Origin of the sequence: Megasphaera sp. AM44-1BH, assembly GCF_003467125.1 — a bacterium.
GTDB lineage: Bacteria > Bacillota > Negativicutes > Veillonellales > Megasphaeraceae > Megasphaera.
The window spans coordinates 1-51,826 of the sequence record NZ_QSFA01000018.1 but is presented as its reverse complement, the minus strand read 5'-3'; the positions used below and the strand labels follow the sequence as shown (position 1 = coordinate 51,826).

Annotated in this window: 47 protein-coding genes, 4 pseudogenes and 1 riboswitch; of the genes and pseudogenes, 13 read left to right on the top strand and 38 right to left on the bottom strand. The window is 46.1% G+C overall.

Features of this window, described 5'->3' with window-relative positions:
* Positions 1 to 253: 253 nt before the first annotated feature.
* The 16 genes from DW949_RS10985 to hpf all read right to left on the bottom strand — a co-directional run bounded on the left by DW949_RS10985 (position 254) and on the right by hpf (position 18,576).
* Positions 254 to 1,690, bottom strand: coding sequence for a flippase (locus DW949_RS10985; protein WP_118023259.1), 1,437 nt, complete (start codon positions 1,688 to 1,690; stop codon positions 254 to 256).
* A 66-nt stretch (positions 1,691 to 1,756) separates the two neighbouring features.
* Complete coding sequence (locus DW949_RS10980; protein ID WP_118023258.1) at positions 1,757 to 2,455, bottom strand: GDSL-type esterase/lipase family protein; 699 nt, start codon at positions 2,453 to 2,455, stop codon at positions 1,757 to 1,759.
* Positions 2,448 to 3,707, bottom strand: coding sequence for a glycosyltransferase family 4 protein (locus DW949_RS10975; protein ID WP_118023257.1), 1,260 nt, complete (start codon positions 3,705 to 3,707; stop codon positions 2,448 to 2,450). The genes DW949_RS10980 and DW949_RS10975 overlap by 8 nt, the downstream gene beginning before the upstream one ends.
* Before the next feature lie 3 nt (positions 3,708 to 3,710).
* Complete coding sequence (locus DW949_RS10970) at positions 3,711 to 5,111, bottom strand: O-antigen polymerase (RefSeq protein ID WP_118023256.1); 1,401 nt, start codon at positions 5,109 to 5,111, stop codon at positions 3,711 to 3,713.
* A 46-nt stretch (positions 5,112 to 5,157) separates the two neighbouring features.
* On the bottom strand, positions 5,158 to 6,369 hold the full coding sequence (locus tag DW949_RS10965; RefSeq protein ID WP_158570675.1) for a glycosyltransferase: 1,212 nt from the start codon (positions 6,367 to 6,369) through the stop codon (positions 5,158 to 5,160).
* Positions 6,370 to 6,382: 13 nt separating this feature from the next.
* Entirely contained in the window at positions 6,383 to 7,549 is a 1,167-nt protein-coding gene (gene wecB / locus DW949_RS10960; protein WP_118023254.1) for a non-hydrolyzing UDP-N-acetylglucosamine 2-epimerase, read from the bottom strand.
* 15 nt (positions 7,550 to 7,564) lie between these two features.
* Positions 7,565 to 8,806, bottom strand: coding sequence for an NAD-dependent epimerase/dehydratase family protein (locus tag DW949_RS10955; protein ID WP_118023253.1), 1,242 nt, complete (start codon positions 8,804 to 8,806; stop codon positions 7,565 to 7,567).
* A 30-nt stretch (positions 8,807 to 8,836) separates the two neighbouring features.
* Positions 8,837 to 9,400 (bottom strand): lipid carrier--UDP-N-acetylgalactosaminyltransferase, encoded by a 564-nt coding sequence (locus DW949_RS10950; RefSeq protein ID WP_118023252.1) that lies wholly within the window; start codon positions 9,398 to 9,400, stop codon positions 8,837 to 8,839.
* 16 nt (positions 9,401 to 9,416) lie between these two features.
* Positions 9,417 to 10,475, bottom strand: a complete 1,059-nt coding sequence (locus tag DW949_RS10945) for a polysaccharide biosynthesis protein (RefSeq protein WP_118023251.1) — start codon at positions 10,473 to 10,475, stop codon at positions 9,417 to 9,419.
* On the bottom strand, positions 10,445 to 11,677 hold the full coding sequence (locus DW949_RS10940) for a glycosyltransferase family 4 protein (RefSeq protein WP_118023250.1): 1,233 nt from the start codon (positions 11,675 to 11,677) through the stop codon (positions 10,445 to 10,447). Before DW949_RS10940 ends, DW949_RS10945 begins: the two co-directional genes overlap by 31 nt.
* Positions 11,678 to 12,443: 766 nt before the next feature.
* Positions 12,444 to 13,142, bottom strand: a complete 699-nt coding sequence (locus DW949_RS10930) for a CpsD/CapB family tyrosine-protein kinase (protein WP_118023248.1) — start codon at positions 13,140 to 13,142, stop codon at positions 12,444 to 12,446.
* A complete protein-coding gene (locus DW949_RS10925; RefSeq protein WP_118023247.1) occupies positions 13,130 to 14,587 on the bottom strand; it encodes a GumC family protein in 1,458 nt (485 codons plus the stop codon). Before DW949_RS10925 ends, DW949_RS10930 begins: the two co-directional genes overlap by 13 nt.
* Before the next feature lie 24 nt (positions 14,588 to 14,611).
* Positions 14,612 to 15,265, bottom strand: a complete 654-nt coding sequence (locus DW949_RS10920) for a polysaccharide biosynthesis/export family protein (protein WP_118023246.1) — start codon at positions 15,263 to 15,265, stop codon at positions 14,612 to 14,614.
* Positions 15,266 to 15,318: 53 nt separating this feature from the next.
* A complete protein-coding gene (locus tag DW949_RS10915; RefSeq protein WP_118023245.1) occupies positions 15,319 to 16,113 on the bottom strand; it encodes a tyrosine-protein phosphatase in 795 nt (264 codons plus the stop codon).
* Between the two features lie 12 nt (positions 16,114 to 16,125).
* Complete coding sequence (locus tag DW949_RS10910) at positions 16,126 to 17,685, bottom strand: capsule assembly Wzi family protein (protein ID WP_118023244.1); 1,560 nt, start codon at positions 17,683 to 17,685, stop codon at positions 16,126 to 16,128.
* Positions 17,686 to 18,051: 366 nt separating this feature from the next.
* A complete protein-coding gene (gene hpf, locus DW949_RS10900) occupies positions 18,052 to 18,576 on the bottom strand; it encodes a ribosome hibernation-promoting factor, HPF/YfiA family (protein WP_118023242.1) in 525 nt (174 codons plus the stop codon).
* Positions 18,577 to 18,790: 214 nt separating this feature from the next.
* A riboswitch (SAM riboswitch) is annotated at positions 18,791 to 18,892 on the top strand.
* A gap of 85 nt (positions 18,893 to 18,977) precedes the next feature.
* On the opposite strand from hpf, the gene DW949_RS10895 reads away from it, so the two are divergent.
* Genes DW949_RS10895 through DW949_RS10885 form a run of 3 tightly spaced genes read left to right on the top strand, consistent with a single transcriptional unit; the run spans position 18,978 to position 21,499 of the window.
* On the top strand, positions 18,978 to 20,021 hold the full coding sequence (locus tag DW949_RS10895; RefSeq protein ID WP_118023241.1) for a methionine ABC transporter ATP-binding protein: 1,044 nt from the start codon (positions 18,978 to 18,980) through the stop codon (positions 20,019 to 20,021).
* The gene (locus DW949_RS10890) at positions 20,002 to 20,655 is read left to right on the top strand and encodes a methionine ABC transporter permease (protein ID WP_059077181.1); all 654 of its coding nucleotides are present in this window, start codon (positions 20,002 to 20,004) and stop codon (positions 20,653 to 20,655) included. Before DW949_RS10895 ends, DW949_RS10890 begins: the two co-directional genes overlap by 20 nt.
* A 16-nt stretch (positions 20,656 to 20,671) precedes the next feature.
* A complete protein-coding gene (locus tag DW949_RS10885) occupies positions 20,672 to 21,499 on the top strand; it encodes a MetQ/NlpA family ABC transporter substrate-binding protein (RefSeq protein ID WP_118023240.1) in 828 nt (275 codons plus the stop codon).
* 116 nt (positions 21,500 to 21,615) lie between these two features.
* On the opposite strand, the gene DW949_RS10880 is transcribed toward DW949_RS10885, so the two are convergent.
* The 12 genes from DW949_RS10880 to rplU all read right to left on the bottom strand — a co-directional run bounded on the left by DW949_RS10880 (position 21,616) and on the right by rplU (position 31,244).
* On the bottom strand, positions 21,616 to 22,389 hold the full coding sequence (locus DW949_RS10880; RefSeq protein WP_118023239.1) for a DNA repair protein RecO: 774 nt from the start codon (positions 22,387 to 22,389) through the stop codon (positions 21,616 to 21,618).
* On the bottom strand, positions 22,373 to 23,713 hold the full coding sequence (locus tag DW949_RS10875; protein ID WP_118023261.1) for a hemolysin family protein: 1,341 nt from the start codon (positions 23,711 to 23,713) through the stop codon (positions 22,373 to 22,375). Before DW949_RS10875 ends, DW949_RS10880 begins: the two co-directional genes overlap by 17 nt.
* A gap of 18 nt (positions 23,714 to 23,731) precedes the next feature.
* A complete protein-coding gene (gene era, locus DW949_RS10870; protein ID WP_118023238.1) occupies positions 23,732 to 24,628 on the bottom strand; it encodes a GTPase Era in 897 nt (298 codons plus the stop codon).
* 58 nt (positions 24,629 to 24,686) lie between these two features.
* A complete protein-coding gene (locus tag DW949_RS10865) occupies positions 24,687 to 25,088 on the bottom strand; it encodes a cytidine deaminase (protein WP_118023237.1) in 402 nt (133 codons plus the stop codon).
* Complete coding sequence (gene ybeY, locus DW949_RS10860; RefSeq protein WP_118023236.1) at positions 25,088 to 25,561, bottom strand: rRNA maturation RNase YbeY; 474 nt, start codon at positions 25,559 to 25,561, stop codon at positions 25,088 to 25,090. Before ybeY ends, DW949_RS10865 begins: the two co-directional genes overlap by 1 nt.
* Before the next feature lie 18 nt (positions 25,562 to 25,579).
* Positions 25,580 to 26,482, bottom strand: a complete 903-nt coding sequence (locus DW949_RS10855) for a PhoH family protein (RefSeq protein ID WP_199595879.1) — start codon at positions 26,480 to 26,482, stop codon at positions 25,580 to 25,582.
* Between the two features lie 75 nt (positions 26,483 to 26,557).
* A complete protein-coding gene (locus DW949_RS10850) occupies positions 26,558 to 27,511 on the bottom strand; it encodes a TIGR01212 family radical SAM protein (protein WP_118023235.1) in 954 nt (317 codons plus the stop codon).
* Complete coding sequence (locus DW949_RS10845; protein WP_118023234.1) at positions 27,498 to 29,294, bottom strand: B12-binding domain-containing radical SAM protein; 1,797 nt, start codon at positions 29,292 to 29,294, stop codon at positions 27,498 to 27,500. The genes DW949_RS10850 and DW949_RS10845 overlap by 14 nt, the downstream gene beginning before the upstream one ends.
* Before the next feature lie 112 nt (positions 29,295 to 29,406).
* Positions 29,407 to 30,027, bottom strand: a complete 621-nt coding sequence (locus DW949_RS10840) for an ECF transporter S component (RefSeq protein WP_118023233.1) — start codon at positions 30,025 to 30,027, stop codon at positions 29,407 to 29,409.
* Positions 30,028 to 30,317: 290 nt separating this feature from the next.
* Positions 30,318 to 30,608: a 50S ribosomal protein L27 gene (rpmA, locus tag DW949_RS10835; protein ID WP_059077172.1), complete on the bottom strand. Its 291-nt coding sequence runs from the start codon at positions 30,606 to 30,608 to the stop codon at positions 30,318 to 30,320.
* Between the two features lie 19 nt (positions 30,609 to 30,627).
* Positions 30,628 to 30,933: a ribosomal-processing cysteine protease Prp gene (locus DW949_RS10830; protein ID WP_118023232.1), complete on the bottom strand. Its 306-nt coding sequence runs from the start codon at positions 30,931 to 30,933 to the stop codon at positions 30,628 to 30,630.
* On the bottom strand, positions 30,933 to 31,244 hold the full coding sequence (gene rplU / locus DW949_RS10825) for a 50S ribosomal protein L21 (protein ID WP_059077170.1): 312 nt from the start codon (positions 31,242 to 31,244) through the stop codon (positions 30,933 to 30,935). The genes DW949_RS10830 and rplU overlap by 1 nt, the downstream gene beginning before the upstream one ends.
* Positions 31,245 to 31,480: 236 nt before the next feature.
* Between rplU and DW949_RS10820 the strand changes: the two genes are divergently transcribed.
* Both DW949_RS10820 and DW949_RS10815 read left to right on the top strand, forming a co-directional pair.
* Positions 31,481 to 31,828, top strand: a complete 348-nt coding sequence (locus DW949_RS10820; protein ID WP_118023231.1) for a MerR family transcriptional regulator — start codon at positions 31,481 to 31,483, stop codon at positions 31,826 to 31,828.
* Between the two features lie 246 nt (positions 31,829 to 32,074).
* Entirely contained in the window at positions 32,075 to 33,373 is a 1,299-nt protein-coding gene (locus DW949_RS10815) for a lactate racemase domain-containing protein (RefSeq protein WP_118023230.1), read from the top strand.
* Position 33,374: 1 nt separating this feature from the next.
* Here the strand turns inward: DW949_RS10815 and pepT are convergent, their stop codons facing one another.
* Positions 33,375 to 34,619: a peptidase T gene (pepT, locus tag DW949_RS10810; RefSeq protein ID WP_118023229.1), complete on the bottom strand. Its 1,245-nt coding sequence runs from the start codon at positions 34,617 to 34,619 to the stop codon at positions 33,375 to 33,377.
* 13 nt (positions 34,620 to 34,632) lie between these two features.
* Positions 34,633 to 35,943, bottom strand: a complete 1,311-nt coding sequence (locus tag DW949_RS10805) for an aminopeptidase C (protein WP_118023228.1) — start codon at positions 35,941 to 35,943, stop codon at positions 34,633 to 34,635.
* 212 nt (positions 35,944 to 36,155) lie between these two features.
* Between DW949_RS10805 and DW949_RS10800 the strand changes: the two genes are divergently transcribed.
* Positions 36,156 to 36,917 (top strand): alpha/beta hydrolase, encoded by a 762-nt coding sequence (locus tag DW949_RS10800; protein WP_118023227.1) that lies wholly within the window; start codon positions 36,156 to 36,158, stop codon positions 36,915 to 36,917.
* Between the two features lie 92 nt (positions 36,918 to 37,009).
* Here DW949_RS10800 and DW949_RS10795 read toward each other — a convergent pair whose 3' ends face one another.
* Positions 37,010 to 38,023 (bottom strand): YeiH family protein, encoded by a 1,014-nt coding sequence (locus tag DW949_RS10795; RefSeq protein WP_118023226.1) that lies wholly within the window; start codon positions 38,021 to 38,023, stop codon positions 37,010 to 37,012.
* A 123-nt stretch (positions 38,024 to 38,146) separates the two neighbouring features.
* Here DW949_RS10795 and DW949_RS13835 point away from each other — a divergent pair, with 123 nt between their 5' ends.
* The 3 genes from DW949_RS13835 to DW949_RS10785 are packed head-to-tail and all read left to right on the top strand — an operon-like array spanning position 38,147 to position 40,357.
* Complete coding sequence (locus tag DW949_RS13835) at positions 38,147 to 38,410, top strand: LysR family transcriptional regulator (RefSeq protein WP_233539582.1); 264 nt, start codon at positions 38,147 to 38,149, stop codon at positions 38,408 to 38,410.
* A complete protein-coding gene (locus tag DW949_RS13830) occupies positions 38,411 to 39,058 on the top strand; it encodes a LysR substrate-binding domain-containing protein (RefSeq protein WP_370448749.1) in 648 nt (215 codons plus the stop codon).
* 15 nt (positions 39,059 to 39,073) lie between these two features.
* Positions 39,074 to 40,357 carry a M18 family aminopeptidase gene (locus tag DW949_RS10785; protein ID WP_118023225.1) on the top strand — a complete coding sequence of 428 codons (1,284 nt, stop codon included), beginning with the start codon at positions 39,074 to 39,076 and terminating at the stop codon, positions 40,355 to 40,357.
* Between the two features lie 87 nt (positions 40,358 to 40,444).
* Here DW949_RS10785 and DW949_RS10780 read toward each other — a convergent pair.
* The 3 genes and pseudogenes from DW949_RS10780 to DW949_RS10765 all read right to left on the bottom strand — a co-directional run.
* A pseudogene (locus DW949_RS10780) lies at positions 40,445 to 40,846 on the bottom strand (SDR family oxidoreductase); the annotation flags it as partial.
* Positions 40,847 to 41,253: 407 nt separating this feature from the next.
* On the bottom strand, positions 41,254 to 42,414 hold the full coding sequence (locus DW949_RS10770; RefSeq protein ID WP_118023223.1) for an iron-containing alcohol dehydrogenase: 1,161 nt from the start codon (positions 42,412 to 42,414) through the stop codon (positions 41,254 to 41,256).
* A gap of 113 nt (positions 42,415 to 42,527) precedes the next feature.
* A complete protein-coding gene (locus DW949_RS10765; RefSeq protein WP_158570674.1) occupies positions 42,528 to 43,490 on the bottom strand; it encodes a helix-turn-helix transcriptional regulator in 963 nt (320 codons plus the stop codon).
* Between the two features lie 545 nt (positions 43,491 to 44,035).
* Here DW949_RS10765 and DW949_RS13985 point away from each other — a divergent pair.
* Both DW949_RS13985 and DW949_RS10755 read left to right on the top strand, forming a co-directional pair.
* A pseudogene (locus tag DW949_RS13985) lies at positions 44,036 to 44,209 on the top strand (DapH/DapD/GlmU-related protein); the annotation flags it as partial.
* 557 nt (positions 44,210 to 44,766) lie between these two features.
* Positions 44,767 to 45,333: a sugar O-acetyltransferase gene (locus tag DW949_RS10755; protein ID WP_199595875.1), complete on the top strand. Its 567-nt coding sequence runs from the start codon at positions 44,767 to 44,769 to the stop codon at positions 45,331 to 45,333.
* Positions 45,334 to 45,427: 94 nt separating this feature from the next.
* Here DW949_RS10755 and DW949_RS10750 read toward each other — a convergent pair.
* Positions 45,428 to 45,663: pseudogene (locus DW949_RS10750) on the bottom strand (DUF6061 family protein).
* Between the two features lie 279 nt (positions 45,664 to 45,942).
* Between DW949_RS10750 and DW949_RS10745 the strand changes: the two are divergent.
* Both DW949_RS10745 and DW949_RS10740 read left to right on the top strand, forming a co-directional pair.
* Positions 45,943 to 46,272, top strand: a pseudogene (locus DW949_RS10745) (M18 family aminopeptidase); the annotation flags it as partial.
* A 140-nt stretch (positions 46,273 to 46,412) separates the two neighbouring features.
* Positions 46,413 to 47,987, top strand: coding sequence for a hypothetical protein (locus DW949_RS10740; RefSeq protein ID WP_118023218.1), 1,575 nt, complete (start codon positions 46,413 to 46,415; stop codon positions 47,985 to 47,987).
* Positions 47,988 to 48,114: 127 nt separating this feature from the next.
* Here DW949_RS10740 and DW949_RS10735 read toward each other — a convergent pair whose 3' ends face one another.
* The 3 genes from DW949_RS10735 to DW949_RS13820 all read right to left on the bottom strand — a co-directional run.
* A complete protein-coding gene (locus DW949_RS10735) occupies positions 48,115 to 49,311 on the bottom strand; it encodes a hypothetical protein (RefSeq protein WP_118023217.1) in 1,197 nt (398 codons plus the stop codon).
* A gap of 73 nt (positions 49,312 to 49,384) precedes the next feature.
* Complete coding sequence (locus DW949_RS10730; protein WP_233539580.1) at positions 49,385 to 50,563, bottom strand: M20 family metallopeptidase; 1,179 nt, start codon at positions 50,561 to 50,563, stop codon at positions 49,385 to 49,387.
* A gap of 1,006 nt (positions 50,564 to 51,569) precedes the next feature.
* A partial coding sequence (locus DW949_RS13820; RefSeq protein WP_233539579.1) for a hypothetical protein occupies positions 51,570 to 51,826 on the bottom strand: 257 nt, incomplete at its 5' end.

Sequence of the window (51,826 nt, the reverse complement as noted above, 5' to 3'; positions counted from 1 at the left end):
GAAAAAGGCAGCTTTGATTGCTGGATAACTGATTGATAGAAACCTCAGTTTGACTTGTCCTATTTATATGCTAGCACCATGATAAAAGAGTGGCTAAAGAAAGACCTACATAACCGATACCGGCAACTGCAATTCATTATGAACTCCCCTTTTATGCAAATGATACTATTTCTATACAGAAATGACGATAAATCAGAGCAATGCTCATCTCTCCCAATATGGTAAAAGAAAAAAATTAAAATGATAATACATCTTATATTCTAGTTAACATTCTTGAAATTGATTTAAGCAAAAAGAAAATCATCTTATCCTTTGTTATCAATAAAACACCTATATATAATAATCCGCCCCCTAAAATCTGCAATAATGTAGTAATAAAGTTATCATGCAATATATAGGCTAATCCTAAAACAAACAGAAATATAGGAATAGATTTCCAAATATAAGAAAAAGAATTCAGTATTGGATCAAGCAAAGAGATTTCTCTAAGCAAAACTTTATACTGTATTACTAAAATCAGTCCATATGCACATATTGTCGCAATTGCAGATCCAACAGCAGCATACCTTGGAATCAATATTATATTTACAACTACATTTACAAGCGCAGCCACTATGTAGGATAAAGTCAACACCTTGGTCTGCCCAGTAGCTACTAAGTACTGATCTCCAGAGATACCTATCATAGATGACAATGGAATCAGTGGAGCCAGAGCCCAGATTACCGAAACAACCGGCTCAAACTCCTTTCCAAGAAACCATGGTACCAATGTGGATGCAATTCCCATAATGCCAAACATCATGGGAAAGGATAAAAAGGCAGAGAAACGAATTATTTCCGCCAAATACTGTCGAATAGTCTCCATATTGTGACTGGCAAACTGGCTAGCAAGGCGAGGCATCATCACTGTACTTAAAACTGTTATAAATGAAAGTGGTATCTTAATAAGTTTTTCAGCCTGATCATAATAAGCTACTGAAGCAGGTGAAATTAAATATTCTAGTAAGATTTTATCTGCTGAAATATACACTAATATTGCCATCTGAGGCCAAAACAACCCTAGTGCTCCTTTCGTATGATAGATAAGTTGTGTCAAAGAAACCTTTACAAGATGAATATGAAAATATTTCCAAAGCTGAGGAATAGCCAGCAATGATGCCAAAAGCGTCATAGAAGATAGCAACCATATGTAATTTACATAATCATCTTGAGTTTTTACAAATATAAAAATTCCAATGACATTTCCTGCCTTAGCAAAAAAATTTCTTGCTACCGCTTTTCCCATATCTTCCATGCCAATAAAAAACCAACATGGATCTATGAACCAAGCTGACACATATAAAGTCATAATCAACATAAGATATGGGTAGGCCGCCAAATGAATATAAAGAGCATAGACTAGCAGAGTAAGAATCCCTAAAACAAAACGAAGTGTAAAAATCTCATAAAATGTTTCTTCCAGTTTTCTAGGATTATTTTTTACATAGGCTACTTCACGGATTGCATAATTTTGTGTACCTATAAGCCCCACAGTCCCAAAAACAGTTGCAACAGTAAGTACATAATTTGAAATCCCCAGTCTTTCGGCTCCCAGAACTCTCGTAAGATAAGGGGCCGTAACCAAAGGCGCTATAAACACTAACATCTGATACATTACATTATAAATATAATTTTTTACCAGCTTGCCCATAATATGAACTACCTCCTATTAATATGGTCGTGCTGGATCTGTCCGGCGAGTATAGAAGAAATCAACTCATACCCCCCCCGTGTTGGGATGAAAATGATCATAATTGTAATAAGCCTCCCATCCTGATTTCTGTACTACTTTTGCAAGTGAATTATATAAATCAATAAAAGCGCATTGATATTTTTCAGAAATATCAGCTATTTCTCTGTTAAATATCATGTACTGATTCAAACTGCCAGGAAACATGATGTCATCAATAAAAACAGTAGAACATGCAACTACCTGACTACCTGAATCGAGTAGTTTCTGGACAACATAATCATAAGTTTCTTTAAATAGTTCCTTGTCAACCCACTGTTCGGAACCATCTATTTTATAAATTAGTTCACTGAAAAGTTTTCGAAGGATATTATCTATTTTTTGCCCCATCATTTTAAGAAAAGTATGAGAATAAAATGGCCTTGGCATGAGCATTCCATTTTTACGGAACCGTTCAGGGATGTGAGGAAATACGACTCCTTGCCTATTGGGCCGTATTTGAGCATCTACATTTCCATATAGTATAATCACATAGTCTGGATTACGTGATATAATAGAATTTAAAATTTTCTTAGCATACAATATCGTCGTGCCGGTCAATGCCATATTTTCAACAACAAAACAATTTTCTAGTTTATCCTGTAAGGTCTGCGTAAAGTTAACCTTTCTGCTCCCCAGTCCTTGAGTTATACTATCACCAAGTAGAATAATTTTTTTCTTAATCATGCAGACTCCTCCGAATCTGTTCAGCAGCCGTTTTATAGTATCTTTCCCATGTGTATTCTAATGCTTTTGCTCTAGCAGCCATGCCCATAGGGCATATAGCTTCAGGATGATTAACAAACCATGTCACCGCATCTTCTATCGCTTTGGATGACTGGATTGGAATAACTAACCCTTCTTTATTATTCCTGATAACATCCGTCACACCGGCATTCTCAGAAATAATAAGAGGCAAACCCACCGCCGCTGCTTCCAAAACGGCCAAACCAAATCCGTCCCCCAGTGATGGAAAAACAAACACGTCAGCAGCTTTCAGCAGATTGGGAACTTCAGAATGTAGAACCATACCGGTAAAATGAACCCGTCTTAAGTATGGCTGTATATCTTTATCTTGTGGGCTATATGCGCCTACTATTGTGAGCTCCGCTTTATCTTGAGGAATATTCATGAATGCTTTCAGCAAATAGGAAATTCCTTTCAATTCTTTAACACCGCCTACGTATATGAAGCGAAGAGGACGGTCATTCATGTTTTTCACATCTTCATAATTCTTCTGTGAAAATTGGGATGCATCCACGCCATAAGGGCAATAAAGCATTTGATTTTCTTTGACGCCAGAATATTTTAATGATGTTGACACAAAATTAGAAGGAACAAGAAATTTTTGTGAAGAAAGAATTTCACGCTTTGCTCTATCCAAAATAGTTGGATTCCAACATCTGGACATTTCTTTTCTCAATCGCATCGCAAAGTCAGGGGATAAATCCATATCCTTATCATAAATCTGTCGCATATATATGAGATTTGCTGCGGATACATCTAAGATTCTTAAAATGTGAGGCGCTTTTTCTTGGAGAGTTTCAAATAATAAAGGGGAACAATCATCGTAAGTAACCACAGCATCTACCCGGTGATCTATCGCATACTGTGCCACTTTTTTAGCAAATCTATCCGCCGTATTGTATTTTAATTTATTATAAAAGTGAGAGAAAAAGGGCACATTAAGTGCTAACAGTTTAAGGAGTCCCTCTATCTCACAAAACTGTATCACTTCTTTATCATCAAGTTCACTGGTGTGCCTACCTTCAGCTTTCTTTTTAAATTTACCTTTGAGGATGGTGGATATAAGTCGGGTAAAAGAACGCGGTTTATAATAAACGGTTGTAATATAAGCCCCCAGCATTTTTCCCCGTTTTAAAGCCGTAGCCAATCTATAAGAGTGTTGTTGAGCCGGATGACATACTATAATTTTCATGAATTACATATCCTTTCTTTTACTTCCAGACAGGAACCAACATATAAACATGGGAAGAAAGCCAAACAAAAGCGTATATACCACATCTGAAAAAGATCGCGTGGTTAATTGAAAACAAAATGGCCATAAACAAGCATACAAAATAAGTGCAGACTCACTTTCTATTTTATATAATTTCCTAGATTTTGACATAATAACGCCATATAAGAACATTAAAATTACTGTACCTAAAATACCAAATTCACTGTAAAAAATACCTATATTGGGATAGGCATTACCATTATCCATTGCTTCCTGCCCCATAGCATCATACACTACTTCACGTTCAGGAGCATCTGGCTTATCAGGCCAAAGGGCCCTGGGGACTATTAAAGCCATTGTATATCCAATCATGCCTCTGCCATATAGGAAATCATATTGATCAGGAAACGTGTTCACAATTCCATAATAAACCTTATAAGTAGAAAAATCGCTGTCAAATACAGACATATAAGTTTCTACAGAAAATATATTATTCATCAAATTTTCCCTGAAATCTTGCCCCTGAGAAATATCAACTCGAGAAACCTGCAAAACTGCAAATAAAACTATAGCTGATGCAAAAGCAGCACAAATAGTACTTGTTGAAGGTGATTTCTTCCGCTTTAAATACCACAAAACGACTGGTGCAGCTACTAAATCAATCATTAGCATACGCCCACCACGCATAAACAAAAATACAAATGTCAATATAAAAGTCACCGTTTTTAAAAGTGGATTTTTACTGTAATTTAATATCATTACTTCTGATACTATCATTGTCGGAATAAGCATAAGTAAAAACAGTAGGCCACCGCTTGAAGAATTAACAAGAATGTCATCTTGACCTACTGCTCCCATAGACAAAATGAAATTCCATGAAAAGCCTCGACTTATTTGTCCTGCCATAGCACCTGCAAAAGAAATAATCCAACAAACAAGCGCAATACTTGTCATTTCACTTGAGCTTAATCGTTCAATTATTTTAAAATAGTGATGCCCCTTATCTTTAACATTGCTAAAAAAATAGCCAATGCAGAAAAATAAATAAGACACCATAAATATGATTGTTCCTTTTATACATCCACTCGATGTATCTACCCCACTTTTATAAACGTTAAGCTGCGTATAGTCATACATCGGATAAATTACAAGTATCATCATATATAAGAAAGAAATGATTGTAAATGGATCAAAGAACTTAATTTTTCCACTGCTCCACATAAAAAATGTTATTCCACCATCAATGAAATATGCAAGAAGTAAAATTCCATAATTCCAGAAATAAATATCTGGTATATCCAACCACAAACAAGAGAATAAGGCTCCTAATAGAGCATAAATCAACAAAAAGCCTGCCAAGTTTCTTCTTATGGAAATATTCATATCTGTACCCTCAATCAATACCTACGTTCTTGGATGAATAATATTTTTAACCTTGCATAAAATCATTTCTTCGGTTAAATTTTTCATATAAAGATATATATATGCGATATTTTCTATCTTTATCTATATAGCCATTATTATCATTTATTTTTTCAACATTTTTAGTCAGCAACCTAATAGTCAAGTAAGCTGATTCTAAGTCTCCTTTGTCTACACTTGAACCCATTTTTCTATTGCTAATGCTTTCCGGGCTTCCTCCTGTATCATAGGTGACAACAGGAGTCCCGCAGGCAATGGCTTCCAAGTTTGTTGTGGGGTAATTATCTTCATAAGTTGGATTGAAGAATACATTAGCTGCAGTATAGATTTGTGCCAGTTCTTTGGTATTGTTGGTTCTTTCTATGCCAAAGATGGATGGCGGAAGGGACGCTAGTTGCTTTTTGGATAAACCTACTAAAACTATTTTCCATTCATATGGAATCATAGCTGATAATTTAATGAAATCTTGAATTCCCTTTCTGACTGTCCATGGACTGGCAACGCCTAAAATGATTTTTTTATGTTCCAGGCCATTTCGTTTACGGAAATCTGATGCAGTCGGTTTAAATACCGTCGTGTCAATGCCATTATGGATGACGGTGACGGGATATTGTTTCAAAAAAGATTTTTTTACCAAATCAGCCAACCATTGGGATGGCGTAACGATATGCAGTTGTTTCAAGTCCGTAAACAACTCTTTTTTCATGGAAAAATTTTCACGGCTGTGATCGATACCATAGGACTGCGGATACGATTTTAACTGGGGACAGTCATAACAACCGCTCTGCCAGCGCTGGCATCCCACATAGTCAAAATACGCACAATGGCCTGTAAAGGCCCAACAATCATGCAATGTCCACACGACGGGGCGTCCATAGTTCTTTAAAAAGCGAAACAGCATGGGGTAATTTAAATAATGCCCGTGAATATTATGAAGATGGATAATATCCGGGGCGTAGTCCTGTATTTTTTTCAAAAGACGTTTGGTAGCGCCTTTTGAAAAAAGGCCTTCTCTATCGGTTAGACGGGAAAGGAAGGTATGGATATATACATCTGCAGTGGAATTGATTTTAAAGCTATCTACTTCTTTCGGTGCCGTCCCACGTCCATAAGCAATACAGCAGGAATGGCCTTCACTTTTTAACACATGGTAGAGATCTGTCGCAATCCTGCCAGTGCTCCCTACTCCACATACTGTATTAATTTGGAATACCTTCATGTTCATTTCCCTTCTATTTTCTCCACACCATCCGGTTCACGATACCGGTATAGCTCTGGATAATCTTTACGACTTTTGTCGAAACATTTTCATCCACGTAGTCTGGGACCGGCAAGCCATAATCGCCATTCTGGTTCATCTTTACAGCTGTATCCACAGCCTGGAGCAGGGATTTTTCGTCAATACCTGCCAGGATAAAACAGCCTTTTTCCATGGCTTCCGGTCTTTCTGTCGAAGTTCGGATGCAAATGGCCGGGAACGGATGTCCAACAGAGGTAAAAAAACTGCTTTCTTCGGGAAGCGTACCGGAATCAGATACTACAGCAAAAGCGTTCATCTGCAGGCAGTTGTAATCATGAAATCCCAAGGGTTCATGCTGGATGACCCTTGAATCCAGCTGGAAATGGGACTGTTCCAGTCTTTTCCGGCTTCTGGGATGACAGGAATATAATACTGGCATATCATAGGTCTGCGCCATTTTATTAATGGCCGTGAACAAGGAAACAAAATTTTTTTCTGTATCAATATTTTCTTCCCGATGTGCCGATAACAGGATATACTTTCCCTTAGTCAAATGCAGGCGCTGATGAATATCGCTAGCTTCAATCTGCTTCAGGTTGGCATAAAGGACCTCTGCCATAGGCGAACCCGTAACATAGGTCCGTTCTTTTGGCAGGCCACATTCGGCAAGGTATCTCCGGGCGTGTTCAGAATAAGCCATATTGACATCGGAGATAATATCCACAATGCGACGGTTCGTTTCTTCCGGCAGGCATTCATCCTTGCAGCGGTTACCCGCTTCCATATGGAAAATAGGAATATGCAGTCGTTTCGCACCAATGACGGACAAACAACTGTTTGTATCACCTAATACCAATATGGCATCGGGTCTGATGGCTACCATAAGTTCGTACGACCTAGCTATGATATTCCCCATGGTAGCGCCCAGATTATCTCCTACTGCATCCAGATAAACTTCCGGATTAGCCAGCCCTAAATCATGAAAAAACACGCCATTCAAATTATAGTCATAATTCTGGCCTGTATGAGCCAGCAAGGTATCAAAATAAGTCCGACATTTCTTAATTACGGCGGAAAGGCGGATAATCTCCGGTCGTGTGCCTACGATAATTAGCAACTTCAGTTTTCCATTTTCCTGCCAATGGACATCTTCAAACATAGCGTCTTTTGCCCCCTATTTTTCAACTTTTTCCGAAAATGTATCCGGATGTTCCGGGTCAAATATTTCATTAGCCCACATTACGGTAACCAGATTTTCTGTTTGGGACAGGTTAATGATATTGTGAGTATACCCAGGTAACATATAAACAGCCTGAAGCTTGGATCCATCTACTTCATATTCTATGATTTCGTCAGTTCCTATCTTTCGTTCCTGAATCAGCCCATGACCGAAAACGACGATAAAAATTTCCCATTTAGAATTATGCCAATGTTCTCCCTTCGTAATTCCCGGCTTGCTGATGTTGACAGAAATCTGTCCATGATCCATGGTCTTAATCAGTTCCGTAAAACTTCCACGGGAATCGCCATGCATGGAAAGAGGCACTGCTACCTTTTCTTTCGGCAAATAAGAGAGATACATGGAAAACAGTTTCTTTTCTAAAGAACCTTCAGGAATCGCCGGCATGATTAACGTTTCAGGCTGGTCGTGAAAAGATTGAAGCAAATCAACAATATGTCCCAGAGTCGCCCGATGCGTTACAGTAGCTCCGCAATACTTCCCATGGGACGTAAAATAAGGAGTCAGTCCATCATACTCCTTGCCATCTATAACGGTCCCTTTTTCAGGATAATCACAGTGATGCGCATTTTCTTCTAACGCTGCTGCCATTTCTTCCAACAGGTCATCAATAAATAGCAGTTCCAGTTCTGTCTGGGGATCATCTACCCTGATTGGCAAATCATGGGCTATATTGTAACAAAAAGTCCCTACAGCACTATTGTAATTCGGCTGAATCCATTTGCCAGCCAAATTGGGAAAACGATATACATATACAATGGCGCCTGTTTCCTGAGCATAGGTAAAGAAAAGCTCTTCTCCGGCTTTTTTGCTCAGTCCATATTCACTGTTTCCAAACCGTCCTTGCAGTGTTGCCTGGATGGAACTAGAAAGCATGACGGGACAAGTATTGTGATTCTTTTTCAACGTATTCAGAAGAATAGAGGCGAAACCAAAATTTCCTTTTAGAAATTCGTCATTATTTTTCGGCCGGTTCACTCCTGCCAGATTAAAAACGAAATCGCACCGCCTGCAGTAATCATCTAATTCATCCAACGTATTGGAACGATCAAACTCAAAGATTTCGTCGATATGTATTTTAGAATGAGTCCGATTCTTCCCATTCTTTATATTTTTCAGATTTTCTACCAGATTTTTTCCAACAAATCCGGCAGCTCCAGTGACCAAAATCTTCATAATCTTTCTATCCCTTCATCTCACTTAATGTCATAAAAGAGTATGCCCATTTTCTACAACAGCATCGTCAGGAACTTTTACTTCATTACTGATTGTGAGTGTACTTCCAACATGAGCCCGTTTTCCTACAACTGCCAGCGATCGTACCACTGTATTAGTATAAATCAAAGCATAATCTTCAACAACGCTATCATGATGGATTTCAACACCGGGATTTAAGATGACTCCATTTCCCACTTTTGTTCCATTTTGAATGACAGCATTATTCAAGAAAATACACCCTCGTCCAATCTGGGCATATGGGCTTACATATACTGAAGAAAGAATGATATTGGGAAAGGTATAGCCAATCTGAGCCGCTTCCTGATAAATCCGTTCCCGCAATAGATTATTGCCAATGGTTACGACGAGTTGATTGTATTCCGGATACAGTTTTCCCAATGCGTTGACAGCTCCAATAACAGGAATCCCACAGACATCCAATCCGCAGGATTTACCATCATCCAGGAAGGCACAATCATATATATTTCTAGCATGCTCCGATACGACCCGTCCCAGGCCGCCAGCTCCCACCAATAACAACTTTTCTTTCATAACGTTTCCTTCTCCCTTACAGGCTTACTTTATGTTCCCGGTTCTCTAATTCTTCCTGTACATAATCCGTAGTCAGAAGCTTCTTAACCGTACCTTCTACATCCAATCGCTGGGTATTATGGCTGGTATAGGCTTCATCGGCCATAGTATGTACTTCGCCTTTCACGACAAACTTATCATAATTCAAATCTCGGTTATCTGCAGCTACCCGGAAATAATTTCCCATATCTTCGGCCCGCAAGCGTTCCTCCCGGGTCATAAGGGTTTCATACAGTTTTTCACCATGACGGGTTCCAATGATATGAATGCCTGTATCACCGAAAAGCTGCTGAACGGCTTTTCCTAAATCACCAATCGTACTGGCATCAGCCTTTTGAATGAATAAGTCTCCCGGATTTGCATGTTGAAAAGCGAATTGAACTAGATCAACAGCTTCATCCAGATTCATCAGGAATCTCGTCATGTCCGGATTAGTAATCGTAATAGGATGTCCATTTTTTATCTGTTCAATGAAAAGAGGGATGACAGAGCCTCTGGAACACATGACATTTCCATACCGGGTACAGCAAATCGTAGTGCCGCCTCTTTCAGCCGCTACTCTGGCATTAGCATAAATGACATGCTCCATCATGGCTTTCGATATCCCCATAGCATTAATCGGATAAGCAGCCTTGTCTGTAGAAAGGCAGACAACCCGTTTAACACCGGCATCAATCGCCGCGTGAAGGACATTATCTGTACCTATAATATTGGTCCGCACCGCTTCCATAGGAAAGAATTCACAGGAAGGAACTTGTTTTAATGCGGCAGCATGAAAGATATAATCTACACCGGGCATAGCATCCCGGATAGATTGGATGTTCCGTACATCACCGATATAAAACTTTACTTTTTTTGCGTATTCCGGATATTGAGCCTGAAGCTCATGACGCATATCGTCTTGTTTCTTTTCATCCCGGGAAAAGATGCGGATTTGTTTTAAATCTGAATTGAGAAAATGTTTTAATACTGCATGTCCAAAAGAACCTGTACCGCCTGTTATCATCAATGTTCGATTTTTAAATATGGAATCCATTTATCTGCTTCCTTTCTGTTTAATATTTTTATAACCGATTCTACCGATTTAATGTGCTGGTCTTTATAAAAATGTTTCTTAAAATAACGTCGTCCATTTTCTCCACAATTTTTATATTTTTCAGGATGATCTAAAAAATCCTGAATACCTTGGGACAAAGCATTTATATCATCAGCTGAAACTGCAATTCCGCAATTAGACGATTGTATAATATTATTAGCCGCTCCATCAATTGCTGCAATCACAGTTTTTCCAGCAGCCATATATCCTTGCAATTTATTTGGAATTGTATGACCAATAATACTTTCTCCAGTTAATCCCATAATGCAAGCATCTGCAATTGAATAAAATTTTCCCATTTCTTCTACTGGATGACGACCATGAAAAATAAATTTTGACTCTAATTTATATTCTATGACCATCTCCTTTAATTCATTTATAAAGCTCCCCGTTCCAACAATATGTACTAAAAACTTTGTTTGTGTCCGGACTTTAGAAAAGGCTTTCACGAAATGCTGTAAATTTTGTGGTTTTCCTACATTACCGAGAAAAACAAAATTTATATTTTCATGTGGCTCATCAAATTTTTGATTCAAATATGAAGAATCGGCAAACTGAGGTATATACAACAATCGTTTCTCATCAATTTGGTGACGAGTAACAAAATAGTCCAAAAAGTCTTCACTTTCGACACCAATTACATCACTTTGCCTATAAATCCACGTACTAAAAAATTTGATTACTTTATAAAAAAAGGATTTATTACTAATAAAAGATTCACAAGATTCAGGCCATAAGTCACAACAATAAAGAAATAGTCTTTTCCCTGAAAGATATTTTAATATAATTGCTGGAATTACCATTAAAATCGGGGATAATTGATATGCATAGATTACATCAAAATCACGTTTTATAGTTAACGCTTTTAATGATGCAAAAAAGCAAAAACTAATATAGTTGATAGCCAGATGAAAAAGTCCCTTGTGTCTAGGTATCTCTCTCGCGCGAATAATTTCAACACCATTTCTTATTTCGTGACGGTGATGATGGGTATCATATCCTTTAAAAAATTCACCCTGAGGATAATTTGGAATACCCGTAAGTACTGTGACTTGATTTCCATGCTTAACTAGTTCTTCGCAAATATCAGTTATCTGAAAATTTTCGGGATAATAGTGTTGACATACTACAAGAATTTTCATATTCAGATACCACCTTATTACTATTATTCATTTATGCCAATTTATAAATCTTTAAGACACTGTTTGATCCGCACCACCCAAGCCGGCAATGGCACGAAGCTATGTACTGAAATTTGAATTCTGAGTAACAAAGTGGCATAAAATACTTTCTAACTCATTCTTTCATACTGTGATGCCATACCTAAGGATTTTCGTCTTAATTTTGCTTATAGACTTTGAAATGTACTGCAGTGTATACAGGCCATATATGATGAACAGCCCGATAGATAGGACAACTGCCAGGGGCAGCATACCTGAATATAAAACAATATGCGTTACCAGTGTCTGACGATTGACCAGCAGTAAAGCAAGGACGATATAGGTCATGGATATGATAGCTACGTCGCCCAACAAATCTATTAGTTTTCGAGATGTTGGGTATACTCGTGTGCTCATGGTCTCATTCCTTTCTGTGGGTTTATGTGCAGCGGCGGCTGTCGCTGCACTATGATTGCTAGTTTTAGTTGTGATAAATCCAGATGTATGACTAACCGGCTTCAACTTTGTTCATATAAAGCCCCTTCAGACGCCGATGGCGTCAGCTTCATCTCTGCTCTCCGTTTTGGCAACCAGCCTGCATCTCCCTTTGGTCGATACCTGCTGAGCCAAAAAGGGCCCTCACGGGGACGCCTTCTTACGTCGCAAACCGGCTTCGATGAACGACCTACGACCCATGGCCTTTCCGGCCTGCTAACCGCTAACTGCTGACTGCTACTCACTAATCCCTTCACTTATGATGCTTGTGTTTTACGTGGTCCTGGTCGTAGTAGTAATAGTAGTAGTGGCTGTGTTTGTGGGTGTAGGGGATTTTGTTCAGGACGGCTCCCAGGATGTTGGCTTTGCCTTTTTCCAGGAGGGATTTGGCCTGCCGGGCTTCTTCGGGGCTGACTTCTCCACTAGCCAGGACGAGGACGACTCCGTCTACTTTGCTGCCTATAATGGCGGCGTCGGTGACGACCAGGACGGGCGGCATGTCGAGGAAGATGTAGTCATAGTCTTCATCGACTTCTTCCAGCAGGTTCATCATGCGGGAAGATCCCAGGAGTTCTGCCGGGTTTGGCGGCACGGGACCGCTGGTTACGATGTCGAGATTGGGGAAGATGTTTTTCTGGATGACCTGACGAAGGGGTATGTTTTCGGCAAAGCAGTTGGTCAGCCCTTTATTGGGCAGTTCAAACCGCCGGTGCAGTACGGGCTTTCTCAGGTCACAGTCGATAAGGAGGACTTTTTTATTATCCTGTCCCATGACGATTCCCAGGTTGGCTACGGTCGTCGATTTGCCTTCTTCTGGAATAACCGATGTAAAGGCCACGACTTTCAAATCCTGACCGGCACCGGAAAACTGCAGATTCGTGCGGATTGAGCGATAGGCTTCAGATATAGGGGACCGGCTGTCATATTGTGTAATAAAATCTATTTCCGCCATAGTTTATCCCTCCATTTTTTCCAGAAGCTTTCTTTTACCGTATGTTCATAGCGTGCAGCATCCGCATCGGGCACCATTCCCAGTACGGGAAGTCCCAGTTCTTTTTCCACATCTTCTGCCGTGCGGATTTTGCGGTACAGCAGGGAATGTGCCACGACACCGCCCATACCCAGGAGCAGGCCCAGAATGGTGGCAATGGCCATAATCAGCATTTTGCGCGGCTTAATCGGTTTTTCCGGCAGTGTCGCCGCATCGACGACCTGTACTTCATTTGGTACCATGACTTCGGCTACTTTGGCTTCTTCCAGCCGTTTGGCCAGCATGACATAGATTTCATTGGCTACATTGGCATCCCGCTTGACCCGGACGAATCCCTGTTCTTTCTTCGGAAGGCTGGCTATGATGGCATTATTCTGGGCATCCATCTGGTCGAGGGCCGTCTTTTTACTCTGTGCTACGGCGATGGCCGCTTCATTCTTGAATTTATCTGCCAGCAGCCCTTGCTGGACAGCGTTGCTGGACGGGGCCTGCTGGGAGACGATATTGCCTATTTCCGTTTCGAGACTGGCTTTGGTCGTGGCAATCTGGTTATTGATTTCCTGCATCTTCGGATGTTCGTCCGTGTATTTGCCGACATAGCCAGCTTTCGTCGCTTCCAGCTGTGCCAGCTGTGTCTTATACTGCTGGATGGCCGGACTGTCGGCAATGGATACGCCGGCGGAACTCAGCTGTTCGTTGACGCTGGTCAGCCCTGCCTGGGCCGTTTCCAGATTGAGCTGGTTTTCGGCTCTGGCCTTATCGACGATGTTCAGCTTTTCTGTCAACTGCTTCATCTGATCGTCCGTCGAATACATCTTATTGGCTGACTGATACTGCTGCAGCTTGTTTTCAGCATCGTTCAGTTCGCCTTTCGATGTTCCCAAACGTTGTTCGAGAAATTCCCGGGTCCGCCGTTGTTCATCGTGGGATAGTTCCGTCAGGCGGTTCATGAAGCCCTGTACTAACAGTTCGTTTGCTTTCTGTGCCTGTTCCGGTGACTTGCCGGTCACATCGACTTCCAGTATTTCTGTGTCTTTATAGGGCTTAGTAATAATATGGCTCTTGACATAGGCTTCGTACGTCGGCAGTTCGCCACTGCTGTTCCGTTCTTCCGTCTGTTCAATGACCGGCAGGACGACGTTGCGGCTCTTGAGGATTTCTGCGTCGGTCATCATGCGCTGTTTATCGTTGGCCGTATTGCCGCCTGTGACTTTGGACATAATCGAATCGGCAAGGCCCTGGTCCTGCTTAATACGCAGCAGCGATGTAGACTGATACACCGGCGGCGCTATGACCAGATAGAGACCGCCCAGAGCCATGCAGACGGCTGTCACGGCAGCGACTTTCTTTTTTTCCTGCCACATGGTTTCAAAAAGGTCTTTTAAATCAATCGTTATTTCTTCCACTCTGTTCAACTCCTGGGATAGAAATCAGTTATCCATGTTATCTTTTGCTTCGGTAATCATGTAAATACTGCTGAAGATAGGCGCAATATCGCGGGCAAAGTCGATGCGGTGGTTCTTAGTCAGATAAAGGATATCGCCTTCACGCATGACATAGTTCTGCGACATATCGCCGGTCTTGAGCATATTGTTCAGATTAATGGGAATCAGCGATTTGGGCTGGTCCTGATGGATGAGGAAAATTTTTTTCTTGGCCGTATCGCGGGTAAATCCCTGGGCCGCCCCGATAGCATCCATGACGGTATGGGATTTTTCCAGTTCCACCGCACCAGGCTTTTTCACTTCGCCAAAAACGTAGACCCGCATGCGGCCCAGTTTCGTCAGATTCACCGATACGTCAGGATCGACGATATATCGGGACAGTCCCTGCTGCAGTGTCTGGGTAAACTGGGAAACGGTCATGCCTTCGGCATGGATTTCTCCCACGAGGGGAAACGATACGTTGCCGTCCGGCCGGACGACGAACGGCGTCTGATTGGTCTGTGTATTCCCCAGGTCCTGCTGCTGGGTCACTACGATATTGAGTTCATCACCGGGGCGCATGAGATATTCCTGCGCGCAGGCTGTTCCTGTCACAAGCATCGCCATCAGAGCGGCGGCGAGAAATGGTTTCTTCATCATATTCACATCCTATAATCTCTATATGTATGCTAGTAGTCCAAAATCATCCGTTATCAGCTAAATAGCCGGTGCCACAATCCCTTTTTCTTTACCTGCCAGTGCTCCGGCACATCGGGATAGAGTACGCGATGATTCAATATACGGGAAGCATTTTGTGTTGTTTCCAGCCATAAATCCTGCTGGTTATGCTGCTTCTGCTGCAGACTCCGCAGGGCGTCCTGCCCTTCCCTCATATCGGTCGTGCGGAATTCTGTGCGATGACCGTCACTTCCGAGGAAATGCACAAGATGATTCTGATATAAATTCTCTGCATGACGCTGTAAATGCTGTCCAAAATATCCCGTAAAGCTTCCTATGTTGCATTGGAGGAGAATCCCCTTTTTTGCCCAGGAAATGAGGATATCGGGATGGCTCATGAGCTGTCCGTATCGTTCCACATGAGCCAGGATGGGCCAGAAGCCGCGGAGCTGCAGTTCGTAGATCAGACGCTCTGACATATCCGGCTGGGACTGGTCAGTCAGTTCCAGCAGAATATAAGGACTGCCTGCCAGACAGTAGTCCCGGCTGCCTTCTTTGAGGAAACGCAGGACATCGCCATTGAGCTCGATTTCGGCACCGCTATAGATATGGATGGGCAGATACGCTTCTTTCGCAGCATCTGTCACCTGGGCCGTTTTTTCCTCTATTTCCTGCCATGACGGGACGTGCCCGCCCCGGTTGACATGAGGCGTGGCGATGATATCGGTCACGCCCGATTCGACAGACATATGGAGCATGGAAAGAGTCATATCCATGTTCCTGGCCCCATCGTCAATGGCAGGGAGAATGTGAGAATGTATATCAATCATTTTCTATACTCCTCACTGATACTGCCACTGCAGGCTCACTAAGGCAAAGACGTCGTGATCGCTATGACCGCCAGACTGGCTGGCCGACGCATAGCCGGCCGTTCCCCGGAGATACATATGGTCACGGAGCTTCTTCTGCCCCGTGAGGCCCCATTCATTGACCGACTGGGAACGCATCGTATCCCGGTCCCGTTCAGTGCGCATGGCATAGAGACCGATACGGCTTTCTTCGGACAGATAATGGCGGACGGCCGCATAGTATTTACGGGCATTTTGTCCCATATCGTCACCCATGATGGCATCGTGGTAGGTCCAGCCATTCTGAAAATGCTGGTGACTGTACCAACTGTCTGTCGTATGGGCCATTTCCAACGTCATATCCCAGGAGCCATCCCGGGTCAGCGACGGCAGATAGAGGCCAGCACGCCACGCTATATCGGAAGGCAGATAATGAGACTGGTCTTCGCCATAGAGTTCTCCATAGAGTGTCATCTTTGGCAGACGGAGACGGAAATCACCACCGGCGATATCATCCCAGCGGTCGTCGCTGTTATCATCGTTGCGGCCATAGGTCCAATGCTTCCAGTCGGACCAGTCCAGTCCGTTATGGTCTCCGCCCAGTACGGAAATCCGGGCCAGGCCGAAGGTAAAGTACGAGGTCGGGGAAAAATCGGTACGGATTCCCAGGATGCCGGCATGGTCGTAATCGGTACGTCCTGCTGCCGCGGCTTCATCGGCCCGGTTTCCTTCGAGCCGGCCGTAAAAGATATGGAAATCCCGTTCTCCCAGGAAGCGGAAGAATCCTCCGGTCTTACGGGGTTCATTGTAGTGGATCTGTACCATTGTCAGGGGACGCATGTTGCTTCCTAAGGCCAGATTTCCCGTTTCTCCCTGGCCCCAGCGCAGGGCTTCCCGGCCGATTTCCAGATTCCAGACGCCCATCTTCTGCTTGATATAGCCTTCTTCCAGGGTGACACTGCCCTTGTTGTCCCGGTCATAGCTGATACGGGGACGGAGGGACAGAGCAAGGTTCTGATCGATATTCCCGGAAATGTCTGCAGAAAGGATGCCATTGCCATCGCGGCCATAGGTATAACCATTCTGCTTGTGGGAAAAGGGCTGCCAGCCTGCGTGGATTCCCTGTCCATAGCGGTATGTTTGTTCGTCGCTGTGCAAAACGCCCGCTTGGACCGATACGTCACGAAGCCGTACCGGATCCTCCAATTTCGATCCATCGAGTACCGCCAGTTCTGGTGCAACGTATTGGGCCAGAGCCTCTGTTTCATCAGCCAGATAGGCCGGCATGGGACGGCTCTGGGCCGTTTCCTGTGCTTCTCTCACCCAGCGGGCCAGCTGGAGTCGGCTGTAGGGGCGGGCCCCGTTAGGCATAGTCTTCAAGTAGCCCATAGCACTCAGCTTATCAATATAGGAATAATAGGCGCTGTCTACAGGTACATTGACTGTGACAGGAGGAGCCGCCTGTGCGCCCGATGCCACGGTCATAAGCAGGCATGCCGTGCCCATCAGCCATGCAGGATGTTTTAGTTTCAATGCCATCGCCTCGATATCCATATACAAATTTACCCCCCCGACGACATATGTCATTAACATATTCATCGGGAGGGCGCAATATATCAAAATATTATTTTTAACAATTTTTTAAAAATTGCTAAAGCTAACTCTTATCATACAAAAAAATGTCACATAATACAAGGCATCTGGCATGAAAAAACATTATGCAAAGATAACACAGAATTTTCCAACACGTATTACAACACACAGTTCGTACTATATCCAGTATACGCATACTCCGTTTATGCTATGGTCCGCATATTCCGTAGTAGGTATAATGATTTATACCATTATGTTTATTTTATATATAAAAACAGGGGCCCGTCATACCCTTGTCTGCGGTATGACAGGCCCCTGTCTGGTCACTTAGTATTCCGGTTCAATCAGGCCATATTTGCCGTGTTTCCGTTTGTATACGACGTTGATGGCTTCCGTTTCCGAATTGAGGAACACGAAGAAATCGTGGCCTACGAGATTCATCTGCAGGATAGCTTCTTCTACGTCCATAGGACGGGCTGCAAATTTCTTGACTCTGGCAATTTCGAAGGTTTCTTCCGGTGCTGCCGGTCCTTCTACGAGGCCTTCATGGAAGGAACCGCCTTTCATGCGGCGTGCCAGCTTCGTTTTATATTTGTGGATCTGGCGTACCATTTTATCGTAAACCAGATCGATAGCGGCGTACATATCATCATTGGCTTCGACGCCACGAAGGACGACACCATCTACTTTTAAGGTAATTTCAGCAATTTTACGATCTTTTTCGACGGAAAGAAGAGCCTGGACATTGACTTCATTTTCGAAGTACTTCGTTACTTTCTTTTCATGTTTCAGTACATAGTCTTTTAATGCCGGTGTAATTTCTAAATTCTTGCCTCTTACGATTGTTGCCATAAAAATCCCTTCCTTTCGTGAGGAACCCCGTTCCGGACCATCCATGCTCAAAATCCGGATATCCTGTTCCTCATATATTAAGTATTCGATATAAAAAATTAAATTCCTGCCTCATGAGAAAATATTTTTTCCGAACGACATTCAACTTTTTACGCAAATAACATTGACAAGGATTCCTATTAGTGTTACTATACAACTCAGCAACTACATAAAGAGTTCATCCAGAGCAGCCGAGGGAATGGCCCTATGACACTGCGGCAACCCCCCATAGCGGGAAGGTGCCAAGTCCAACGGATTTCTATCCGGCAGATGAAATGATTGTACACGTACCGTCAGCATCTGTTGACGGCTTTTTTTATGCTATCAGCACCTACAGGTGTATCCATTAAGGAGTTGATTTTGTGATTACCTTTGAAAACATTACCAAGACCTACGGCGGCAAAACGCACGTCCAGGCTCTGAAAGGCATCTCACTGACTATCCATGACGGCGAAATTTTCGGCATCATCGGGAAAAGTGGTGCCGGCAAATCGACGCTCGTCCGCTGCATCAATATGCTGGAAAAACCGACGACGGGCAAAGTCATCATTGATGACAAGGAACTGACTGCCATGTCTGACAGCCAGCTGCGGGCCGAACGCAAAAACATCGGCATGATCTTCCAGCACTTCAACCTGTTGTCATCGCGCACGGTATTTGACAACATCGCCTTCCCGCTGGAACTGGCCGGCGCGTCCAAAGAAGTCATCCGCAGCAAGGTCGATTCCCTGCTCGAACTGGTCGGCCTGACAGACCGGCAGTTCAATTATCCTTCCCAGCTTTCGGGCGGCCAGAAACAGCGTGTCGGCATTGCCCGTGCCCTGGCCAGCGATCCGAAGATACTGTTGTGCGATGAAGCGACATCGGCACTGGACCCGCAGACGACCAAATCCATCCTGGAACTGTTAAAAGACATCAATAAACGGCTGGGCATCACCATCGTCATCATTACCCACGAAATGGCCGTCATCAAGGAAATCTGCGACCGCGTGGCCGTCATCGAAGGCGGAGTCATCAAAGAACAGGGCCGGGTCATCGACGTCTTTACCAATCCCCAGTCGGAAACGATGAAAGAATTCGTCAAATCGGTCATCAACATGGAACTGCCTGAAGGCATCAAAAAGCTGGGCGTTACCGATCAGCCGTCGCCGGACCGGGATATGCTCGTCCGCTTCCGCTTCAAGGGAGCCGCTACGAACGAACCGCTGGTGGTCAATATTGCCCGCAAGTTCAATCTCGATGTCAGCGTCCTCTACGGCAACATCGATTACATCCAGGATGTTCCCTTTGGCTATCTGATCGTCGTCATCATGGGCGATATGAAAGCCCAGACCGAAGCGTATTCGTATATTAAGACTCAACCTGTTGAAAGCGAGGTTTTAGGATATGTCCCCAGAACTCATTAAATTAATGATACAGGGTATTGAAGAAACACTGTTCATGGTGTCTATCTCTACTCTCATTGCTGCTATCATCGGTATTCCTCTTGGCATCACGCTGGTCACGACCAGCAAGGGCCACATTCTGGAAAACCGGGTGATCAATCAGATTCTCGGAACCATCGTCAACATCATCCGTTCCATTCCGTTCATCATCCTCATGGTCGCCATCATCCCCCTGACCCGTCTCATTGCCGGTACGTCCATCGGCACGACGGCAGCCTGTGTACCGCTGACCATCGTCGCCATTCCGTTCCTCAGCCGGCTCGTAGAAACGAGTATCCGCGACGTCGATTTCGGTCTCGTCGAAGCAGCCGAATCCATGGGTGCTTCTCCGCTGCAGATTATCCGCAAGGTCCTGCTTCCGGAAGCCCTGCCTACGATCATCAATAATATCACCGTCCTTATCGTCAATCTCATCGGAGCTTCGGCTATGGCCGGTGCCATCGGTGGCGGCGGCCTCGGGGATATCGCCATCCGTTACGGCTACCAGCGGTTCCAGGCCGATGTCATGCTGGCTACGATCATCATCCTCGTCATTGGCGTCAATCTGATTCAGGCTTGTGGCGACTTTGCCTCCCGCAAGAAGAATAAAAAATAAAAGGAGTGTCTGTATCATGAAATCATTCATCAAAAAAGCCGTGACACTGGCGGCTCTCGCTTCGCTGTGCGTATTCGCCGCTGGCTGCGGCAGCAGTGACAACAATTCCAAATCAGCTTCTTCCGACAAAAAGGAAGTCACCGTCGGAGTTACACCGGGCATCCATGCGGAAATCATGGAACAGGTCAAAAAAGAAGCAGCCAAACAGGGAATTACCATTAAGATCATGGAATTTTCTGATTATGTAACACCAGACGTCGCTCTTTCCAATAAGGAAATCGACATGAACTCGTACCAGCACAAACCGTATATGGACAATCTGGTCAAAGACAAAGGATTGAAAATCGTCTCCATCGGCCAGACCGTCGTAGCTCCTATCGGCCTCTACTCCCACAAAATCAAGAGCCTCGATGAAGTAAAAGACGGCATGACCGTAGCCGTACCGAATGACCCGACCAATGGGGCCCGCGGTCTGCTGCTGCTTCAGAAAGCCGGTTTCATCAAGATCAAAGATGGCGTAAAATATCCGACACCACAGGATATCACAGATAATCCGAAACATCTCCAGATCAAAGAACTGGAAGCCGCTCAGATTCCCCGTTCTCTCGACGACGTTGATTTCGCCGCCATCAACACCAACTATGCTATGGATGCCGGCCTGAACCCTGTATCGGATGCCCTCCTGCGGGAAGACAAGGATTCGCCCTATGCCAACATCCTCGCCGTCCATGAAGACGACAAAGATAACCCGACGCTGAAGAAAATCGTCGAAATCTACAATTCCGACGTCATCAAGAAGTATATCGAAGATCATTACAAAGGTGCCCTGATTCCGGCATTCTAACAGGTGAAAGAAAACAAACGAGCCCCACGAAACATACACGTTTCGTGGGGCTCATTGTTTGCCAAACCGGCGGTATCACTACGCGGGCAAGTGGACTCATATTTTTGCTTCAAACTTCAAACTTTCTCTTCTCTTACACTTTTTTTCCCTTCTTCTATCAGCTTCCGGCATTTGAGTTGTCTGCCGATGATTTCTTCTATATAGCTGTATAACAGGTGTTCCAGGAATGCCAGGTGATTTTTGGAGAGCTGCAGTGTTTCTGTCTGCTGCCAGGTGTAGGTCAGAAGGGTCTGCCAGAGCTGGCGGACGGCTTGTGGCATGGGGACAGGCTGCATGTCTTCCCGTTCGTCGGACAGGTAATAGGTCTTTCTGCCATCAGCCCCAGGCCCTGTATATACCTGAGCCTGTTCCGTATCGGGCATATAGCCGGCACAGGCCGTCAGCTGCCAGCCGGCGATGATGGTCGCCACCCGGACGTTGCGGCTGGCGATGGCCCGGCTGTAGCAGCCTATGAGCTCATATATCCGTTCATCGGGCTCGCCGGCCGGTGACAAGGCCAGCACCATTTCTACAAACATCTGGGTATAGACGTAATGGTCCCAGGTCAGAGCATCGAGAATCGTACTGCGATGGCTCTCGTATTCTCCCATAAACAGGACACGATTCCGTTCCCAGGCATCGAAAGTAATGGGGGAAAAGGCCATGAAGCTGCCGAATCCCTGATTATACCCTTTCTTCCCTTTTGGAGCATAGACATAGAGGATACCCGATTCTTTTGTAAATATAGTCAGCTGCAGCTGCCGCGACCGGCCTTTCTGCAGGCGCAGGATAATGCCCGTATAGGGGCGGGTCTTTTGAACCGGGCCATAGGAATTAGTCTTCCTGTTCATCCGTTCCTTCCCTTTCTGTACCGTCTGCCGGCGGCAGCGGCACGGCTTTGACACGGGCAATGCGGAATCCCTGCACTTCCAGTACACTGAACTTGTACGCTCCGATGACGACTTCTTCACCGACCGTCGGTGTATGGCCCAGGAGATAAAAGACATAGCCGCCGATCGTATCCGTATCGACATCTTCTTCTACGGGGATATGGAGCATGTCTTCTACATCTTCCAGGAGCACCGTGCCGTCAAATTCATACGCACCATCAGGAAGGGGCTGGATTTCTTCCTGTTCCGACGAATGTTCATTCCGGATATTGCCTACCAATTCTTCCAGGATATCTTCCAGTCCGATGAGGCCGACGGTACTGCCGTATTCATCGACGACCGTAGCCAGATAGGTGCGGCGGGCCCGCATGAGCTGCAACAGCTGCGACGCCGGCATGATTTCCGGTACCATGAGGATAGGCCGCTTGATGAGCCGGAGATTGCTCCGTTTGTGGATATACAGATCCATGAAATCTTTGATGTGTATCAGCCCCAGGATATGGTCCTTGTCCCCGGCACAGAGAGGATAGCGCGTGTGACGGGACTGGCGGATGGTCTTCAGGTGCTGGTTCATCGACTCTTCTACATAGAGACAGACGATTTCCTGACGGGGCACCATGATTTCCTTGGCCAGACGGTCAGCAAAATCAAAGACATTGCCGATGAGTTCGCTTTCGACGGGGTCGATTTTTCCTTCTTTATGACTGGCTGTGATGAGCATGCGGATTTCGTCTTCAGAATGAGCCATATCGATTTCATTGGTCACATCAAGATTGCGGTTTTTGAGGAGCCTCTGCCCCAGCCAGTTGCCAAAGATAATGAACGGATAAAACAGGCGGCTTCCGGAGTAAATGAAATGACTCACCCGTTTCAGGCCGCCTTCGGCCCGCTGCAGGCCAATCGATTTAGGAATCAGTTCACCAAAGATCCACAGGCAGATGCAGACCACGAGAATAAGGCAGATATACACGATGGCAATACCCCAGAGCGGCATCTGTCCGTACAGCAGAGGGAAAGCCTTATAGAGTACATAAAATACGACGGCCCCCGATGCCATGCCGGAAATGACCATGCCCAGCTGGGCCATGCCGAGGAAAATAGCCGGCTTTTCATACAATTTTAATAAAAACCGGGCTTTCGTATCGCCATCACGCACCATTTCTTCGATGGATTCGCGGCGCAGCTGCACGAAGGCAAATTTGCCGATGACACAAAATACACTTAACAGAATGGAAGGCACAAGAAGCAGCAGATATTGTGCTATGTGTCCCAGCTCTGGTTCCATCATATATCGCTCCTCTTATTACTCATTTTTATACCCGAATTCACTCAGGGCAGACGGCTTGTTGCGCCAGTCTTTTTTGACTTTGACCCAGATGTCGAGGAATACAGACGATCCCAGGACATGTTCGATTTCCTGCCGTGCCAGACGGCCCACTTCCTTCAGGATAGTCCCGTTTTTCCCGATGACGATGCGCTTCTGCGAATCCCGTTCGACATATACCGTGACCCGGATGTACACCTTATTGTGGCCGCGGTTCTTCATTTCTTCTACGTACACGGCGATGGAGTGCGGCACTTCATCGCGGAGGCACTGGAATAATTTTTCCCGCACAATTTCGGCTGCCAGCAGTCGTTCCGGCTGGTCGGTAATCATGTCATCGGGGAAATATTTTGGCCCTTCCGGCAGGATTTTTTTGAGTTCGCCCACGACGGCATCGACATTATCCCCCGTAAGGGCTGAAATGGGAATAATCTGGGCAAAATCATACAGGGCATTGTATTCGGTGATCTTGTGCAGGATTTCTTCGCGGCTCATGAGGTCCGTTTTATTGATGACCAGGAAGACGGGGACCTTCGTACTTTTGAGCTTATCCAGGACGAACAAGTCGCCGGGGCCTTTCTTTTCGTTGCCCGAAATGAGGAATAAAACGGCGTCGATATCCTGCAGGGACTGATAGGCCGCTTCATCCATGAACTCGCCCAGTTTGTGATGTGGTTTGTGGATGCCCGGCGTATCGAGGAATACAATCTGGCATTCGTCGTCCGTATGGATGCAGAGGATCCGGTTCCGCGTCGTCTGTGCTTTGTCCGATACGATGGAGACTTTCTGTTTGATAATGTGATTGATCAACGTCGATTTGCCGACGTTTGGTCTGCCGACGACAGCGACAAATCCTGATTTAAATGTATCTTCCATAAATGTGTTGTTACCTTCCTTATATAACCTATTAATTTTATAATGCTACAGAGCTATTTCAGGCCATGGACGATTCATCAAAGGTCAGCGGCAGAAGCTGCTGCAGCGTGAACGTTTCGTATGAATCATCAGGCCGGACCAGAATGATTTCGGGAATGGAAAATTCCGCCATGACCTGACGGCAGGCACCACAAGGTGCCGTGAGGTCTTTGCTGTCGCCGGTGATGAGCAGGGCTGTAAAATGGCGGCAGCCGCATGCCACGGCGTGAAAGATGGCATTCCGTTCGGCACAGATGGTAAGACCGTACGATGCATTTTCCACATTGCATCCCGTATAGACCGTACCGTCTTCTCCCAGAAGAGCTGCCCCTACGCGGAAATGGGAGTATGGGGCATAGGCCCGTTCCTGTACGTCCCGTGCTGCCCGGATAAGGCGGGCAACGGTCTTTTCATCGACCATCAGAGTTCCTCTCCTTTGCGCACATACCCCAGACGCTGGAGGATAAATTCCTCTTCTTTGCGCATTTCAGCTTTGTCATCCGGTTCCATGTGATCGTATCCCAGGATGTGGAGCATGCCGTGGATGGTGAGATACGCCAGTTCCCGTTCGAAAGAATGGCCGTATTCTTCGGCCTGTTCCTGCACTTTTTCCAGTGAAATGACAATATCTCCGAGGAGTGCCCTGTCAGGGCCGTCATAGCCATCATCTTCGCCTTCATTGAGGGCGAAGGACAATACGTCCGTCGGGCGGTCTATATTGCGATACTGTTTATTGAGTTTATGGATATAGTCGTTGTGACAGAGCAATATGCTGATTTCCGCATTGGGGCCCAGCCCGTAGACCAGAGCGGCTTCATCGCATACCCGTTCGATTACTTGTTCATACTCATCTTTGCGAAATGCTTCGTCTTCGTAATTAATGTTGATTTTCATAATACAGAACTCCTCTCGTCATTCCTTTTTATAAAAAGACTCATAGGCGCGTATAATGCGTCCGACCATGTCGTGACGGACGACATCGGCATCGGTAAAATGAACCATGCCGATCCCCGGTACATGAGCCAGTACCTTTTCGGCTTCGGTCAGGCCGGAAAACTTCCGGTCCGCCAGATCGATCTGCGTATTGTCCCCGTTGACGACGACCCGGGAATGGTTTCCCATACGGGTGAGAAACATCTTCATCTGCTCCCGCGTCGTGTTCTGCGCTTCATCGAGTATGATAAACGATTCTTCCAGAGTACGGCCGCGCATATAGGCCAGTGGGGCGACTTCGATGATATTGCGGGCGATGAGCTTCTGGAACTGGTCGAACCCAAACATATCGGCCAGAGCATCATAGAGAGGCCGCAGATAGGGATCGATTTTTTCCTGCAGGTCCCCCGGCAGGAATCCCAGTTTTTCCCCCGCTTCTACGGCAGGACGGGTGAGGATGATCCGTTCGACTTCCCGGTTCTTCAGATAAAAGGCAGCCAGGGCCACGGCCAGGTAAGTCTTGCCCGTGCCGGCCGGGCCGATGCCAAAGGTTACGAGGTTCTGGCGGATGGAATCGACATAGCGCTTCTGTCCGGCCGTTTTCGGCTTGATTAGCCGTCCTCTGGCAGAAATGCTCACAGTATCGCTGTAAATGTCATGAAGCAGTTCTTCCTGTCCCTGACGGATCAGGCTGGCAGAATAGCGCACGTGCTGGGTCGTGATGTACGTATTCTCCCGGTTGAGATACCTAAGTTCAGAGAATACGCCGGCCACCTGGCTGACATCGGGTTCGGGGCCGTTCAGGATCACTTCATTTCCCCTGGCGGCTATACGACAATTGGGAAATTCTTTCTGCAGGGTCCGCAGGAATTCGTCTTTCATACCCAGTACGGCTTTGGCTTCTGTCATATCGATAAAGGTCAGTCTTTTTTCTATGGACACGCTTCATATCTCCTTTTAGTCTGTAGTCATGAATTTGCGTACGGCTTTGCCACCGAGATAATCGCACTTTTTCCCCTGCCACGTATCCCGCTGAAGGAGAGCCGCATCGATCATATCACGGATTTTCCACCATCCCATGCCCCAGTTGGCAAATTCCGTCGCTTCTTTGGGCGCTCTGCCGATGAGACGCTGGAACACGATATCGGGGCGGCTGTATTCGAGGAAGGCGACGACCCGGTCTACATACTCTTCTACGGGAACGAGGGCGATATCACCCTGATGATACCAGTCGGCCAGTACGGTGTTTTTAATGACGTACAGGGCATGCAGTTTGACTTCATCACTGCCGAGGGCAGAAATGACTTTTGCCGTTTCCACGACGTCCTCCATCGTATCCCAGGGAAGGTCGAGAATGACATGGGTACAGGTACGGAAGGGATACTCCCGCATCATCATCATGGCATCGATATATTCTGCCAGCGTATGGCCGCGGTTGATTTTCTGCAGCGTCTTGTAGTTTGCTGTCTGCAGGCCGAATTCGACAAGGATATCGACGCCATACGTTTCCTTGATTTCCGCCATATGATCGAGATATACCTTGTTGATGCAGTCCGGCCGCGTCGCTACGGCAATGCCTACGATATCGGGGCGGCAGGCCTGAATCAGGTAATCCCGGAACGTATCGGGCGGCAGATAGGTATTGGTGAAATTCTGAAAATAGGCGATGAATTTGTTGGCTTTATATTTCGGCTGGATATGGGCAATATTCTTCTCTATCTGTTCCCCTATGGTCACCGATGCCGGCAGGTTTTCATAACCGGCGCCGATGGAGCCGCAGTAGACACAGCCTCTCGTTCCCAGCGTACCGTCCCGGTTGGGACACGTATCGGGGATACTGATAGGCAGTTTATATACCTTTTCTCCATATGTTTCTTTTAAATACGAGGAATATACATTATATCGTTCCATGGCAATCCTTTCGTCTGTCCTCTGTCTGCTCCCATTCTGGCGATACTGCCGGCATCATCTGCCAAGATACGCCTTCGTCGTTTCTGGCTGCGATGATCCAGGCCACGCCGTCCGGTGCCGGGCAATAGCGTGATAATTCATCTTTTGTCTCCTCGCTGACAGGCCAGATACGGTAACGCATTTTGATATCCCGCCAGTTGGTAAAGCGGTAATCTCCCGTATACTGGCGAAGCCTTGTTTCTTCACGGAACAAGCTGTCCGTATCCTTGCGCGGCGCTTCCTGCCAGCCGAGAAAGTCCGGCAACAGGCGGAAGCGGAAGGTAATCAGCATATCGAGGGACAGCAATTCCTGCAGAACCGCATGAGCTGACGCGGGAATCTGCCCGTCGTGACAGATGAAATCCCAGAGGAACTGGCAGAGAGCTTTATCGGCCACAGCGATGCGGTCATTGCCGGCTTTCAGCCAGGACCAGGTCATGGCTTCATAGAGGCGGAATATATTGTCCGGGTAAAACCGTTCCAGATAGCGCAGGGTATAGAAAAATTTCCCTGAATTATAAGTCCGTTCGAATACGTCTTCCAGAACTTTGAGAAACTGCACCTTTTCATAGGAAAGCCAGGTCGTTTCAAGGACTTCATAGGGACCACACGGGTCATAGCGGTAATCATCGGGATAATCGCGGCGGATGCCCGAGCCTTTGAGCAGTTTCAAAAAACCGATCTGGAGTTTGTCCGGCCGCAGGGCATAGATATCGTTGAACGACTGCTGCAGATGATCGTAATCTTCATACGGCAGTCCCACAATCAGGTCGAGATGGAGATGCATCGTATGAAGGGCCGTCAGCTTCTTCATGATAGCCGTAATCCGTGGCCAGTCATTGTGACGGTGAATGGCCTTCAGCGTCGGTTCATACGTAGACTGGATGCCCATTTCCAGCTGGATCCGCCCTTTCGGAGCCTGGGCCAGCAGTTCCAAGTCATCATCGGTAAGGACGCCCGGTTCAATTTCAAGGTGGAAATTGACCGGCTGCTGCACGTGGATCATGTATTCGATGAGGGGCCGGTGATGACGGGGATTGCAGTTAAACGTCCGGTCTACGAATTTCACCTGATGGACACCGGCTGCAACGAACTGCTCCAGTTCGGACAGGACCAGCGGCACGGAGCGGAAGCGGACCGCATCGCTCATTCCGGACAGGCAGTATTGGCAATGAAAAGGACAGCCCCGGGAACTTTCATAATAGATGATTTTATGGGCAAGCTTGCTGAAATCCTCTCCTTCATAGGGAAAAGGCAGGGTATCGAGATCAGCTATTTCGGCAAAGGTTTCATTGCCCCGTATCTCTCCCGCCACACGTCCCAGAACGCCGGGAATGTCCGTGCCATCACGGCCTTCGTCCAGAGCCTGCAGGAATGCCGGTACGATGACTTCGCCTTCTCCCTGAAGGACGTAATCGATATCGGGGTGATCAGCGAGGACATCCCGGGCGGTATACGATACTTCCGGGCCGCCTACGAAGATACAGACATGGGGCATGACCTGACGGATGAGAGTGATGATGCGGCAGGTCATTTCTATATTCCAGATATAACACGAAAAGCCGATGACTTCTGCATGGAACTGGTAAATATGGCGCAAAATGTCATAGGCATTGTGATTAATCGTATATTCTGCCGTTACTACATCCGTGCGTCCGGCATGACGGCAGGCAGTGCGCAGGCATCGCAAGGCCAGGGATGATTGAACGTATTTAGCATTTAATGTCGTAAGAAGTGTCTTCATGAATTAGTCCTTTATCAATACTGTATATGTAAATTATACTACAAAGGCCGTCGGACGTGAAGAAAAAAAGCCAGCCCGGTAACTGGCCAGGCTGGCAGAGATGTGTCTGTACTTATTGTACTTTCAGACCGGAACGATGAAGCGCCATGACAATCGGCGTAACGATGAGGCCCGAAACGATGGCTTCAGGAATGCCGTTGACGACAGTAATCCCGGCCATGATATTGAAAACGTTAGCCAGGGTAATGCCGTGTGCTTCCGCATAAGGAACACCGACGATAGCCGTAAAGGATCCGAGGAACATGACCGTATGGCAGACCGTCGTAACGACAGCCGTCACAGCGACGCGGGCAACTTCGCGGATTTTCAGGTGCTTGTACAATTCATAAGCAACGACACCAATCATGATACGCGGTATGATGCAGATGAAAGCGTCTGCTACGATACTGTACTGTACGGCAAACATCAGAAGAGCACTCGGTGCCTGCAGCGTACGGATGAACGAAAACAGTCCGAACATGAAACCGACGATCATACCGACGCGGCGCCCTGCAGAAATACTGCCGATAATCGTCGGGATGTGCAGAATGGTCGCATTCATGATAATCAGGGGAATGAAACCGTATCCTGTAAGGCCCAGAAAGATGGTAATGGCCGACAGAAAACCGGCAACCGTAAGCTGCCGTACACTCATGAACTGATGCTGCCCAGGTAACGTTTTTACTTTTTCCATATGAAATTCTCCTCCGTTCTTACTCCCGCCTGCTCATGGGATATAAGTCGTAACAAAAAATGTGTGTCCTCATGTCGTGGAAGCTTCGGTTCAGCTCGTCGTGGATACTGACCAGCCCTTTGTTTCACGACCCTCTGGCACTTTGCATAGTTTAGCATAGAACGGGCCATTTGACAATAGATTTTTTCTAAAATTAGTGAAAAAAATAACTTATAATGACAGCAAAAAAAGAGAGTCTCCCTTAAAGATGAACTACAAGGAAAAACTCTCTTTCGTATGAGCCTGTCTGATTATGCTTCGGCTTCAACCGGGTAAACGCTGACTTTCCGGTTGTATTTACCAGCACGTTCAAAAGCAACTTTACCAGCAGCCGTGGCGAATAACGTATCATCTTTGCCGATGCCTACGTTCGTGCCCGGATGGAAGTGAGTGCCGCGCTGGCGAACGATGATGTTGCCGGCTTTAACGATAACACCGTCATGGCATTTGACGCCAAGGCGTTTGGATTCGCTGTCACGGCCGTTACGTGTACTACCTACCCCTTTTTTATGGGCAAACAGCTGTAAATCAAATTTGAACATTACGTTCACCTCCTGACTTCTATGAGTCAAATACGACGTATTGTCCATACTGTCGCACAATTTCTTCTAAACCAAGAACCATCGTTTCCAGGATGACCTGCGTCGTTTCATTCTGTTCGGCAAGGCGTATGGAAAAATACCCTTCCCGCTGTTCATATGCCGGTTTCTTCCCGTAATGACACAGGCCTAAAAAGGCAGTCTGGGCCAGGACGGAGACGGCAGCACAGACGAGATCATATCCCTCATCTGCCGATTCGGCATGACCGGAAATACAGAAACCACTGTAACGCTGTTGTTCATCCTGCTGTAATGCAATGGTAATCATTAGCCTTCAATCTTTTCAATGACGACTTTCGTGTAAGGCTGACGATGGCCCTGACGACGACGATAGTCGGATTTAGCTTTGTATTTGAAAACGAGGACTTTCTTTTCTTTGCCCTGTTCCAATACTTTAGCTGTAACTTTGGCACCTTCGACAACAGGAGAACCTACTTTAACGTCTCCGTCGTTGACGACAGCCAGTACCTGGTCGAATACGACTTCGGAATCCACATCGCTGGCGAGTTTTTCAACAAAAATGTTGTCTCCTTCCTGAACGCGATACTGTTTTCCACCGGTTTTGATAATAGCGTACATAGTGACACCTCCTCATCAATATACTCGCTGAATTCGGCGCCTTGCGGACTTGTATGCCTCTTCATGCGGCTTATCTGCCTAGCCACTTGTGCATGCTACGACCTTTATATTGTAAGCGATTCCCCGGCCCTTGTCAAGGATATTTCCGGACTGTTTCCGATAAAAAATAACACAAAAAGACCCGTTGACTTATACTTCACTCCATCATTTATAATACGGAATAAGAGGTGATATCATTGAAGATCAAAGAAGTCAGTGAAAAGTACAATCTGACCCCTGATACATTGCGATATTATGAACGCATCGGCCTCATCAGCCAAGTGCCACGCAATAAGAACGGCATCCGTGAATATTCTGAAGAAAATTGTGCCAATATTGCGTTCATCAAATGCATGCGTGCCGCCGACGTTTCCATCGAAGGTCTGGCAGCGTATTTGAAATTATATCGTCAGGACAGTGACACCCATCTGGCCCGTCGGAAAATACTCCTGCAGGAAAAGCAACGTCTGACTGAAAAAATGAACCATATACAGGAGGCACTGGATCGCCTCGATACCAAACTTCGTCTTCTCGATGAATCATAGTACATTAATAGAAATATGAAAAACCTGTCAAAGGCTGCCCTGCGAATCATTTCCCATATTCGCTGGACAGTCTTTTTTGCATACCTTCTGATAGCCGTTCTTGTCAAGGCAGGTGTCTGATCTATACTTTTTTATCATAGTTCTATGAACCGGTGGTATACTATAAGTAAAGAACTCATCGTTCGTGTTCTCATCGTTGCATCCCCGTTCCCGTTTACCGGGAATACCGCAAAGGAGGTCCTACTTATGAAGTTTCCAAAGCTCGACAAAAAGTCACTCACTGATGGCATCACGATTCCCCATATGGTCCGCGTCCGTCAGACCTTCCCCGATGACTACCTGACCGATCCCGTAGGCGAATTGCAAAAGCAGCTCTCGGCCCATGCGGGCGAACTGGCTCCGGCTGTAAAAGGCCAGCGTATTGGCATCACAGCCGGCAGCCGGGGCGTACCATATTACAAAGAACTGCTCCGCTTGTTGTGCCGCCAGCTGCAGGAATGGGGAGCCAGCCCGTTTATTTTCCCTGCCATGGGCAGTCATGCCGGTGCAACAGCAGAAGGACAGAAACAGCATCTGGCCCAGTTCGGCATCTGTGAAGAGTACCTCGGCGTGCCAGTCATCTCTACCATGGAAACGGTACAGGTAGACCAGCTCTCCAATGGCATGCCAGTTTATTGTGACAAAGCCGCTTACGAAGCCGACGGAATCATTCTGTTCAACAAAATCAAACCGCATACACACTTCAAAGCGCCCCATGAATCAGGCCTCTTAAAAATGATCTGCATCGGAGTAGGAAAACACCGTGGCGCCAGCGCATTTCATTCCCTGGGCTATGATCACTTCGGTGAAAATCTGGAACGCGTGTCGGAAGCCTTCCTGAAAAAAGTGCGTGTATTCTTCTCCGTCGGACTGACCCAGAGTCCCTCCGATCATATTGGCCATCTGGAAGTCATCCCGACGCCCCGTTTATTCCAGGAAGATGCCCGCCTGCAGCAGCTGGCACGGACAGAAATGCCTCACCTTCTGTTGCCCCGTATCGACGTTCTCATCATCGATGAAGTCGGCAAGGAAATCAGTGGGGCCGGCATGGACCCCAACGTAACGGGCCGTACCGAACGGGAAAGCCAGTTTGCTGGTTTTCACAAACTGGCACCGGATATCGAAAAAATCGTCCTGCTCGATATTACAGAAAAGGCCCACGGCAACGCAACCGGTGCTGGTGTAGCCGATATTATCAGCTATCGCTTTGTCAATAAAATCGATTTTGCCATGACCTATACAAATATTATCACAGCGAAATCGTTCCACATGGGCGCTATGCCACTATACGCCAATAGCGATAAAGATGCCATTGAAATGGCCATTGCCCATTCCTTCCTGCCTGACCCGGCACAGGCCAAAGTCGTCCGCATCAAAAATACGATTTCCCTGAATGAACTGGAATGCTCCGTCGCCTGCATCCCCGATATCCAGAACACTCCCGCCATGGAAGTCATTTCGGATCCCTATGACTGGAAATTCAATGAAGAAGATAATCTCTGGTAAGTCAATGAGCAACACCTGCTAATTTGATGATTTCTATGACCGTTTCGCAGGATTTTTTCAGAGAATCCAGCGGCAGGTATTCAAAACGCCCGTGGAAATTGGCTCCTCCCGTGAAGAGGTTGGGACAGGGCAGCCCCCGGAAGGAAAGCTGGGCCCCGTCCGTACCACCGCGGATAGGTGCTATAACAGGGGTTACACCGACCGCTTTCATGGCATCTTTTGCCAGATCCACTACGTCCATATGACCGTTACGAATAACGTCGAGCATGTTGTAATACACATCGTGTTCTTTGATGTCCACCGTATGATCACCGTACGTTTCATTGAAGAAACGTGCCATGTTACGGAGATACTCTTTCCGGTCTTCAAAGCGTTTCCGGTCGTGGTCGCGGACGAGCATGTGAAGAGTACATTGTTCGACTCCGCCGCTTATTTTATAGACATGGAAAAAGCCTTCCCGGCCTTCCGTGTATTCCGGTTTTTCTCCTGCCGGAAGCATCTGCTGCCATTGTGAGGCAAGGGAAATGGCATTGACCATTTTTCCCTTGGCGTCCCCTGTATGAACGCTGCGGCCATAAAAGGTAATGACCGGGTTGGCAGCATTAAAGTTTTCGTATTCCAGTCCGCCGAGTTCCCCGCCGTCTACGGTGTAGGCAAAATCAGCGGCAAATTTTGCCACATCAAACAAAAGGGCACTGCGTCCCGTTTCTTCATCGGGTGTAAAGCCGATGCGGACTGTCCCATGGGGTATGTCCCGATGTTGGAGCAGGTATTCTGCTGCACTGACAATAGCCGTCATGCCCGCTTTGTCATCGCCCCCAAGAAGAGTCTTGCCATCGGTTACCATGATATCCTGCCCCGTATAGGCCAGAAGGCCGGGAAAATCCTGCGGGGACAGGATAATCTTTTCTTCCTGATTGAGGACGATATCGCCGCCGTCATAGGCAGTGACGATACGGGGCTTCACAGGGCCTCCAGGGGCGTCGGGGCTCGTATCGAGATGGGAAATAAAACCCACTACAGGAGCCTGTTCTGCCCCATTGGCCGGAAGCGTCGCCATGACATAGCCATGTTCGTCGAGAGACACATCACTAAGACCTATCCGACGCAGTTCCTCCGCCAGATACTGTGCCAATACAGTCTGCCCCTTTGTACTCGGGCAGACTGTATTGTTGTCTTCATCAGACTGTGTATCAAAGGACACGTATTTCATGAAACGGTTTACCAGAATATCTCTGTCTATCATACCAGATTCCCCCTTACACATCTTCATCCCAGGCGTTGATGACAACGGCTTCTTTCTTCAGCATATCCAGCTGGGCCGGGCTGAAGTGTTCCCGGCGGATGACGGCTTCATAGACAAATTCCTTGAAATACTGTTCGGAGCAGACGAAATAGCCCTTATCCCCCACGTCCTTTCCCCAGGAATTTTCTATTTTCCAGCGGTCCGGATGGCCCGATTCATCAAAATGAACACCTGTCAGGATCATAGCGTGAGTAGCAGAACTGCTTTTATATTCTAGTCTCTTTCCTTTCGGCATGTCCGTAGAAAAGCCGCCGAGGAGCGCTTCATAACGTACGCTGTCCGGATCCCATACGCCTTCTTTGCGCGCACCGGACGCACCGGCATCGCAGGCGAACCACACGGCCTGTCCGGCTTTCAACTGTTTGATGCACAGATCTTCCAGTTCTTCCTGTGGAATATTGAGAGCCATCATATCGCGGTCTGCCATATTTTCCGTCCCATGGAACCGGATCAGCCCATTCATCGGCTTATCCGATGTCGGTTCATTGATGACCGGCACGTACTGGTCCATGTCCAGTCCGACATATTTCTCATAGAAGGACTGGGGTGTCAGATTGCGATCTTCATGGTAGGTACCGTCAGCATCGCGATAAGCGAAATCAAAAATCTCAACGGGTTGTCCGAAGGCAATGCATCCGGCTTTGTAGACTTCCTGCATCATTTCCAGCTTCCGCGCATATGGGTCTTTTCCTGCCAGGACCAGTTCCCGCAATTCCATGGCATCTTTTCGCAGGAGCTTATTGAGTGTAGCTACAAAATGGTCTGTGTGTTCCGACTGATACGTTTCGGGTTGCACCTGTTTGGGCACGACGCCGTATTTTTTTATCAGGTCTGCCGCTTCACACCAATATCCGCCGTCGCTCATGCCGCGCAGGATGTACTGCATGCACTGGCCTTTGAGGGGTTCATCGGCATGATTGATGACCATCTGGAGGAAATTATTGGCCTTTTCCAGTTTGTCATAAAAGGACAGGTAATTCTGGGACAATTCAAATTCATTCAGGTGGCAACGTTCTGCCACGATTTCTCTCAGTATATTGAGGGCTGCAAAAAGCCAGCAACGGCCAGATTTCTGCTGGGCCGTGATTCCTCTTGTCTTAACTTCTACAGAAAAAGCACCTTTGAGCCGTGCCGCCGCACCGGGCACATAAGAAAGGCCTGCCATGTCTGTTTTGGCAAGGGCCGCATGAAGGATAGGAGCTGTCGTGTCCGCCTCATAGGCCGAGCGGAGCTGCTGCAATACATCTGTCGTAATCGTTTTCATACCATAGCGCCTCACTTATCTGTCAACTGTATCAGAAAGCATAGCTTTCTTATAGGTCATTGTACCACACATAAGGCACCGTGGCGATACAGATGCAGCAGTCTGGCCATAGCATTTAATTATATATTATGCTTATTTTCCAAACAGGTAATTTCTGCTATACTTATTTCGTGACAAATACAAATTTTAACATTAAAAAGAGGCATTACGTCATGGAGAAACGATTTGACATTAATAAAGACGGCTATAGTATCCGCTGCAGGCTGATTTGCAGTGACCATCAGAAAACGGCCCGTACTTTTTCCCATATCGTCCTGGTCACCCATGGATTCGGGAGCAGCAAGGATACGGCCGGTACGCAGCATTTCGGCGAACACCTGGCAGCGAAATACAGCGACTATGCAGCCCTTGCTTTTGACTGGCCATGCCATGGAGAGGATGCCCGGAAAAAGCTGACCGTTGAAGAATGTATGACCTATCTCGACCTGGTCATACAGTATGCCCGTGAAGAATTACAGGCAGAAACACTGTACATCTACTCTACCAGTTTCGGTGGCTACGTTACGCTCCGCTACCTGATTGAAAAGGGAAATCCCTTTAAAAAGATTGCCTTGCGGTGCCCGGCTATCAATATGTATCAGACTATGTGCGATTTCATTCCCGAAGCCGACAAGAGCAAGCTCCGCAAGGGAAAGGAAATCCAAGCAGGGTTCGATCGGAAGATGAAAATCGACCAGCATTTTCTCGACTCTCTCCGGGATTTCGATATACTGAAGCAGGAATATTTCGACTATGCCGATGACATGATTGTCATCCACGGAACAAAGGACGAAATGGTCCCCATCGAGATTTCCGAACGGTTCGCGGAAAACAACGTCATTGAATTCATTCCCGTCGAAGGGGCCAATCATCCGTTCCAGAACCCCAATCATATGGCCCTGGCCATCCACAAAATTATTGAATTTTTCAGCTGATACAGAACGATGGGTGCAAAAAGGCTGCCTGCCATACCAGATCCAAAAATCTGATACGGCAGACAGCCTCTTTGTTTGTCTAACCTATATACCTAAATAAAATAATGGGATGCAATAAACCAGCCCAGCCCCAGTATGATGAAGGAGCACAGGAAGGCTCCCGCCATGGGACGGACCCCTTCTTTGGCTATGACACTGAAATTTACGTTCAGGCCCAGGGCGGCCATAGCCATTCCCAGAATGATATAGGCAGCCTGTACCAGGAATGGTACCACGGTCGCAACAGCCGGCACATAGGACCCGATGGCACTGGCCAGGATGAACCCGCCCATAAACCAGGGAATGGGCACTTTCATTTTCTGCCTGCCATCGCTCTGCCGCCGGTTGCGCCAGGCTTCAAGAACACCTACGATAATGGCGACAGGAGCCAGCAACAGGACCCGGGAAAGCTTGGCAATGATGGCACTATCAGTTCCCACCGGTCCCGCACTCCCCCCAGCAGCTACGGCGTGGGCGATTTCATGAAGGCTCAGGCCGGCCATGACGCCAAACTGGCTGTCAGTAAATCCCAGGAACGGCTGCAGTCCGACTTCAATCAGAGTAAATACCGTACCTAGGACGGCTACGATGGCCACGGCCAGGACAGACTGGCTGGCTTTTGCTTTTACCGTCCCCGATATCCCCATGACAGCCGCAGCCCCGCAGATACTGCATCCGCATGCTGTAAGTAGTGCCAGCGTGTGGTCTACCCGGAATAACCGGGCCACGCCATAATTGATAAGAATCATCACGGTAACAACGACGACAGCCGCTTCCAGGCTGCGCAGACCCGATGTCATGAGGATGACCAGATTCAGTTTGAATCCCAGTAAAATAATACCAGCCCGTAAAAATTTATTGGCAATGAATCCGGTGCTTTCCCGGGCCGTCAGGGTCAGCGAACGAAAAATCTGAAGCGCCATGCCCAGAAGCAGGGCCAGTACGAGATGACCAATCAGGGAAAACCCCGGCAGCTTTGCCAGCTGCCAGCCTGCCAGGGAACAGGCCAATGTCAGGATAAAACCAACGGCAGCACGATGCCATTCCACGCTTTGCATGTTACTCATTCTATATTCACTCCTCTACGCAAAATCACGATGGAATAAGTATACCGCACCCCTTTCCATATGGAAAATACCGATATATAATATAATCCATAAGTAAATACCTATATAGAAACAGGTGATACGATGACACTTCGTCATTTGCAGATATTCATCGCCGTCTGCGAAACCATGAACATGACCCATGCCGCCAGACAGCTGCACATCAGTCAGCCGTCTATTACCCAGGCTATTCATGAGCTGGAAGATCACTATGGGTTATTGCTGTTCCACCGTCTGGGCCGGCGTATTTTTGTGACAGCAGCAGGCCAGCATCTATTACAATATGCCTATCAGATTACGTCACTCATAAAAAAAACAGAAGCGGGTATGAAATCCCTGCAAAATTAGATTCCCCTGCGTCTGGGGGCCAGTATTACCATTGGAGAAGTCCTGTTAGTCGAACTATTGCAGCACGAACATATCCTCCTTCCTGAGCAGGAAATCTGTTCGGAAATCCATAATACGAAAGAGCTGGAACAACGGCTTATAGAAGATAAACTGGACCTGGCCCTCATTGAAGGTCGTCTGACCTCTCCCTACCTCACGTCACTTCCGTTCCTGACCGATGAGCTGACTGCCATTGCCTCGCCCCAAAATCCATGGAGCCGGAAAGATATCCATCAGTGCCACGATCTGGACCATATCCCCGTATTTCTGCGGGAATCCGGCAGTGGTACACGGGAATTGTTCGCCCGCGTCATGGACAACCACGCCATTCCCTATCATGTCTGCGGCGTTTACAATAATTCTGAAGCCATCAAAAAAGCCGTCATGGCCAATCTGGGAACTGCCTTTCTCTCGCGCCGTCTGGTCCGGAAGGAAATAGAAGCCGGAACGCTGTGTGAACTTCCCCTGCCGGGCCTCACATTCCAGCGTATTTTCCGCATCGTCTATCATAAAGATAAATTTCTCACACCGCCCATGTCCCACATCATCCAGGAATGTCTCAACATACAAAGCTGGCTGCCGGGAACTATGCATAGTGATACGAATTGAATGGAGGCTGCTAAAATGGACACAATACAAACAGGTTTATTCGATTTTCTGGAAAAGGCCGTATCCCCTTTTCACTCCGCCCAGGCCGGCATGGACCTGCTGGAAGAAAAAGGATTTACGCCCCTTTCCTTATCTCATCCGTGGTCGCTGACGCCGGGAAAGGCATACTATATCCGCGTATTCGGCTCGACCCTGCTGGCGTTCCGCATCGGCAGGAAACCGCGGAGTCACCTGCACATCGCTGCTGCCCATACGGATTTTCCCTGCCTGCGCATCAAGCCCCATGCAGGGATACATACGCAAAATTACGGGAAACTCAACGTTGAACTTTATGGCGGCATGATCCGCAACACCTGGCTGGACCGTCCCTTGTCCCTGGCCGGCAAAATCGTGCTCCGCAGTGACGATGCCTATAATCCCGATGTCCGCTATGTCGATGCCCGGCGCCCTCTTCTTACGATTCCCCACCTGGCAATCCACATGAACCCTTCTGTCAACGACGGAGAAAAGCTGAATCCCCAGAAAGACATGCTCCCCCTCTTTACACAGTTCGGAAGTACACCCACTGACGATTCCTTTTTCCCGGAATTTCTGGCCGATGAATTTTCTCTGCCGGCAGAAGACATCCTGTCTTATGAACTGACGGTCTATCCGGCAGAGCCGCCTTGTCTCTTAGGACGGAATAATGAATTTATCTCTTCTTCCCGTCTGGACAATCAGACCTCGGTTTATGCCTGCCTCATGGGGCTCCTGAACGGCACCAGCACAGACGGACTGAATCTCATCGCCCTCTTTGACAACGAAGAAGTCGGCAGCCGCAGCAAACAAGGGGCCGCATCACTAATCTGCCCCCAGATCCTGCAGCGGATATACGCCGCTCTCGGCTATACAGAATCTGAGTTGTTTTCCGATATGGGCCGCGGCTATTTCTTCTCTCTCGATGCGGCCCATGCCTTCCATCCGAACTATCCCGGCAAGAACGACCCCACCAACATTTCTGTCCTCAACGGAGGTCTGGTTCTGAAAACAGCCTGCAGCCAGACCTATGCCGGTGACGCCGAAGCGATTGCCATCGCCCGCAGTCTCTGCGAAAGCCATGACATCCCCTATCAATTTTTCCTGAACCGCTCGGACATGCGGGGAGGCTCCACACTGGGTTCCCTCCTGTCCGCCAACATGCCCATGCGCACCATGGACGTAGGGCTGCCACTCCTGGCAATGCACTCTGCCCGGGAAACCATGGGAGCATCGGATCAGGAAGCACTTCAACGGCTGATGACCGTGTTTTTCAGCCGGTAACTCCCATAAACGAAATGGCTTGCACCATGATAGCAGAACCACTATGGTGCAGGCCATTTTTTTACAACGGTCGTACCGGATAGTTGATTATTTGACCAGATAGCCGCCATCTACAGGAATGATGGCACCGCCGAGATAATCGCTGGCGTGGGAGCACAGGAACAGGCATGGACCTTTCATATCGTTGCCATCGCCCCAGCGGTGTACCGGGATACGTTCCGTAATCTGGGCATAGCGGGGATTGCTCTTGTCCAGGAGGGCTTCATTCATTTCTGTCGCCATATAGCCCGGTGCCAAAGAGTTGACATTGCTACCCCCGCCAATCCAGTCATTACTCATTTCTTTCGTCATCTGGGCAATACCGCCTTTGGCAGCAGAGTATGCCGGAACGGTCTGTCCTCCGAAGAAGGAAACCATGGATGCAATCGTAACGATTTTGCCATAGCCTTTAGGGAGCATGATTTTTGCAGCTTCCTGGCAAAGAATGAAAACAGAATTTAAGGCCCGTCCCGTTTATTTATCCTGGGAAGACCGTATCCGGGCTCATTTCCTTATTTGTTTTCTTTGATGATATATCGATATCTGGAAAAGAAAACGCACTATGCTTTTACTACAAAGAAATTAATCACAGGAATCCGGAACTTAAACTTTTTAGAAGCCCCTATGGGAGATTATATCCCCACCTATACACGAACGGATGTAACCGATGCCTTGCATGAAGCATTTGGTTTCCGAACGGATTACGAAGTCTTAAGTGCGTCTCAAATGAAAAAAATTATAAAGGCCAGTAAACTGTAAAAAAGTACTCAAAATTTACACCAATCAAAAAGGCTCGAAGCCCGTATTTACTAGGGTTTCAAGCCTTTTACTATTTTTTAAGTGTCAAAGATGGGATTTTACCTCCATGCGTTTTCAAATATTGTTAAATAGTCATCATCAGATAATGGCAGTGGATCAGCGGTAATATCACCACCTAAGACTTCATGAATCTTTGCAGGATATAACTTTAATTCGTCTTTGGTAATACCATCATCACTCATTTTAAGGTCACCACATCCGATGTCAGAAATCAGTCTATCTAAAGCGTTAATAAAATCTTTTCCACTGGCAGGATTTGCAACGCCCATTGCGGCAGCCATTTTTATCATATTTTCTTCGGATGCCTTTCTTTCGGCAAAGAAGTCATAATAAGCATGTGCAATTTCAATCAGTCCCGCACCATGAACAAGTTTATCATGAAAGCTTCCCATTACATGTTCCATTGTATGTGCGGAAGTACACATCATATAATAACCGGCAAAAGTATTAGCAAGAGCCATATATGCACGTGCTTCCTTATCATTTCCGTCTTTTACTGCACGAGGAAGATATTTGGCAACATATTCAATTGTCTTTAACGCAAACATTTCTGCCATAGGATGGTGATTGATGTTTACTACGGTTTCGGAAGCATGGAAAAATGCATCCATACCTTGATAAGCAGTAAGTTTTGCAGGAACACTCATCATCAGATCACTGTCAACAATAGAAAGCGTTGGGAACATGGACGGGAAGAAAATACCGGTTTTTTCCTGTGTTGTATCATTTGTAATTACGGAAGCAATATCAACTTCACTTCCAGTTCCTGCTGAGGTTGTAACGCATACAATAGGAAGTGCCGGATTTTCAGGCTGTTTTTTCCCTCCATTTGCTGATAATGAGTAGTCCCATATATCTCCGTTATTGGATGCCATGAGGGCAATGCATTTTGAACAGTCCATAATGGAACCACCACCCAATGCAATTACAAAGTCGCAGCCATTTTCCCTCATTGCTTTAGCTCCATCCATGACATTGATATCAGTAGGATTCGGGCGGATACCTTCAAATAATACATGTTCAACGTTGGCAGCATCTAATTCTTTTTCGAGTCTTTCAAGATAGCCATATTTCTTTACAGACTGACCACCGATTGCAATCAGTGCTTTTTTACCTGGAAGCTGTTCACTGTGTAATTCATTTAGTTTACCGGGACCAAACAATACCTTGGTAGGCATATAAAAATTAAAATTATACATGGTTTATACCTCCTGTTTTATGACTTTTCAGATGTACCTCTGAATTTGATTTAATTATATAATCAGGAGGTATGACGGTCACTATCTTATATTAAGCATTTTAGTGGCAATTTCTAATATTTGTCGCATGAGAGTTTTAGGTATTCTCTCGGAGTCATTTGATAATACTCTTTAAAAGCTTTATAAAAATTACTATGATTGCTGTAGCCAAGCAGTACAGAGATTTCCTCGATTGTCAGGGAAGCATTTTTCATTAGAAGAACGGCACGCTCCATTCTCTTTTCAAGCAGAATTTCAGTAAATTTTCTACCGGTTTCTTTGTGAAGGAGAGCAGAGATATAGTTCGGATGATAGGAAAAATGTGCAGCAATATCTTTTAGAGTAACCACATCCGAATGCTCTCCCATATAATCTATAATCTGTTCCGCAAGTGTTTTGGTGGCACTTTCGCTTTTTTCAATTCTATATCTTCGGGCGATTTCAAGCAGCAGCGTCTGGAGCATAGACTTTAAGATGCGTTGGGTATCTTCACCTTTGTCAGCATATTCTACTACCATCATTTCAAAGAGCGTACGGATAGCATGCTCTTTGGTAACAGGCAGATGAATATATTCATCTGAAAATTTATTCGTCTGTGGCTCGACAAAGAAACGAAACAGGTCTGAATCAGTATAAACGGTTGGTAGATATTCCCGGAAAAAGGAATCTTTGCGGATAAGCACACCGATGATTACTACATCTTCACTGCTGTCAGCACGCAAGGCATAGCCGCTGTAAGGCTGTCCAATATAACATTCATCTTCATTTATGGTGATGAGATTATTATATTTTTCTGATAATGCCTGATAGCTGTTTCTGTATGCGTAATTGATAAAGAAAAAATCCTGTCTGTGAAATGGTTCGTAAATCTGTTTTCCTTTAAATACACATATTAGGACATCTTCGTCTTCCTGTCCAGGCCAGTAAGAGGTTATATCACCGGTTACACCGGTATCCATCTGATGAAACGTCAGGTCAAGAGAATCAAAAGCTATTCCCAGTTTATTAATAGCAAGATCAATATATTTATTTCGCATAGACATACTCCTTTGAACAGTTCATATTATTGAATTATACAACTAAATATTAGAAAACACCACTAACATTATTAAGATAAAGTAGTGACGGTTACTTAGATTATTTATAGAATAGAAGACAAAACGATAAAATCAGGAGGCTTATCATGACAGAGGAAGAAAAATTAGATGCAGGACTTTATTATGATTTTTGGGATGCCAGTGTAAAAGGAAGAAAATTGAATGCGATCAAATTTTGTAGGGAGCTTCGCCGGATGCAGGATGCGGATGCCACAGAGGAAGAACAGGCAGTATTGATTGGAAAATACTTTGGCTCCGTAGGACGGGATGTGTGCTTATGTCCCGGATTTATGTGTGATAGCGGGAAAAATATCCATGTCGGAGACCAGTTTCTGGCAAACTACAATGTGACAATTCTTGATATTATGCCGGTTCATATAGGCGATTATGTGATGATTGGACCAAATACGATGATTACCACAGTCAATCATCCGATAACTCCGAAAGGTCGCAGAGAACATCTTGGCATTGGAAAACCGGTTACGATTGGTAATGATGTCTGGATTGGTGGAAATGTAACTATTCTGCCGGGAGTAACCATCGGTAATAATGTAGTCATTGCAGCCGGTGCTGTTGTTACCAAAGATGTCCCTGACAACTGTGTGATCGGTGGTGTGCCAGCAAAGAAAATTAAGGATATTGAGAACGATATCTTATAAGAAGGACAGATTCGGAAGTGTATCGCTATGAAGAAAAGAACTGCTGCAATATCAATAATAATTGTGTTGCTTATAATTGTGAGTGATAGAGGCTTAAAGAATCATAAATCTGCCCATAAATGGAATCAGTAAACGTCAAAATGTAGTAAAAGAGACAGATGATATCACCGAAGATATTGTAACCACAGATAGTACGCAAGATATGCCAACAGCGAAAACTGAGACTGAGTCACAGCAAGAAGATACTTCTGTAAATGGAAAATTGAAAATTAGTATGGATTTTGCACATTCAAATACGCAGGCATCTAACCAGTATATGGAAATGAAGTTGCTAATGGAACATATACTTTTCATATCGAGGGAACCTCATACTGGTCGAGTATAGTACATTACCAGGGAAATGTTGATATGGGAGCTTCCGAAAATTCATTGTTGGATGTAGAAGTTGTATACACAGAAGAAACAAATCAGAACAAAAATATGCTGTCTAATGTCACTGCAGAATACATAATCGAAGAATGAAATGTTAAAAGCTAATAAAGAAAATGATGAAGATAATGACAGAATATGAAAAATCACAACTTGGTTTACCACATATATTTGATGAAGCAATGACCAAAATGTATTATGAAGCAGCAAAGCTGTCTGACGAATACAACAGAACTTCCTATGACGATACAGAAAAGTTGTCACTGTTGCTATCGCAGTTATTAAAACATGTAGGTGAAAATGTAAGAATTATGCCTAATTTCCACTGCGAGTATGGTCATAACATAACGATAGGCAATAATGTATTCATCAACTTTAACAGTATCATCATGGATAATGCAGAAGTCATTATTGGAGATGATGTGAGAATTGGACCAAATGCAGGTATTTATACTGTAAATCATGCAATTGTTCCGGATGAACGGGCAAAAGGAATCTGTATTTGCAAACCTGTTCATATTGAAAATAAAGTATGGTTTGGTGCAGATGTAAAAGTGTTAGCAGGGGTAACAATAGGTGAAGGATCAATTATTGGGGCTGGTAGTGTTGTGACAAAAAGCGTTCCAGCAGGTGTTATTGCAGCCGGTAATCCATGCAAGGTAATCCGAAAAATAGATGAAAATGACCGAGTATAAATTAGATAATGAGAGTAATTCTTATTTATCTAATATGTATTGTTTTATACGGTTATGATAAGATATATAATCATAACCGCCAGTTTTAACATAATTATAATGCTAAGGAATCTTCTGCATCTACCCACATCTGCAAATTTCCATCAAAATATAACTTGCATATTCTAATGGTTCATCAATTGCAAGAGATGTCAAAGCACATTCTGATCCAGGTGTAGTCTTTAAATTCTTTTCTACTTCCCAACAGTCAATGCGAAGCATATAGCCTGCATTGGTATAAACATCAATACTGTTACACTGTGGATTGTATTCTGCAAATATTGTTCTCATCGTATCTTATCTCCTTATCAATCATCAATTACAAAAATCAGAAGCATTTCAATCAGTTCACCATGTCAGTTTTATTTTGTGTTATACTGTTTTATAGATTTTTCTTGCCCTTGTATTTGCCCTTATCAGAGTTCATAAACACTGAAGGGATGATATAACACAAGGGAAACAATAAGGGAAAGTTCACCTGCTACAAATCCAGTGTTTTCAAGGGTTTACAGAGAATTTAATAACAAAATATAACAGTTATTAAATCTCTTAAACAGGTGAAATCTCAATCCCGGCAAGAACGACCCCACCAACATTCCTGTCCTCAACGGAGGTCTGGTTCTGAAAACAGCCTGCAGCCAGACCTATGCCGGTGACGCCGAAGCGATTGCCATCGCCCGCAGTCTCTGCGAAAGCCATGACATCCCCTATCAATTTTTCCTGAACCGCTCGGACATGCGGGGAGGCTCCACACTGGGTTCCCTCCTGTCCGCCAACATGCCCATGCGCACCATGGACGTAGGGCTGCCACTCCTGGCAATGCACTCTGCCCGGGAAACCATGGGAGCATCGGATCAGGAAGCACTTCAACGGCTGATGACCGTGTTTTTCAGCCGGTAACTCCCATAAACGAAATGGCTTGCACCATGATAGCAGAACCACTATGGTGCAAGCCATTTTTCTTAATTATTTGACGCTTTGGGCAGGAGTATGCGAAAATAGAATTAACCTATTCTTTTTCAGACAGGAGGTATCAAATCATGAACCGATGGCAGCGACACATCATGCTGATCATGACCGGGCTTTCCCTGACGGGATATACCGCCGGAGCCACAGATGTACCGGTCGTGGCGACACCCCCGGCAACACTGTCCGGACCGAAACTCATGCAGACAGGGAATGTCTCATCTCTGACGGAACAGAAAAAAACGGATCTGTCTGCACAGGCCAGTCCGGCAAAAGGCTCTGTCACCGAAGCACCGGCAGGCACAGCCGTTCCCGTTACTGGATTTATGGATAAAAATTCGGGACGCTCAGTTATCCTGACGGCAGGAAACAGGCCGGCAGCTCTGTTTATCATCTCTTCCGTTGCCAGTTCTACCAATACAGCTTATGGGGAACTCGCAAAAAAGACCTATGCTGCATACAGGGGCCAGGTAAATTTCTTTGTCGTCCAGACCGGCCGGAATGACAAAGTAGAGAACTGGCTGAAAGAAGAAGCATTCCCCTTCCCCATTATCGTGGGAAAACACAGCCTGTATACCCGCTCTACACCACGGTTGGTACTAATCGATCCGGACGGACACGTACGCTACCGGCTGCACAAAGACCTGCCTGAAATAGATGTGCAGAAGGCCTTTCACGACACGATAACAGCGCCGGTTCCTCCCGATGCCGTCCAAAGGCAGAAACGGCTCGATGATATCGTCAAAGAACAGCATACTCGTGACCGGGAGCTCCGGTCGGACGATTCCTTCTCTCCCCTGGCGTCACAGACACTGCTCTTGTCACTCCTCTATCCGAAAGAACTGAATCAGTCCTTCCCTGAACCAGCCTGGCAGGATTTGTCTCTCGCCAGCCTTTTCTGGTACTATGGTGATACGGCAGGGGCAGAAAATCATCTGGACCAGCTGACCGTTCATGCACCGGACAGTCCCATCCCCTATGGCATCCGCAGTCTCTATTATCTGATGGATGGAAATCCCGGGACAGGGTATATCAACGTCCTGCAGGGCCTCGAAAAAAATCCCTGCGATATTCCCCTGAACAGCCTTGCTATGATGTATGAATACATGACGGGCCAGAATGACAAAGCCGTCCATCATATGCAGATAGTGGTTGACGCCCACCCGGAATGGAAAAAAGACCGGACACTCAGTTACATCATCAGCCGCAATTATATTTCGTTGAATCAGAAAGATACTGGCCTTGCCTATTACCGGGACTATCTGTCCCGCGATAAAAATCCCGCCCGGGGTCACCTGGACTACGCCCGGCTTCTGACCCAGGCCGGTGCATACAACGAAGCCCTGGATGAATGCCGCGCTGCCCGTAACGCCCTGCCTGTAGAAGAAAAAAACAGGTACTGCCGGTTCGTTGGCAGTACCTATCAGCAGGAAGCATGGATTCAATGGAAACTGGGAAATACGGTACAGGCCCTGTCCAGTGCCAGCAAAAGCATCGACCTTTTGACAGCCCACAATCAGAGCATCCCCCAGAGCTGGTATATCCTGAAGGCCGCCATCGAGCAGTCACTGGGCCAGCATATCGCTGCCAGGGCTGACTGGAAAGCCTCGAGACACCGCCAGAACCCATCTCATCCCTTCTTCCCGTAGTTAGATTATAATCAAGATACTAAAAAGGAGCGGACCCGTTTCTATGTAACCGTCTTGCAGACGGAATGCATAGGACAGGTCCGCTCTTTTTGCTTTATGAACAAGTCGTCAGGGACGACGTATTCTTTTATAAGAAGGAAGCAAAGGTACCAGCTAATACGACCGACGTAATGGTAACAGTGACAAACCCACCGACCAGCATGGACGGGAACATACGGCTCATGAGGAATTCCTTTTCTTCAGGAGACGTTGCCAGAGAATCACAGGTCGATTCCGTAATGATGATATTGGGCGGGAAGCCATACAGGGCTGTAAGGCCATTGGCGAAAGCCAGGTAGAACGAAATATGAAGAATACGGGCGGCAATAAAGGCAATGATCGCCATACCGACGACACCGATGATAATCAGGATAAACATCGGTCCAATGATGGACAGCAGCATTTCCTGCGTGCAGTCTTTCAGGCCATCAAATATGAACATCATCAGTGCAAACATACAAATACCATAGGAATTGGCCTTATTCAACGCATCGCGGTCCAGGAACCCGATGGTACAGAAAATAACACCAAATACGAGGGCCCAGATAGCACCGGAAATTCCCGTTGCCGAACCAGCCAGTGTCGCCAGCCATGCGACAAAGCCCAGTTTGCCCAATTTTACGACCGTCGTATCGAACTGGGCCGGCAGCTGTGGCAGAATCGTTTTAGCGTGACTGACGCCTACGGCGGCATTGGCATTTTCTACAGCGTGTTTATCAGCTTCACTCATAGTGATTTTCCCTGCCCGGAACAATTTCAGCTGTTGTTTTCCGTACGTTTTAAGGCATACAGCCGTCAGCGGATAGCCGGCAAAGCCTTGTACACAATAGATAGTAATGGCGAAGACGGCAGCCGTCACGAGCCCGGCCTTGGCAGCGGCCTGCTGCATGATTGTAGCCGCGACAATCCCGCCGGTCAGAGCCGGAAGTCCGGTAATCATGAGGGTCCGGTCCATGAACAGGGGGCACAGGAACCAGCAGGCTGTACACATCCCGACCAGACCAGCCAGGCAGATAACAATGGTCCGCCATTGCATCATGAGCTGTTTCAGGCTGAGCACGGTCCCCATATGGACCAGCAACAGAAACAGGCCCAATGTAGCACCAAACGGCAGCAGAACACTATCGGTAATCAGATTGTACGGCAGGACAAACCAGTAGCCCAGCAGCATTAAGATAGCCGTAACAAAGACAGATGGTACCCAGGCATGAGTAAGTTTGTCTACCCATTCACCGGCAATATAGAATATAGCGCAGATAGTAAAAGCTAATGCAAAGTTATACATACAATCACCCTTTCTTGTATGCAGCTGCCAGACGATCCCCACCGTGACAGCCTTTTATATCCATGATTTTGTATTAACTATTCTGTTTCAGCCAGTCGATGGCCATCTGGGCATAGACCCGTGACCCGCCGGCAAGAACCGATTCATCCGAGGTAAAATAATTGCTGTGATTCGGATAAGTCGCGTTACAAGCCGGATTATACGTGCCGACGAAGAGGAAGCACCCTGGCTTATCTTCCTGGTAGAAAGAGAAGTCTTCGCCACCCATGATCAGATCACTTTCGTGGATGGCATCGGCGCCCAGAACTTCCGTCACGGCCTGACGGGCAATATCGGTACAGGCATCGTCATTGATGGTAGGCAGGATGAGGAACTGATACTCCAGTTCTGCAGAAGCACCATAGGCCTTCGCTGTTTCTTTTACAATCCGTTCCATTCGTTCTTTCAGTTCCGGCCCGATTTCGCGGCGGAAATACCGTGTCGTCCCTTCCAGTACGGCTTCGCCGCTCACGATATTCCAGCGGTCGCCACCCTGGAATTTGCCGACCGTCACGACGACGGGATCAATGGCATAGAGCTGGCGGGATACAATGGACTGGAGATTCATGACGATAGCCGAACCGACGACGACAGCATCGACACCGGACCAGGGCTGGGAACCATGAGACTGGACTCCATGGATCCGGATGGTGAATTTATCCGTCGCTGCCATGAACGGACCCGTACGGATAGCGATTTTACCGGCAGGGACGCTGGACCAGATGTGAGCGCCAAAAATAGCCCCTATTTCAGAAAACCAGTTGCCAAACTGCTTCATGTAATTGGCTCCTTCTCCCGTTTCTTCACCTGGCTGGAAGACCAGGTATACATCGCCCCGTATCTGATCCCGCATATCCATGAGCATCCGGGCCGCACCGAGGAGCATGGAAATATGATTATCATGACCGCAGGCATGCATCCGTCCAGGTACATCCGAAGCAAAGGGAAGGCCCGTTTTTTCTTCTACCGGCAGCGCATCGATATCGGCCCGCAAGGCTACGGCTTTACCAGGCTGCGTACCGGATATCTTCGCAACAAGACCGGTATTCTTTGCCGGGTTGATCTCATACGGGATACCCCATCCGTCCAATGTTTCCGCTATCCGACGGGTCGTCTCCGTTTCTTCAAAACTGAGTTCCGGATGCTGATGAAATTCCCTGCGCAGCCGGATAATGTCATCACGATACAAATCCATCAGATTGTCTTGTTTCATATTCATTCACTCCATTCGTATATAATACTAATAATAATCAATCCGTTTCATTACTATACAGCAATATAAATTCCATATTTTGAACGTAATTCTAAATTATTCACCCTTTATTCTTTATAATATCATATTGATATTATTATATTCCGTACACGTGTACATGTATCATTCGGTATCTTCATTTATTTTCGTTCTAGCTAGAATATAAAATCATTGCTTCTATGATATTACGTTCTTCATGACTTGATTATACGTCAATATCAATAAATTGTAAAGTGAATTATTATATATTTAAATTTTTAAACTAATATTTTTTCATAATCTTTCATGTTTTTATTATTTTTGCATAAAACGGATTTTACGCAAATTGTCCATTGTAAAAGCACATATATCATTGAATTATTTACTACACCGTTTCGTTCCGTGCTTATTTATTACTAAGACGCATTTTTGCTCATTTAATTTTTATGCAATATTGTAGGAAAGGATATTCTAATAAAATTAATAAGTTAAAAGTCCATATTACTTATTACATTAAACTTTATCTATTCGCTATGAAATTCTCCCAAAGAGGACAAACCGGTAATTCGTACGTTTTAGGCATACAGCTTAGCTTGCCAACACATATTATTTATGATATGTACTTTCGAAAAAGAATATTATCTTTTCTGGATAAAAAGTACCACAAAACCCGCCTGTATCGTCTTCTACCCTGGTATCCATGAAAGAGAGATAGTATAATTGATCTATATTTATTGACAGAAAAAGGTGACGAAACTATCTACCATAAATGGTTATGTCCCCTCATATAAACGGGCACAGCTTACCGATGACCTGCATGAATTAGCCAGATTCCGGACAGACTATGAATTCATGACCAAAGCAACGATGCGAGCCATCATAAAGAACTCAAAAACCATAAAACAGGAATGAGAAAAATATAGCACGTATGAAAACCAAACAAAAAATGCTCACGAAGCCTATTACAGCAGACTTTGCGAGCATTTTTTTATTTTAAAAGTGTCAAAGATGGGAGTATATCACATCCGGATTCAAAAGAATACTCCTCTCTTCCTCCCCACCAAAACACCGCAATCCTGCCCTCTACCGATATAGTTGACAGTTCAACTATATCGCATACAACACGATCTTCGACGAACGACCTACGATGAACGGCCCTTCCATCATCTGAATTTCTGATTAATCTTCTTTCTATAACATAAAAAGGTATTAGTCCAGATTTTGTGGTGTGGTCACCCCTAGTCC

Excerpts from the sequence above, each read along its gene's own strand:
- DW949_RS10855 (WP_199595879.1), bottom strand. The coding sequence starts at position 26,482 with ATGAAAGACGAATTCCTGCGGACCCTGCAGAAAGAATTTCCCAATTGT.
- rplU (WP_059077170.1), bottom strand. The coding sequence starts at position 31,244 with ATGTACGCTATTATCAAAACCGGTGGAAAACAGTATCGCGTTCAGGAA.
- DW949_RS10910 (WP_118023244.1), bottom strand. The coding sequence starts at position 17,685 with ATGGATATCGAGGCGATGGCATTGAAACTAAAACATCCTGCATGGCTG.
- DW949_RS10875 (WP_118023261.1), bottom strand. The coding sequence starts at position 23,713 with ATGGAACCAGAGCTGGGACACATAGCACAATATCTGCTGCTTCTTGTG.
- pepT (WP_118023229.1), bottom strand. The coding sequence starts at position 34,619 with ATGATAGACAGAGATATTCTGGTAAACCGTTTCATGAAATACGTGTCC.
- DW949_RS10830 (WP_118023232.1), bottom strand. The coding sequence starts at position 30,933 with ATGATTACCATTGCATTACAGCAGGATGAACAACAGCGTTACAGTGGT.
- DW949_RS10975 (WP_118023257.1), bottom strand. The coding sequence starts at position 3,707 with ATGAAAATTATAGTATGTCATCCGGCTCAACAACACTCTTATAGATTG.
- DW949_RS10755 (WP_199595875.1), top strand. The coding sequence starts at position 44,767 with ATGACAGAATATGAAAAATCACAACTTGGTTTACCACATATATTTGAT.
- DW949_RS10920 (WP_118023246.1), bottom strand. The coding sequence starts at position 15,265 with ATGATGAAGAAACCATTTCTCGCCGCCGCTCTGATGGCGATGCTTGTG.
- DW949_RS10890 (WP_059077181.1), top strand. The coding sequence starts at position 20,002 with ATGTCCCCAGAACTCATTAAATTAATGATACAGGGTATTGAAGAAACA.
- DW949_RS10940 (WP_118023250.1), bottom strand. The coding sequence starts at position 11,677 with ATGAAAATTCTTGTAGTATGTCAACACTATTATCCCGAAAATTTTCAG.
- DW949_RS10865 (WP_118023237.1), bottom strand. The coding sequence starts at position 25,088 with ATGGTCGATGAAAAGACCGTTGCCCGCCTTATCCGGGCAGCACGGGAC.
- DW949_RS10765 (WP_158570674.1), bottom strand. The coding sequence starts at position 43,490 with ATGCGAAATAAATATATTGATCTTGCTATTAATAAACTGGGAATAGCT.
- DW949_RS10980 (WP_118023258.1), bottom strand. The coding sequence starts at position 2,455 with ATGATTAAGAAAAAAATTATTCTACTTGGTGATAGTATAACTCAAGGA.
- DW949_RS10885 (WP_118023240.1), top strand. The coding sequence starts at position 20,672 with ATGAAATCATTCATCAAAAAAGCCGTGACACTGGCGGCTCTCGCTTCG.
- hpf (WP_118023242.1), bottom strand. The coding sequence starts at position 18,576 with ATGGCAACAATCGTAAGAGGCAAGAATTTAGAAATTACACCGGCATTA.
- DW949_RS10880 (WP_118023239.1), bottom strand. The coding sequence starts at position 22,389 with ATGAACAGGAAGACTAATTCCTATGGCCCGGTTCAAAAGACCCGCCCC.
- DW949_RS10805 (WP_118023228.1), bottom strand. The coding sequence starts at position 35,943 with ATGAAAACGATTACGACAGATGTATTGCAGCAGCTCCGCTCGGCCTAT.
- DW949_RS10735 (WP_118023217.1), bottom strand. The coding sequence starts at position 49,311 with ATGTATAACTTTGCATTAGCTTTTACTATCTGCGCTATATTCTATATT.
- DW949_RS13835 (WP_233539582.1), top strand. The coding sequence starts at position 38,147 with ATGACACTTCGTCATTTGCAGATATTCATCGCCGTCTGCGAAACCATG.
- DW949_RS10840 (WP_118023233.1), bottom strand. The coding sequence starts at position 30,027 with ATGGAAAAAGTAAAAACGTTACCTGGGCAGCATCAGTTCATGAGTGTA.
- DW949_RS10850 (WP_118023235.1), bottom strand. The coding sequence starts at position 27,511 with ATGGAACGATATAATGTATATTCCTCGTATTTAAAAGAAACATATGGA.
- DW949_RS10845 (WP_118023234.1), bottom strand. The coding sequence starts at position 29,294 with ATGAAGACACTTCTTACGACATTAAATGCTAAATACGTTCAATCATCC.
- DW949_RS10730 (WP_233539580.1), bottom strand. The coding sequence starts at position 50,563 with ATGAAACAAGACAATCTGATGGATTTGTATCGTGATGACATTATCCGG.
- DW949_RS10740 (WP_118023218.1), top strand. The coding sequence starts at position 46,413 with ATGAACCGATGGCAGCGACACATCATGCTGATCATGACCGGGCTTTCC.
- DW949_RS10985 (WP_118023259.1), bottom strand. The coding sequence starts at position 1,690 with ATGGGCAAGCTGGTAAAAAATTATATTTATAATGTAATGTATCAGATG.
- DW949_RS10815 (WP_118023230.1), top strand. The coding sequence starts at position 32,075 with ATGAAGTTTCCAAAGCTCGACAAAAAGTCACTCACTGATGGCATCACG.
- DW949_RS10955 (WP_118023253.1), bottom strand. The coding sequence starts at position 8,806 with ATGAAGATTTTGGTCACTGGAGCTGCCGGATTTGTTGGAAAAAATCTG.
- ybeY (WP_118023236.1), bottom strand. The coding sequence starts at position 25,561 with ATGAAAATCAACATTAATTACGAAGACGAAGCATTTCGCAAAGATGAG.
- wecB (WP_118023254.1), bottom strand. The coding sequence starts at position 7,549 with ATGTTTGAAGATGTCCATTGGCAGGAAAATGGAAAACTGAAGTTGCTA.
- DW949_RS10770 (WP_118023223.1), bottom strand. The coding sequence starts at position 42,414 with ATGTATAATTTTAATTTTTATATGCCTACCAAGGTATTGTTTGGTCCC.
- DW949_RS10945 (WP_118023251.1), bottom strand. The coding sequence starts at position 10,475 with ATGGATTCCATATTTAAAAATCGAACATTGATGATAACAGGCGGTACA.
- DW949_RS10800 (WP_118023227.1), top strand. The coding sequence starts at position 36,156 with ATGGAGAAACGATTTGACATTAATAAAGACGGCTATAGTATCCGCTGC.
- DW949_RS10795 (WP_118023226.1), bottom strand. The coding sequence starts at position 38,023 with ATGAGTAACATGCAAAGCGTGGAATGGCATCGTGCTGCCGTTGGTTTT.
- DW949_RS10785 (WP_118023225.1), top strand. The coding sequence starts at position 39,074 with ATGGACACAATACAAACAGGTTTATTCGATTTTCTGGAAAAGGCCGTA.
- DW949_RS10915 (WP_118023245.1), bottom strand. The coding sequence starts at position 16,113 with ATGATTGATATACATTCTCACATTCTCCCTGCCATTGACGATGGGGCC.
- DW949_RS10970 (WP_118023256.1), bottom strand. The coding sequence starts at position 5,111 with ATGAATATTTCCATAAGAAGAAACTTGGCAGGCTTTTTGTTGATTTAT.
- DW949_RS10965 (WP_158570675.1), bottom strand. The coding sequence starts at position 6,369 with ATGAAGGTATTCCAAATTAATACAGTATGTGGAGTAGGGAGCACTGGC.
- DW949_RS10950 (WP_118023252.1), bottom strand. The coding sequence starts at position 9,400 with ATGAAAGAAAAGTTGTTATTGGTGGGAGCTGGCGGCCTGGGACGGGTC.
- rpmA (WP_059077172.1), bottom strand. The coding sequence starts at position 30,608 with ATGTTCAAATTTGATTTACAGCTGTTTGCCCATAAAAAAGGGGTAGGT.
- era (WP_118023238.1), bottom strand. The coding sequence starts at position 24,628 with ATGGAAGATACATTTAAATCAGGATTTGTCGCTGTCGTCGGCAGACCA.
- DW949_RS10930 (WP_118023248.1), bottom strand. The coding sequence starts at position 13,142 with ATGGCGGAAATAGATTTTATTACACAATATGACAGCCGGTCCCCTATA.